Source organism: Thiomicrospira cyclica ALM1 (genome assembly GCF_000214825.1).
GTDB classification, from domain to species: domain Bacteria; phylum Pseudomonadota; class Gammaproteobacteria; order Thiomicrospirales; family Thiomicrospiraceae; genus Thiomicrospira; species Thiomicrospira cyclica.
The window spans coordinates 1,094,741-1,152,411 of the sequence record NC_015581.1 but is presented as its reverse complement, the minus strand read 5'-3'; the positions used below and the strand labels follow the sequence as shown (position 1 = coordinate 1,152,411).

The 57,671-nt window shown below is 45.9% G+C and carries 55 protein-coding genes and 2 tRNA genes (2 of these 57 running past the window's edge); 51 read left to right on the top strand and 6 right to left on the bottom strand.

Going from position 1 to position 57,671, the window contains the following annotated elements; translation table 11 throughout:
• The 19 genes from gspF to THICY_RS05040 form a co-directional block, all read left to right on the top strand.
• Positions 1-807, top strand: partial view of a type II secretion system inner membrane protein GspF gene (gspF, locus tag THICY_RS05125; protein WP_013835548.1) — the 3' portion only. Its footprint begins 435 nt before the window's first position; 807 of the gene's 1,242 nt are visible here — the last part of the coding sequence; its start codon lies off the left edge, out of view; its stop codon occupies positions 805-807.
• A gap of 8 nt (positions 808-815) precedes the next feature.
• Complete coding sequence (gene gspG / locus THICY_RS05120) at positions 816-1,253, top strand: type II secretion system major pseudopilin GspG (protein ID WP_013835547.1); 438 nt, start codon at positions 816-818, stop codon at positions 1,251-1,253.
• Between the two features lie 3 nt (positions 1,254-1,256).
• The gene (locus THICY_RS05115; protein ID WP_013835546.1) at positions 1,257-1,730 is read left to right on the top strand and encodes a prepilin-type N-terminal cleavage/methylation domain-containing protein; all 474 of its coding nucleotides are present in this window, start codon (positions 1,257-1,259) and stop codon (positions 1,728-1,730) included.
• On the top strand, positions 1,714-2,088 hold the full coding sequence (gene gspI / locus THICY_RS08615) for a type II secretion system minor pseudopilin GspI (RefSeq protein WP_049778963.1): 375 nt from the start codon (positions 1,714-1,716) through the stop codon (positions 2,086-2,088). The genes THICY_RS05115 and gspI overlap by 17 nt, the downstream gene beginning before the upstream one ends.
• Positions 2,085-2,708 (top strand): type II secretion system minor pseudopilin GspJ, encoded by a 624-nt coding sequence (gspJ, locus tag THICY_RS05105; protein WP_013835544.1) that lies wholly within the window; start codon positions 2,085-2,087, stop codon positions 2,706-2,708. The genes gspI and gspJ overlap by 4 nt, the downstream gene beginning before the upstream one ends.
• Complete coding sequence (gene gspK / locus THICY_RS05100) at positions 2,695-3,654, top strand: type II secretion system minor pseudopilin GspK (RefSeq protein ID WP_013835543.1); 960 nt, start codon at positions 2,695-2,697, stop codon at positions 3,652-3,654. The genes gspJ and gspK overlap by 14 nt, the downstream gene beginning before the upstream one ends.
• The gene (gene gspL, locus THICY_RS05095) at positions 3,647-4,744 is read left to right on the top strand and encodes a type II secretion system protein GspL (protein WP_013835542.1); all 1,098 of its coding nucleotides are present in this window, start codon (positions 3,647-3,649) and stop codon (positions 4,742-4,744) included. Before gspK ends, gspL begins: the two co-directional genes overlap by 8 nt.
• Complete coding sequence (gene gspM, locus THICY_RS05090; RefSeq protein ID WP_013835541.1) at positions 4,728-5,240, top strand: type II secretion system protein GspM; 513 nt, start codon at positions 4,728-4,730, stop codon at positions 5,238-5,240. Before gspL ends, gspM begins: the two co-directional genes overlap by 17 nt.
• A complete protein-coding gene (gene gspN / locus THICY_RS05085; protein WP_013835540.1) occupies positions 5,237-6,019 on the top strand; it encodes a type II secretion system protein N in 783 nt (260 codons plus the stop codon). The genes gspM and gspN overlap by 4 nt, the downstream gene beginning before the upstream one ends.
• A gap of 150 nt (positions 6,020-6,169) precedes the next feature.
• Entirely contained in the window at positions 6,170-6,346 is a 177-nt protein-coding gene (locus THICY_RS08770; protein WP_013835539.1) for a hypothetical protein, read from the top strand.
• A gap of 23 nt (positions 6,347-6,369) precedes the next feature.
• Positions 6,370-7,911, top strand: coding sequence for a hypothetical protein (locus tag THICY_RS05080; protein WP_013835538.1), 1,542 nt, complete (start codon positions 6,370-6,372; stop codon positions 7,909-7,911).
• Positions 7,912-8,338: 427 nt separating this feature from the next.
• Positions 8,339-10,084: a hypothetical protein gene (locus THICY_RS05075; RefSeq protein ID WP_013835536.1), complete on the top strand. Its 1,746-nt coding sequence runs from the start codon at positions 8,339-8,341 to the stop codon at positions 10,082-10,084.
• Between the two features lie 223 nt (positions 10,085-10,307).
• Complete coding sequence (locus THICY_RS05070; RefSeq protein WP_013835535.1) at positions 10,308-12,035, top strand: hypothetical protein; 1,728 nt, start codon at positions 10,308-10,310, stop codon at positions 12,033-12,035.
• 769 nt (positions 12,036-12,804) lie between these two features.
• Entirely contained in the window at positions 12,805-13,836 is a 1,032-nt protein-coding gene (gene queA / locus THICY_RS05065; RefSeq protein ID WP_013835534.1) for a tRNA preQ1(34) S-adenosylmethionine ribosyltransferase-isomerase QueA, read from the top strand.
• Between the two features lie 105 nt (positions 13,837-13,941).
• A complete protein-coding gene (gene tgt, locus THICY_RS05060) occupies positions 13,942-15,057 on the top strand; it encodes a tRNA guanosine(34) transglycosylase Tgt (protein WP_013835533.1) in 1,116 nt (371 codons plus the stop codon).
• A 103-nt stretch (positions 15,058-15,160) separates the two neighbouring features.
• Entirely contained in the window at positions 15,161-15,595 is a 435-nt protein-coding gene (gene yajC, locus THICY_RS05055) for a preprotein translocase subunit YajC (protein ID WP_013835532.1), read from the top strand.
• Between the two features lie 102 nt (positions 15,596-15,697).
• A complete protein-coding gene (secD, locus tag THICY_RS05050; protein ID WP_013835531.1) occupies positions 15,698-17,581 on the top strand; it encodes a protein translocase subunit SecD in 1,884 nt (627 codons plus the stop codon).
• Positions 17,582-17,590: 9 nt separating this feature from the next.
• Complete coding sequence (gene secF, locus THICY_RS05045) at positions 17,591-18,637, top strand: protein translocase subunit SecF (RefSeq protein WP_013835530.1); 1,047 nt, start codon at positions 17,591-17,593, stop codon at positions 18,635-18,637.
• Positions 18,638-18,729: 92 nt separating this feature from the next.
• The gene (locus THICY_RS05040) at positions 18,730-20,304 is read left to right on the top strand and encodes a peptide chain release factor 3 (RefSeq protein WP_013835529.1); all 1,575 of its coding nucleotides are present in this window, start codon (positions 18,730-18,732) and stop codon (positions 20,302-20,304) included.
• 144 nt (positions 20,305-20,448) lie between these two features.
• Here the strand turns inward: THICY_RS05040 and trxB are convergent, their stop codons facing one another.
• Positions 20,449-21,402, bottom strand: a complete 954-nt coding sequence (trxB, locus tag THICY_RS05035) for a thioredoxin-disulfide reductase (protein ID WP_013835528.1) — start codon at positions 21,400-21,402, stop codon at positions 20,449-20,451.
• A 166-nt stretch (positions 21,403-21,568) separates the two neighbouring features.
• Here trxB and THICY_RS08860 point away from each other — a divergent pair, with 166 nt between their 5' ends.
• The 12 genes from THICY_RS08860 (at position 21,569) to THICY_RS04975 (ending at position 32,335) form a co-directional block, all read left to right on the top strand.
• On the top strand, positions 21,569-24,262 hold the full coding sequence (locus tag THICY_RS08860; RefSeq protein ID WP_013835527.1) for a DNA translocase FtsK: 2,694 nt from the start codon (positions 21,569-21,571) through the stop codon (positions 24,260-24,262).
• Between the two features lie 40 nt (positions 24,263-24,302).
• Positions 24,303-24,926, top strand: a complete 624-nt coding sequence (gene lolA, locus THICY_RS05025; protein ID WP_013835526.1) for an outer membrane lipoprotein chaperone LolA — start codon at positions 24,303-24,305, stop codon at positions 24,924-24,926.
• 8 nt (positions 24,927-24,934) lie between these two features.
• Positions 24,935-26,272 carry a replication-associated recombination protein A gene (locus THICY_RS05020; protein WP_013835525.1) on the top strand — a complete coding sequence of 446 codons (1,338 nt, stop codon included), beginning with the start codon at positions 24,935-24,937 and terminating at the stop codon, positions 26,270-26,272.
• Positions 26,269-26,658, top strand: a complete 390-nt coding sequence (gene crcB / locus THICY_RS05015) for a fluoride efflux transporter CrcB (RefSeq protein ID WP_013835524.1) — start codon at positions 26,269-26,271, stop codon at positions 26,656-26,658. Before THICY_RS05020 ends, crcB begins: the two co-directional genes overlap by 4 nt.
• A 24-nt stretch (positions 26,659-26,682) precedes the next feature.
• Positions 26,683-27,972: a serine--tRNA ligase gene (serS, locus tag THICY_RS05010; RefSeq protein ID WP_013835523.1), complete on the top strand. Its 1,290-nt coding sequence runs from the start codon at positions 26,683-26,685 to the stop codon at positions 27,970-27,972.
• Between the two features lie 106 nt (positions 27,973-28,078).
• Positions 28,079-28,169, top strand: a tRNA-Ser gene (locus THICY_RS05005).
• A gap of 56 nt (positions 28,170-28,225) precedes the next feature.
• Positions 28,226-28,792 (top strand): dTDP-4-dehydrorhamnose 3,5-epimerase, encoded by a 567-nt coding sequence (gene rfbC / locus THICY_RS05000; protein ID WP_013835522.1) that lies wholly within the window; start codon positions 28,226-28,228, stop codon positions 28,790-28,792.
• Positions 28,773-29,828 (top strand): SDR family oxidoreductase, encoded by a 1,056-nt coding sequence (locus tag THICY_RS04995; protein ID WP_013835521.1) that lies wholly within the window; start codon positions 28,773-28,775, stop codon positions 29,826-29,828. Before rfbC ends, THICY_RS04995 begins: the two co-directional genes overlap by 20 nt.
• Positions 29,825-30,901 (top strand): dTDP-glucose 4,6-dehydratase, encoded by a 1,077-nt coding sequence (gene rfbB, locus THICY_RS04990; protein ID WP_013835520.1) that lies wholly within the window; start codon positions 29,825-29,827, stop codon positions 30,899-30,901. Before THICY_RS04995 ends, rfbB begins: the two co-directional genes overlap by 4 nt.
• Entirely contained in the window at positions 30,901-31,773 is an 873-nt protein-coding gene (locus THICY_RS04985; RefSeq protein ID WP_013835519.1) for a hypothetical protein, read from the top strand. The genes rfbB and THICY_RS04985 overlap by 1 nt, the downstream gene beginning before the upstream one ends.
• A gap of 78 nt (positions 31,774-31,851) precedes the next feature.
• Positions 31,852-32,205 carry a putative quinol monooxygenase gene (locus THICY_RS04980; protein WP_013835518.1) on the top strand — a complete coding sequence of 118 codons (354 nt, stop codon included), beginning with the start codon at positions 31,852-31,854 and terminating at the stop codon, positions 32,203-32,205.
• Positions 32,206-32,258: 53 nt separating this feature from the next.
• Positions 32,259-32,335: transfer RNA gene (locus tag THICY_RS04975), tRNA-Pro, on the top strand.
• Between the two features lie 74 nt (positions 32,336-32,409).
• Here the strand turns inward: THICY_RS04975 and glnD are convergent.
• Positions 32,410-35,046 carry a [protein-PII] uridylyltransferase gene (glnD, locus tag THICY_RS04970; RefSeq protein WP_013835517.1) on the bottom strand — a complete coding sequence of 879 codons (2,637 nt, stop codon included), beginning with the start codon at positions 35,044-35,046 and terminating at the stop codon, positions 32,410-32,412.
• A 15-nt stretch (positions 35,047-35,061) separates the two neighbouring features.
• The gene (gene map, locus THICY_RS04965) at positions 35,062-35,844 is read right to left on the bottom strand and encodes a type I methionyl aminopeptidase (protein WP_013835516.1); all 783 of its coding nucleotides are present in this window, start codon (positions 35,842-35,844) and stop codon (positions 35,062-35,064) included.
• A 247-nt stretch (positions 35,845-36,091) separates the two neighbouring features.
• On the opposite strand from map, the gene rpsB reads away from it, so the two are divergent.
• The 14 genes from rpsB to THICY_RS04895 all read left to right on the top strand — a co-directional run bounded on the left by rpsB (position 36,092) and on the right by THICY_RS04895 (position 49,378).
• Positions 36,092-36,835 carry a 30S ribosomal protein S2 gene (gene rpsB, locus THICY_RS04960; protein ID WP_013835515.1) on the top strand — a complete coding sequence of 248 codons (744 nt, stop codon included), beginning with the start codon at positions 36,092-36,094 and terminating at the stop codon, positions 36,833-36,835.
• Between the two features lie 81 nt (positions 36,836-36,916).
• Complete coding sequence (tsf, locus tag THICY_RS04955) at positions 36,917-37,804, top strand: translation elongation factor Ts (protein ID WP_013835514.1); 888 nt, start codon at positions 36,917-36,919, stop codon at positions 37,802-37,804.
• A 173-nt stretch (positions 37,805-37,977) separates the two neighbouring features.
• On the top strand, positions 37,978-38,697 hold the full coding sequence (gene pyrH / locus THICY_RS04950; RefSeq protein WP_013835513.1) for a UMP kinase: 720 nt from the start codon (positions 37,978-37,980) through the stop codon (positions 38,695-38,697).
• Between the two features lies 1 nt (position 38,698).
• Positions 38,699-39,256: a ribosome recycling factor gene (gene frr / locus THICY_RS04945; RefSeq protein WP_013835512.1), complete on the top strand. Its 558-nt coding sequence runs from the start codon at positions 38,699-38,701 to the stop codon at positions 39,254-39,256.
• Positions 39,257-39,349: 93 nt separating this feature from the next.
• Positions 39,350-40,111 (top strand): polyprenyl diphosphate synthase, encoded by a 762-nt coding sequence (uppS, locus tag THICY_RS04940; RefSeq protein ID WP_013835511.1) that lies wholly within the window; start codon positions 39,350-39,352, stop codon positions 40,109-40,111.
• Positions 40,105-40,932: a phosphatidate cytidylyltransferase gene (locus tag THICY_RS04935; protein ID WP_013835510.1), complete on the top strand. Its 828-nt coding sequence runs from the start codon at positions 40,105-40,107 to the stop codon at positions 40,930-40,932. The genes uppS and THICY_RS04935 overlap by 7 nt, the downstream gene beginning before the upstream one ends.
• Entirely contained in the window at positions 40,917-42,326 is a 1,410-nt protein-coding gene (gene rseP / locus THICY_RS04930) for an RIP metalloprotease RseP (protein ID WP_013835509.1), read from the top strand. The genes THICY_RS04935 and rseP overlap by 16 nt, the downstream gene beginning before the upstream one ends.
• Positions 42,319-44,622: an outer membrane protein assembly factor BamA gene (bamA, locus tag THICY_RS04925; RefSeq protein ID WP_013835508.1), complete on the top strand. Its 2,304-nt coding sequence runs from the start codon at positions 42,319-42,321 to the stop codon at positions 44,620-44,622. Before rseP ends, bamA begins: the two co-directional genes overlap by 8 nt.
• Positions 44,623-44,662: 40 nt before the next feature.
• Complete coding sequence (locus tag THICY_RS04920; RefSeq protein ID WP_407635097.1) at positions 44,663-45,232, top strand: OmpH family outer membrane protein; 570 nt, start codon at positions 44,663-44,665, stop codon at positions 45,230-45,232.
• Positions 45,233-45,254: 22 nt separating this feature from the next.
• The gene (lpxD, locus tag THICY_RS04915) at positions 45,255-46,304 is read left to right on the top strand and encodes a UDP-3-O-(3-hydroxymyristoyl)glucosamine N-acyltransferase (protein ID WP_013835506.1); all 1,050 of its coding nucleotides are present in this window, start codon (positions 45,255-45,257) and stop codon (positions 46,302-46,304) included.
• A gap of 34 nt (positions 46,305-46,338) precedes the next feature.
• Positions 46,339-46,776, top strand: coding sequence for a 3-hydroxyacyl-ACP dehydratase FabZ (fabZ, locus tag THICY_RS04910; RefSeq protein ID WP_013835505.1), 438 nt, complete (start codon positions 46,339-46,341; stop codon positions 46,774-46,776).
• Between the two features lie 12 nt (positions 46,777-46,788).
• Positions 46,789-47,571, top strand: a complete 783-nt coding sequence (gene lpxA, locus THICY_RS04905) for an acyl-ACP--UDP-N-acetylglucosamine O-acyltransferase (protein WP_013835504.1) — start codon at positions 46,789-46,791, stop codon at positions 47,569-47,571.
• A gap of 7 nt (positions 47,572-47,578) precedes the next feature.
• Positions 47,579-48,769, top strand: coding sequence for a lipid-A-disaccharide synthase (gene lpxB / locus THICY_RS04900; protein WP_013835503.1), 1,191 nt, complete (start codon positions 47,579-47,581; stop codon positions 48,767-48,769).
• Positions 48,770-49,378 (top strand): ribonuclease HII, encoded by a 609-nt coding sequence (locus THICY_RS04895; RefSeq protein WP_013835502.1) that lies wholly within the window; start codon positions 48,770-48,772, stop codon positions 49,376-49,378.
• Positions 49,379-49,473: 95 nt separating this feature from the next.
• On the opposite strand, the gene ykgO is transcribed toward THICY_RS04895, so the two are convergent.
• Positions 49,474-49,599 (bottom strand): type B 50S ribosomal protein L36, encoded by a 126-nt coding sequence (gene ykgO / locus THICY_RS04890; RefSeq protein ID WP_006459136.1) that lies wholly within the window; start codon positions 49,597-49,599, stop codon positions 49,474-49,476.
• A gap of 158 nt (positions 49,600-49,757) precedes the next feature.
• Between ykgO and THICY_RS04885 the strand changes: the two genes are divergently transcribed.
• From THICY_RS04885 to THICY_RS04860, 6 genes are all read left to right on the top strand, one after another.
• Positions 49,758-51,728, top strand: coding sequence for an ATP-dependent DNA helicase (locus THICY_RS04885; RefSeq protein ID WP_013835501.1), 1,971 nt, complete (start codon positions 49,758-49,760; stop codon positions 51,726-51,728).
• A 1-nt stretch (position 51,729) separates the two neighbouring features.
• Positions 51,730-52,404 (top strand): tRNA (adenosine(37)-N6)-threonylcarbamoyltransferase complex dimerization subunit type 1 TsaB, encoded by a 675-nt coding sequence (gene tsaB, locus THICY_RS04880; RefSeq protein ID WP_013835500.1) that lies wholly within the window; start codon positions 51,730-51,732, stop codon positions 52,402-52,404.
• A gap of 125 nt (positions 52,405-52,529) precedes the next feature.
• On the top strand, positions 52,530-52,982 hold the full coding sequence (locus THICY_RS04875) for a universal stress protein (RefSeq protein ID WP_013835499.1): 453 nt from the start codon (positions 52,530-52,532) through the stop codon (positions 52,980-52,982).
• Positions 52,983-53,017: 35 nt separating this feature from the next.
• The gene (locus THICY_RS04870) at positions 53,018-53,965 is read left to right on the top strand and encodes a hypothetical protein (RefSeq protein ID WP_013835498.1); all 948 of its coding nucleotides are present in this window, start codon (positions 53,018-53,020) and stop codon (positions 53,963-53,965) included.
• Complete coding sequence (ylqF, locus tag THICY_RS04865; RefSeq protein ID WP_013835497.1) at positions 53,962-54,915, top strand: ribosome biogenesis GTPase YlqF; 954 nt, start codon at positions 53,962-53,964, stop codon at positions 54,913-54,915. Before THICY_RS04870 ends, ylqF begins: the two co-directional genes overlap by 4 nt.
• A 124-nt stretch (positions 54,916-55,039) precedes the next feature.
• Positions 55,040-55,333, top strand: a complete 294-nt coding sequence (locus THICY_RS04860; RefSeq protein ID WP_013835496.1) for a ComEA family DNA-binding protein — start codon at positions 55,040-55,042, stop codon at positions 55,331-55,333.
• A gap of 12 nt (positions 55,334-55,345) precedes the next feature.
• Here the strand turns inward: THICY_RS04860 and THICY_RS04855 are convergent, their stop codons facing one another.
• Together THICY_RS04855 and msbA are read right to left on the bottom strand one after the other, a co-directional pair.
• Complete coding sequence (locus tag THICY_RS04855; protein WP_245534937.1) at positions 55,346-56,383, bottom strand: lysophospholipid acyltransferase family protein; 1,038 nt, start codon at positions 56,381-56,383, stop codon at positions 55,346-55,348.
• Positions 56,316-57,671 carry the 3' portion of a lipid A export permease/ATP-binding protein MsbA gene (gene msbA / locus THICY_RS04850; protein ID WP_013835494.1) on the bottom strand. It continues 384 nt past the right edge of the window, so only the last 1,356 of its 1,740 coding nucleotides appear in the window; the start codon falls outside the window, past its right edge — the gene reads right to left on this strand; it ends in the stop codon at positions 56,316-56,318. The genes THICY_RS04855 and msbA overlap by 68 nt, the downstream gene beginning before the upstream one ends.

Below are 57,671 nucleotides of genomic sequence, written 5' to 3'. Positions count from 1 at the left end.
CATGCCGGTGAGGAGTCAGGGCATTTAGAGGCGGTATTAGGCAGGTTAGCCGATACCATTGAACAGCAAGAGCGATTACAAAAAAAACTCCAAACCGCGCTGATTTATCCGCTGTTAATGGTGATTATTGCCGTAGCGATTGTGTTTTTTTTAATGATTTATGTGGTACCGAAGGTCGTGAGTGTATTTGATAATATGAGTCAAACCTTGCCACCCTTGACGTTAGGACTGCTGGCAGTAAGTGAATTTGTGCAACAGTATAATTGGGTTATGTTAGCAGGCCTGCTGCTGAGTATCCTATTGTTTAAATGGCTAATGACAAAGTCCAGTTGGCAAGCGCGCTGGCACAAGCTGTTGCTCAGATTGCCACTGATAGGGCGTTTTTTAGTCTTCGCAGCGGTCGCAAAATGGGCGCGTACTTTGGGGGTGTTAGTGGCCAGCGGCGTGCCGCTCAAAACAGCGTTGAATATTTCGTCACAAGTCATGACGCTTTTACCTTTAAAGGATAAAGTACTCGAGTTGGAAGAGCAGGTGCGTAAAGGTCAATCGCTCGGACAGGCAATGCAACAGGCGCGGGTTTTTCCAGCCTTGTTGATTAACCTCGTTCAAACCGGTGAAAACTCGGGGCAATTAGATAGTATGTTACTGAAAGGGGCGGGGCACTATGAATACCAAGTTGAAACCAGTTCAGCACGCTTAGTCAGTGTACTTGAGCCTTTATTAATTGTAACCATGGGGGGTGTGGTGCTAACGATTGTGTTGGCCATTATGTTACCCATCTTTGAAATGAATCAAATGCTAGGATGAAAAAGTTGATGCAAGCAAAACGACAAATCAAACCGAAACAAGCAGGTTTTACTTTAATTGAGTTAATGGTGGTGGTGGTCATTTTAGCTATCCTAGCGGCGATTGCCGTGCCCATGTTAATGGATCGACCCGATGAAGCGCGTGCGGTAAAAGCCAAGCAAGATATTAGTGCCATTTCGTCGGCATTACAGCTGTATCGGCTAGATAACTTTCGTTATCCAACAACAGACCAGGGGTTAGAGGCGCTAGTGAGCCAGCCTACAACTGAGCCGGTTCCGCGTAATTGGAAGCCTTATATGGAGCGTTTGCCACAAGATCCTTGGGGGCGCAGTTACTTATATTTAAGCCCCGGTCAGCATGGTGAGTTCGATGTGTTTACCTATGGTGCGAATGGTATTAACGGTGGCGACGGTGCCGATGCCACGATAGGCAATTGGACGCGTTAAGCCTTGAATCGCCAGCAAGGGTTTACGCTCATTGAATTATTAGTCGTAGTGGCGATTATTGCCATCGTGTTAGCGGTAGGGGTAATGTCGTTATCAGGTAGGGATCATCAACAACAGCGTCAGCAATGGGTACAAATTCAGTCGTTAATACAAATGGCCTGTGACCAAGCTGCGTTTCAACAACGTATTTATTTAGTGGCGGTGAATGATAGCGGATTAGAAGCCTACTATCGTCAAAGTGGCGAGTGGCAAAAGGCTGAGTTACACGGCCTGACTTGGCCAGATAACCAGTTAATTAGCTGGGTTGCTGATACTAATTTACAAGCACAATGGCAGATGCCTGCCGAAGGCTGGCTATGTTGGCCGGATGGTTTGGTTACAGCGGGCGAGTTAGCCATTAAGCTAATTTCGGATACTCAGTCCACTGTTGAGGTCTTGCGATGGGATGAAGGATTACGTTTTGAAATACAACCTTAAATCCGTAGCGCCACAACAGGGTTTTAGCTTGATTGAAGTGATGATTGCTTTATTAGTTGTGGCGGTGTCTTTAGCGGCACTGAGTCAAACTTTGGCTACCTTGACACATCAGCAAGCGAGTTTGACAGAGCGGGCTTATGCCGGTTGGGTGGCGCAAAATCGTCTGGTTGAAATTCAGGCGAGTGTGGGTAGTGAGATTGAGCGTCAGCAGGAGGTTGAGTTGCTAGGGGTGACTTGGCAAACCGAGCTGCAATTTGATAGTACGCCGATTCCGGGCATGGTGCGCGCAACTTTGTTAGTTGAGGTTAAAGGTGCGGCAAATCCGGCAGCTAGATTAGTGACGGTGGTTGGGGAGTGAAGCGTGCACTAGTGCGGTCGCAGCAAGGTGGTTTTACGCTCATTGAGCTTCTTATTGCCATCGCCGTGTCTGCGGTGATTGCCTTGTTGGCTTATCAAAGCATTACCAGTGCGGTGCGGGTCAATGAAGCTCACCAAGCACAGCAGAGCGCGCTGAATCAGCTGCAACGTGCCATTTGGTGGCTTGAGCAAGATATTATGCAAATGGCTCCTAGACCGGTTTTGGATGAACTCGGTTCATCGCTTGCGGCCATGCAATTGCAGCCTAATCAGTTAGAATTGACGCGGATTGCACTCTATCCGACCCCGGTATCCTCCGGTGGTTTAGTTCGCGTACGTTATGTTCTGGAGGATGGGCAGTTGGTGCGCCTGAGTTGGGCCGTATTAGATCGAGCGCCAGATAGTCAACCTAGGCGTCAGGTGTTGTTAGATGATGTGGTTGATTTTAAAGTTCGCGTGTTGGACTCGCGTCAAGAATGGCTAGAGTTTTGGCCGGCTATTGATCAATCGTTAGAGACGTTACCAGGCCTGGTTGAGGTGGAGCTAGTACTGAAAAAACAGGGACAATTACGCCGGTTATTGCACGGTGTGGAAGGAATGCCAGCCGATGCGCGTTCGTAATACGCCACAGCAGGGTTTTGCGCTGTTAAGCGTATTAGTGGTAGTAGCATTGGTTGCGGTCATTGCGACCGGTATTCTATATCAGCTTAAATTGGATATTAAGCGTAGTAGTTTTTTACAGCATCAATCACAGGCGATTGTGGTGAGTGCTGGCATCGATGCCTGGGTTAAAAAGGGCTTAGCGTTTGATGCGAGTCAAAACGAGACGGATCATTTAGCGGAAGCTTGGGCGCTGCCTATGTTTCCGATAGGGTTTGAAGGTGGCGAGATAAGCGGTCAGTTATTTGACATGCAGGGGCGTTTTAATCTGAATAACCTTGCTACGGCCGATGAGGTACAACAAAGACGATGGCGTGCCATTTTAGAGCGGCTATTAGGCCAACAAGATTTGTCATCTGACTGGGTCGCGCCACTGATTGATTGGTTGGATGCCGATAATAACCCGATTGCTGGCGGAGCCGAAGCGGATGTGTATTTATTAAAAACACCACCCTATCGTGCCGCCAATCGTATGATGGTGCTGCCCCAAGAGGCGCGACTGTTAGCGGGTATGAGCGATGAGGTATTTGGCACATTATTGCCGCTCTTATCGACATTACCGCAGATAACTACTATCAATGTTAATACGGCGCAACCACAAATATTGCAGGCTTTAGCCGATTTTATGGATGTCACGCTGGTTGATGCTTGGGTTGAATTACGTTTGCTTGAGCCTGCAACGGATACCGCAAGTTTTCGACAATTTATCCAACAGCAGACCGGGCGTGATGACAGTGAGATACAGCAGGTATTGCCCGATAGTGTTATTGGTGTTACTACCGCTTTTTTTAAACTGCAGGGTCAGATTGAATATGGCAGCGCAAGACTGAATGCGCGTGCTTTGTATTATCGTCAAAACCAGCAGGTTAACCTACTACAACGATGGATTGCCCTAGTGGATGAATAGTTATTTTGACTTGAACAACCAGCTGCACAGCATATTACCCCAAAACCCAAGCGCTGAAGCTGCTAACAGCCCGATAATTGTATGGGTGCCAAGTGTGCGGGTAACAATTTTACAGGGTTTTGTACCAGGTAAATCATGTGCGCAATGGCAAGCCGCCCTACCTTATGCGTTTGAAGAACAAATTGCCCAGCCAATTGAGGAAGTGCATTTTGCTTTGATCCAACGTGATAAAGCAGGCCTGGTAACGGTAGCGGTTGTAGCTAAGCAACAGCTGCAACTTTGGATTGATGGCTTAGCGCAAGCAGGACTCGAGCAGGCCTGGTTAGTCCCGGAGTGCTTTCGGTTACCTGTGCCTGATTGGAAATTTAAAGAAGCAGGTGATAGCCAGCAAGCAGGGTATTTTGCGCCTTCTAACATTGAGCCAGAGACTTACATTGCCCGCGCTTCTTTCGGCCTAGGGTTTAGTTTTCCACAAGCCCACTGGTCCGGATTTTTGGCTTTATATCCTAGCCCTATTTTTACACCACAAGACTTGACGGGTGGTGGCAATCCTTGTGACTATGCCCCCTTTAACTTGCGCCAAGGTGATTACGCGCCAAAACGTCATGCAAAAAGTTCTTGGCGAGTTTGGCGGTGGTCAGCGGGGTTGGCGGCGGCTTGGCTGAGTTTACTGCTTGGGCAGATGCTATTGGAAACGCAACAGTCCGTGGTACAAGCGCAGAATATGCAGCAGCAAACAGAATCGCTATTTAGACAAGCGATGCCTGAATCACAGCGAATTGTGAATATTCAGGTACAGACTCAAAGTTTTTTAAATCAATCCAGTGCGCAGGGTGTTGATTTTGCGCCAGTGCAGATCCTTGCGCGTATTGAGCCTTTCATCTTGGCACAGCCAGGGATCCAAACGGGTCGATTTGATTGGCAAAACCAAACCTTAAGCTTGGCATTAACCGCTGGGACTACGGAACAGTTGGATCAGCTATTGATGCAAGTGAATGAGGCGCTTCCCGCGCCTTTACAGGCAAGATTACTGATTCGCCAAGTCGTGGCGGATAAGGTGGAGGCACATTTAAATGTTACCGCTCACTGAATTGAAGCAGGTTATTCAATCGCGTTGGGACGCATTCGCCCCACGTGAGCGTAAGATGATTAAGTTATTAATGTTGGTTTTGGGACTGTTTTTGGTCTATATCTGGCTTTGGCAGCCATTGCATACGAGGCATCAGCAGGCTCTGCAGCAATTACAGGTCGTTCAAGAGCAGTGGAACTGGCTGAATCAGCAACTCCCTGAGATTGCACAAGTGCGAGCGCAGGGCAATACGACCGGACTACAATTGCAAACCCAATCGCAGTTATTAGCCCACTTACAACAAACCCTGCGAAGTGCCAATTTAACCAATCAAATGACAGCGATTCGTCCAGTTAATGATGCTATTCAGATCCAATTTAACCAAGTGGTGGCATCGCAATTGATTGTCTGGATAGCACGTTTAGAATCACAGGGTGTTGTGGCGGATAGTATGCAAATTGAGCCTATTTCAGAAGGGCTGGTTAAAGCCACATTGAACTACAGGGTATCTCAATGAGCTTACGCAGATATTTAGCTCTTTTTTTTGGTTTGTTCGGTGTTTTTGTAGCCAGTTTTTTGGTGAATTTGCCAGCCAGCTTTGGCTTAAAACAACTGCAACCACATTTACCAGCAGGCCTGGTTATCTCTCAAGTAGAGGGGCGTGTTTGGCAGGGCGAAGCGGTTTTGCTGTATCCAAATTTAGAGCCGCTCAAAGTGCATTGGCACGTATCTGCGCGCGATGTGTTTTATGCGTTGATAAAGCAGGCGTTGCCTATGGATATGGTGTTGCAAAATGCCGCTATTCAGAGTGATTTGCGTATCTTGTTATCGTCAGATGAGCTGAATGCGGAAATTGCAACGGCTAGTTTGGCTATCGCCCCTTTGGTCGGTGGCTTATTATATGAATCCGTGCGCCAACAACCGATCTTGAGCGACCTAAGTGGTCAAGTATATATACGAGATGTGCAGATGTCTTTTGATTTGGACAATCAGCAGGCTTGGCCAGCCAATGTGAGCGGGCATGTAGTTCTAACCAATTTAACGATGTTAGGCGCTTCGATTGCACAATTAGATATAGCCTTAAGCCAAGTGCAACAACAAATAAATTTGCAGGTCAATTCGGTTGAAAAAGGCTGGCAATTAGCCGGTACGAGCCTACTGACGCCACCTAATCAATTTGATAATCAATTTGTACTAACAACAGATACGCCCAATCAGTTCCCTGATTGGGCATTAATTATGATGAATCAAGTATCAGCAACGGAAGCCCGTGCCAAGTTGCGCGGGCAGTGGTAATGTATGTTAATTTTGAAGGTTTTCATTAGTTTATCTGCTTAGTAAGCATAAGATAGCTTTATCAGTATTACGTAATTAATTGACAAAATCAGTTACGCTATGTGTTACTCTAAAATAAAGATTAATTGAAAAGTTAGGGAAATCATCACTATGACTAAAAACTATTTACTTGCTATTTTTTTTGGGTTCGCAATTTTATTGTCGGGCTGCCTTGGCGGTGGTGGTTCAGACTCTCCCTCATCAGGCTCTTCTCAAGATGCCACTTCAGAAATTCAGGGTTTAAAAACTCCCTCGTTAGTTACGATAGTTGATGCGCAAGCTGATTAATTAATTTACAGAGTAAACAGGTTATGAAATTTAAATATACACTTTTAGCAAGCTCATTTTTAATAATGATTTCCTCCCAGTCCTATGCTGATTTCCGTGGTGAAAGTACCGACTATAGCCAAGCACAACAAATTGCCTATACTTTTACTCCAGGTACGTATGCTTTAAACAGCGTCAATACTATTTTATGTATGGTTGATCAAGTTAATGCACAAGACATGCTAAACAAAGGCGTATATACGGCTCTAATCAATTTTAATAGATGCGGATCAGATATTCCATGGTATCGCGATAGAAGTCAAAGTCAGCAGCTTGTTATTGTCAATTCAGAACGTGACTCTAATACAACCCCGCAACAAATTGAAGCTTGGATACCAAATTGGTCTCTGAGTGAAGATTCATTGGTTTTAATTAAGGCCTTCGCTACCATTACGCAAGAGCCTACTGAGGCAGAGCCACTTCAAGATTTTACACTTCGTTGGGATCTGTACGCGCAAGATGCAGATGGCATTGTAGGCGAAAAGGTTGGTGGTGGTTTTATTAAAGCAATACCTTCAAGCGAACGGGATGATGGTCAAATGCTTGTTGAATATTTCGAGTCTACACCTATTGATGATGAAATATTTACCTCTGCTGCGAAAATTTTAAAAGATCCTAAAGGGCGTAATGGTTTAGCAATTACAATGGAATCTTGGGACTCGGACAATGAAAATGAAAGAGAATATTATGGATTGGTTTGGGATGAAGATATCACATCTAATCGAGTAAAAGTTCAAAACGGTAATAATTTTGCAAATAACATTTCTGGTTTAAATGGTGATTTAACTTGTCTAGCGAGGGACGTGGTAAGTACTGCTGTTCTGGAATATGGCGTTTATGAAAAAGCAACAGGTAATGAAGTTGAGGTCAATACAGGATTCCCATTTATATACAATAATAAGCATGGTTACATAGGTTACTGGGGTATATGGACAGAGGATGGTGTAGTGCCCACAGAAAATGAAGAGGTGTTCAAGATAGATTATGTTACTGGTAATGCAATCAAAACGCCTGTTAAAATAGAAACTGTTGAAAATAGAGACGAAGAAAATAATTTGCAGCAACCTTATATTGTATCAAATGAATCTGGAGAAGCTATTACGTTTGAAGCGCCCAAAAAGTTTACGCTTGAGTTTGATTCAAAATCGATGTCGCGAAATCCATCTAAGGATGATGAATATGATGGCGATACATTCTTTCTAGAGTACTCGGGAAATGGAAACCTATGGGGGTTCCCCTTTAAAGACCTAAAAGTCCTAAACTTTGAATTTCCATTTCCGGCAGTTTTAAAAGACGGCGTTGAATTAACTAAATCGGGAGACGATGAACCTAAATATGTTGTAAAGGCTTGGGAGTTAGTACAAATATTAGATACCGTTGATGCTAAAGATTGTAGTGAGTTAAATTTAGTTGATCTTCCCGGTAAAATACCAAATAATGTAGACACAACTTTACTAGATAACAGGCTCGATATCCCATCTTATGAGGGGCTGCTGCCTGCTGTAATCAATGGAAAACTACAGTAATCTTTTCGTTTTTTAATGCAGTCACTTGTTTGTGTTTTCATTTCAACAACAGCCTCTAGGCTGTTGTTGAACACTAACTCATAATTCCTCATCAACCCAATCCTAAATTTAGCGCGTATATTTCATGAGAAATTTAATGCCTGTTTTTTGTCCCCCTGAATTCAAGACACTAAAGCTCATTTTTGATCTTCGGTGAGTTTTTTTATGATGCTTATTAAGTTCAGTATCAACCAAGTTCACAGTACATGAAGGACTTGTAAAGTTGCGCGGGCAGTGGTGATGTATGTTAATTTTGAAAGTTTTCATTAGTTTATCTACTTAGTAAGCATAAGATAGCTTTATCAGTATTACGTAATTAATTGACAAAATCAGTTACGCTGTGTGTTATTATAGTATAAGTATTTATGTATTAATTAAGGAAAATCCTATGCGTAATAAATTTACACTGTCGCTGTTGTTTGCTCCCATACTAGTAGTTTCAGGATGTTTAGGTGGTGGGGGGGATGGTGGAACAGATTCTTTATCGATAACTGGCGTTGCGATAGATGGTTATCTTGGCCAAGCAACTGTCTGTTTAGATCTGAATCGAAATATGGTCTGTGATGATAACGAACCGCGAGCTATCACGGCGGCGGATGGCACCTATACCATAACTGGGGTAACACAAGCTCAGATTAATAGTTTTCCTGTTGTTGTAGAAGCTATTGCAGGTACAACAACAGATACTGACTTAAACGGTGACTTAATTCCACGTTCCTTTTCACTGACAAGTCCGCCAGGTCAAGGTGCAGTAGTGAGTCCTTTAACCAGCCTTGCCGGTTTAAAAGTACATGATGGCTTTAGGTTGGAAGATGCGCAAACAATGGTGGCTGGCCTAGTCTTTAATGACTCAAGCATCGACAATAGAAACAATATAATAGGTGACTTTATTGTTTCTGGAAATATACAGGCGCACGTTGCCGCACAATCGCTTGTCCGTCTTCAAGCCAGGTTAAAGGACCAATTAAAAGATAAAATAACAAATGAAGAGGATCAGCAGTATCTTACATCCTCTGTAAATGAACTGGTTCTAAGCCAGTCAAAGGGTTTTTTGGGTCTAATTAAAAAAATTAGTAATGAATCACGACCTACTATTGATGAGATTCAGATCATAGTTGATCAAGCTTCTTTGACATTAGTTGAGGGCTTAAATGTAGATGATCTAATTGCTGATCAAAAAAATCGTATCGAAATTAGAAGTCGAGTTAGTGAGGTTTTATTTGAACAGCTATTATCCGACTATGGCAATGGTGATGGAATATTTCAGGTTTGGTATGATGGTAGTGGACACACTGTAAGGAAAGTTTCCTTTTTTCCTGAGGACAACTTTTCTGGAAGTGTCTTTACAAGAGACTGCACAATAAATGGGTTAGATGGCTGCATACAACTAGATCAACCTGTGCGGAAAGATGATACAAATGACTATGACTATGAAGTAGAAAGTAATTTATTCAAAGTTAAAGTTGATGGTGCTGACCGTATTTTGCATAAGGTTGCACGGTTTAACTCATATGACCTGTCTGGGCTTCAGACAACATTAGGCGGACTTGATCCAGCGGCCAAAAGTTTTAACGAAAATATTCACGCAAAAGAAATTAATTTTTCTGAGGGTGCAAAGCGTATTGATTTTATGTGGCGTTCAATGATTGGCCCTGACCTTAATGATCAAAATGCCTCTTATGAGAAAATTTGTGATAATAAAGAATCATCATGGTACCAGTGTGAAGATGCTGCTGAAAATGATCATACTTTTGATAATGAAACCAATGTTATAGGCCATAAAATGCTTCTTCCAAAAGAAGGAACAAAAGGAGAGGCTGCTAATAATAATCTAATTTGGTTTTCTGAAGATTTGCAAACAATTTTTTATTGTGATAGAAACACAAATAACACTTGCAAAAGTGATACAACTAAAAGTGTGAAGTCACATTTTGTGGAAGGTAAAAGCTTTATTTCTTACCTAGATATGGGGCCATACTTGAGAGATGGCAGATTTGTGGCCCAAATATTTACTGAGCATAATAATAAACTTTACTGGTTTGAAAGGGATTGGTTTTTGGTTGAGTTTATAAACCCTTTTTCTTTTTTTAATGATATCGCAATTAAAGATTTGTTAGAACAAGTGGTTGAGTGATTTTATTTATTTCATAATGCATTGATTTTAAGTAATGCATAGTGTGCAATTTTAGTGCAATTATTTAAAAAACTATAAGACTCTAAATAATTTATTTTTGATTAGTTTGTCTGCTTGGTAAACGGAAGATTGATTTATTGCTATTATGTAATTGATTGAAAACATTAGTTACGCTACGTGTTGTTCTAGTATAAGTATTTATGTATTAATTAAGGAAAATCCTATGCGTAATAAATTTACACTGTCGCTGTTATTTGCTCCCATACTAGTAGTTTCAGGATGTTTAGGTGGTGGGGGTGATGGTGGAACAGATTCTTTATCGATAACTGGCGTTGCGATAGATGGTTATCTTGGTCAAGCAACTGTCTGTTTAGATCTGAATCGAAATATGGTCTGTGATGATAACGAACCGCGAGCTATCACGGCGGCGGATGGCACTTATACCATAACTGGGGTAACACAAGCTCAGATTAATAATTTTCCTGTTGTGGTGGAAGCTATTGCAGGTACAACAACAGACACTGACTTAAACGGTGACTTAATTCCACGTTCCTTTTCACTGACAAGTCCGCCAGGTCAAGGTGCAGTGGTTAGTCCCCTCACAACAATGGTTCAGGCAGATATGTTTGCTAGAGGTGTAAATTTAAATTTTGCAACAAAATCTATTGCAAAGCTATTAAGCAAAGATGAGGCCAGCGTTTTAAATGACTTTATTAGTGATTCGGGTGAAAACTCTGAAACGCATCGCTTCGCACAAATCATTGCGCGGATGCTTGTCTCGCTATCTGAAGATCTTGAAAAACTAGAAGGTGATAGCTTAGCTAAGCAGTCCTTTGCTGAGGAAACAATCTTAAAGTACCTAGACGTTATAGTTGGTCAGGATTTATCTTCTTCAACTGTGGATGAGTTACAAAATGATGCAGATGAAATCCGTAATTCATTAATTACTGCTGGAGTTAAGGAGTTCACTAAGAATGAAACAAAACTTCAGGAGCAATTAGATCTCAAGCAAGAGCGCAATCAAATCAGTTTAGGCCGAGGATTTCTTTCAACAAATGACTTTTTAGATTTATTTACTACAACCAGTCCTTTCATTTATGAAATTTATAGAGATGGAAAAGAGGAAGGCATAACAAAGATTCATTTTGATGCAACGCAAGGGGTGGGTTACGACATTAGGTGTAAAAGGGGGAATAATTTTTCAAGTTGCTTCCCGGGGAACATTGCAGACCTTGAAGGAGCGTCTGGAAATTTCGATTATCCTTTTGAGTTTGTTGATGGTGAGTTGGTCGTTTATTCGGATGAAGGGGAAACAAAAGCATTTGCAAAAATTACTTACGTTAATGAGACTGATATATCTGGAAAAACTTTTTCCATGGCATCCTTAAATTATTTTGGGCAATTTGATAGAGACGAAGTTGTACTTGCTAAGCGAATTATCTTTCCACCAGGATCAATTATGTATGAGTATGGTCTTGAACATATTGGCCGTAGTGAGCCTTCGCTTGCTGATTTGAATTGTAGTAATACGTTTGATTTTAACTGTGCTGATAATAAAAATCTTGGTTCAGTAACAGATTTAAAAAACGATCTTCTTAAAGATGGGAAGCGGTTTGTCGAAGAAAATAATGACGGCGTTAAGTTTGAATGGTGGTTTTCAGATAATATGGAAAAAATCAATTATTGCCTAAAAGGAAATTGTGATGAAACAACCTTAGCAGTTAATTCTTACTATAACTTTCGAGCGGGTGAATTCTTGTATTATTTTGAAATGCCAAATTTTATTAAAAACAGACAGTCTAGACTAGAAGTTTTTATTGAAGATCAAGGAGCTGCATATGAAAAAATTAACGGTGGTTGGTACTTAAATGATTATATACGTATGGCCGGTGCTTTCAATAAAATAGCGGCAGAGGCGATTAATGAACAAGTATTTTCATCTGAACCATAGTCTTTTGAAGCCTGAGTTTAAGAGGTTTTTATAACGTTACGTCATTCCTTAAATTTTTTAAAAAAAGGAATGACGTGTGAAAACATCTCATACAATTTCGATAAATCAATTAAAGAACCCCAACTTAGGAAAGTCTCCACTTTACAAGACTCCTTAATTATGGCATCTATAGATAAAGCTTTTGTTGTAATTAACCCATAAGTTAAATAAAAATTGTGTTTTACAGAAAATCTAATTGCCTACTTCCTCATTAGTTGTTCAAAAGTATGCTTATTTAAATCTCATGTTTGAATAAGCTATTAATTTGTTAAAAATATTCAGTTGCGTCTTTTCTGTTTGGGTATAAGATAACTTAATATCACGCTATTCATTCCAATTCGTTAACTTGCTCGTGCTGCATTAGTGCTAGCTATACATTCTGTATTAAACTGGCAGTCCGCTTTTTTTCTAATCCTTCGAAGATTGCCTTTACCCTTTTGCAGGCAGTAGCTACCAAACTCTATGACAAAAAAGAAGAATGAAAATTTTTTGGTTCTTGGTAATTCTTGATTTTGACTGCTCCCTATTAATTTGAGACATGTCTGTCCCCCGCGTTAATGATTTTATAAAACTCTATATTATCGCGTTATTATTTTATGGTTCTAGGACAGTTTTTTTGGTGATGAGAATCATACAGAAGTCTACTTTGGATTTTTATTGGCTGGTGTTTTTAGCTTAAATCGGTCAAAATAGCGCCAATTTATTTGTCAGTGACCATAGGTTAAGTCCATTGAAACGCCAAGATTTTTATTTTGATTTGCCAGAAGCCTTAATTGCCCAACAACCTACCTCTGAGCGTCGAGCTAGTCGATTGTTGGTGCTGCAAGGCACAGCACTTCACGACAAGCAGTTTGTTGATATTCTGGATTTTATCCAGCCGAATGATTTGCTAGTCTTTAATAACACCAAGGTCATTCCGGCACGCTTGTTTGGCAAAAAAATGACCGGTGGTCAAGTAGAGTTACTGATCGAGCGCATTATTAGCGATCATCAAGCCTTATGTCATATCCGATCGTCTAAATCACCAAAGCCTGGCACCAAGTTAGTTATTGAAGACGCCTTTGAGGTGGAAGTGACTGGGCGACAAGGGGCGTTGTTTTTAGTTACCTTTGATCCTACCAAAACACCGCTAGAATGGGTGGAAGCCTATGGCCATATGCCACTACCGCCTTACATTGAGCGTGCTGATACGGACGCGGATAAAAACCGTTATCAAACCGTTTATGCCAGCAGGCCTGGTGCGGTAGCCGCGCCAACAGCAGGCCTGCATTTTGATGAAGATATCCTAGCCGCAATTAAAGCTAAGGGTACGGATATTGGTTTTGTCACCCTGCACGTTGGGGCGGGTACGTTTAAACCGGTACAAGTGGATGACATTAACCAACACACCATGCATTCGGAATGGCTGGAGGTGCAACCAGGCCTGGTTGAACAGGTCAAGGCGGCAAGAGCCAAAGGCGGTCGGGTGATTGCGGTAGGCACTACCTCAGTACGCTGTTTAGAGTCAGCATCCCAGCATGGTGAGCTGCGACCTTACACTGGCGATACCGATATTTTTATTACCCCAGGCTATCAGTTTCAGCAGGTGGATGTGCTATTGACCAATTTTCATTTGCCGGAATCGACATTAATCATGCTCGTTAGTGCCTTAGCAGGCTATGACAATACCATGAATGCTTATCGCCATGCGGTAGAACAACGCTATCGGTTTTTTAGTTATGGCGATGCGATGTTGGTATTTAACCAAGCTTCTCTGAGCTGAGCCGGTGTGCTCCAGCGACGCCTCTTTTTGCGCAGCAAAAAGCCGAAGGAGTCGGGGCACATGGGCGGAAGCGCATTGAACAATCTAGGCAGGAATAAGATTTAAATGGAATTTGAATTAGATAATCAAGATGGCCGCGCTCGACGTGGACGGCTGAAATTTGAGCGCGGAACAGTTGAAACACCCGCCTTTATGCCGGTAGGCACCTATGGGTCGGTTAAGGGTATGACGCCAGAAGAAATCACCCAAACCGGCGCGCAAATAATTTTAGGCAATACCTTCCATTTAGCGATTCGACCGGGTACTGAGATCATTAAGCTTCATGGCGATTTGCATGATTTTATGCACTGGCAAGGGCCGATTTTGACCGACTCTGGTGGCTTCCAAGTGTTTAGTCTGGGCAAAATGCGCAAGATTACCGAAGCAGGCGTTACCTTCGCTAATCCCGTTAATGGCTCAAAAATTTTTATGGGGCCTGAAGAATCGATGCAAATTCAGCGCGATTTGGGTTCGGATATTGTGATGATATTTGACGAATGCACCCCTTATCCAGCGACCCATATTGAAGCCGATGTGTCGATGCGATTATCCTTGCGTTGGGCTCAGCGTTCCAAAGAAGCCCATGGTGATAATCCAGCCGCTTTGTTTGGCATTGTGCAGGGTGGCATGTATGCCGATTTACGCAAGGAATCGGCTGAAAAATTACAACAAATCGGTTTTGATGGCTATGCCATTGGTGGTTTGTCGGTGGGTGAGCCAAAAGAAGATATGAAGCGGGTGCTTGATGCCACCGAACCCTTGTTGCCAAACGACAAGCCGCGTTATTTGATGGGGGTGGGTAAGCCAGAAGATATAGTTGAGGCCGTGCGCCGTGGCATTGATATGTTTGATTGTGTCATCCCGACCCGTAACGCGCGTAATGGCTTTTTATTCACCCATACTGGGGTGGTGAAAATTCGTAACGCGGTGCATAAAACCAGTTTAGAGCCGGTGGATGCTCAATGCGATTGTTATACCTGTCAAAACTATAGCCGGGCGTATTTGCATCATTTAGATAAGTGCGGTGAAATCCAAGGTGCGCGCCTAAATACTATTCACAATTTGCATTACTACCAAACATTAATGCGTGATATTCGCACCGCAATTAGTCATCATCAGTTTGAACAATTTGTGGTCGATTTTTATGCCGCTCGTGGTTTATCGGTGCCGCCGCTTAGCTGACTTGCTTGATGTGCGTGGGTAGCGCAATTAAAAAAGCTGATTTTTATGGTTAGTTGTGCCAAAATACGGCGATTATTTATTTTTGAATTTTAAGGAGTAGGGCATGGATTTTTTTATTAGCAATGCAATGGCAGAGGGCGGCGGTTCAGGTGGTGCGGGCTGGGAAGGCCTTATTCCGTTAATTTTGTTATTTGTTATTTTCTATTTCTTATTGATTCGTCCGCAACAGAAAAAAGTTAAAGATCACCGCAAATTAGTGGGTGAAGTTCAAAAAGGTGACGAAGTAATAACCTACGGTGGTATTGGTGGCAAAATTCGCGACCTCGATGAGGCTTTTTGTGAACTAGAAATTGCGCCCAATGTGATTGTTAAATTAGATCGCCAAAATATTGCCCGTCTATTGCCAAAAGGTACCTTAAAAACTGCCGGTATTGCCGGTAAATCTGCCGATACAGATGCCAAGGTTGATACTAAAGCTGAAGTTCAAGCAGCTGAGTCTGCTGACTCGACATCAACCGAGACTAAAGAAACCAAGTAATTGTTGCTTGGTGTTTGAAAGGGGCTCATGCCCCTTTTTTCTTCGCCACAACTCCATTAGTAGCTAACTTTCAATAGCCCAATTTAGCTGAAGGCTTGTTTTATGTTTGAATCACAACGTCAGATTATTTCAAACCGTTTTCCGGCATGGAAGTATTTGTTGATTATTGCCGTGGTCGTGCTGGGTATTACTTATGCAATGCCCAATCTTTTCGGTGATGACCCATCGGTACAAGTATCCTCAACCCAAGCAGGGCAGTTTAATGAGCGTACAACCGAGGAAATTGAACAGCGTTTAATTGCCGCAGGTTTAACACCCAAATTGCTCAGCTTTGATGGTAATCAATATTTGATCCGTTTTGATGATGTTGACACGCAATTACAAGCCAACGACTTAATGCGTGAAATGTTTGGCCGTCAGGCCGTGGTTGCTTTGAATTTAGCACCAGCAACCCCAGGGTTATTGCGAGCTGTAGGTGGGCAGCCTATGTATTTAGGTTTGGATTTACGCGGTGGCGTCCATTTCTTAATGGATGTTGATATGGACGCGGCAGTCGCCGGTGCCTATCGCCGCTTTGATGACGAAGTGCGCAATCTATTACGTGATGAACGGGTGCGTTATCAAACGGTTGAATATCAAGATGAAACTTTACGGGTTATTTTTCGTTCAGCCGAGGCGCGTGACCAAGGTTTGGTCATCATTAACCGTGAGATGAGTAACGAATTGCAAACTCGTGCCTTAGACGAGGGTGAGCAAGCACTGGTTGAAATGCGTTTGGCCTCCAGCGTTATTGCTGAAACCAAGCGATTTGCATTGCAGCAAAACATCACCACGCTTCGTAATCGTATTAACGAGTTGGGTGTTGCAGAGCCGGTGATTCAACAACAGGGCGAGCGGCGGATTGTGGTGCAATTACCTGGGGTGCAGGATACGGCACGCGCGAAAGAAATTTTAGGCGCAACCGCAACCCTAGAATTCCGTTTAGTGGATGAACGCGGTGATGCGGAACGGGCCGAGCGCACCGGTGCCGTACCACCGAATACCCAATTGTTTAACTTCCGTGATGGTCGTCCGATTTTGTTACAGCGTAATGTGATTGTGACCGGTGAAAGCGTGATTAATGCCCAATCAGGGATTGATGCCCAACAGGGTTCGCCACAAGTCAGTGTTACTCTGGATGGTGCAGGTGGCCGCCGGATGTTGGCAACCACGCGTGACAATATCGGTAATCGCATGGCGGTGGTGTTTATTGAGAGCCGTGTTGAAACCGTGGAACGTGATGGTGAATTGGTACGTGAACGTATCGTGACTCGCGATGTTATTAACGCCGCGGTCATTCGTGATCAATTTGCCAATCGTTTCCAAATCACCGGTCTATCAAGTTCACAAGAAGCACAGAACCTAGCGTTGTTACTGCGTGCCGGTGCCTTGGCCGCTCCCATGGAGATTGTCGAGGAGCGTACGGTTGGACCGAGCTTGGGTCAGGACAATATTAACCAAGGCTTAATGTCGGTGATCTTTGGTTTTATTTTGGTGCTTATTATCATGGCTTGGCGTTACAAGGCGTTTGGGATGATTGCTAACGTGGCGCTAACCGTTAACTTGGTGGTAATCGTTGCTGTGCTCTCGTTGTTGCAAGCCACCTTAACCTTACCAGGGATTGCTGGGATTGTATTAACCGTCGGGATGGCCGTTGATGCCAACGTGCTGATATTTGAGCGGATCCGTGAAGAAATGAAAAAGGGCTCGATACAAAATGCCATCCATTCGGGTTATGAAAAAGCTTTTGTGACCATTGCCGATGCCAACATCACCACGCTGATAGCAGCTATTGTGTTATTTAGTTTTGGTACGGGGCCGATTAAAGGCTTCGCGATTACCCTAAGTATTGGTATCGCGACCTCTATGTTTACCGCTATTCTCTTAACTCGCGGGTTGGTGAATTGGCGTTATGGTAATAAACGTGTCACCAAGTTGTGGATATAGGAGAGTGCTATGACGACTAAACAAACCGCAACGACCCCAGACAGCACAGTAGAAACAGCTCAGTCGACACCAATGGACTACGGCAAGATTAAGTTTATGAAAATTAGAACCCCGGCGGTACTATTTTCAGTCTTGTTGATCATCGCATCATTATTAGGTCTTTGGTACAAGGGACTTAACTTAGGCGTCGATTTTACTGGTGGTACCATCATCGAGTTAACCTATCCACAAGGTGCGGATTTAACTGAAATCCGTACCCATCTAGTAGCTGCTGGCTATGAAGAAGCGCAAGTACAGCATTTTGGGTCATCACGAGAAGTGTTGATTCGGATTGCGCCGCGTGGCGATATGGCATCAGCAACCTTAAGTAATGAAGTGATGGCAGCCTTACAGCAGGCGAGCGATCAACTGATTGATTTACGCCGTGTCGAATTTGTAGGGCCACAAGTTGGTGAAGAGCTCACGACGGATGGGGCTTTAGCGGTGCTTTATGCGTTAATTGGTATTTTAATCTATGTTGCATTACGGTTTGAATATCGTTTCTCGTTGGGAGCTATCACAGCACTCGTCCACGACGTTGTGATTACACTGGGGGTATTTGCCTGGACTCAAATTCAATTTGACTTAACAGTATTAGCTGCGATTTTGGCCATTATAGGTTACTCGCTAAACGATACCATCGTTGTGTTTGACAGAATACGGGAAAACTTTCGAACCGTGAGAATCGGCACACCAGCAGAAGTCACTAATAAAGCGCTCAATGATATGCTAGCGCGAACCTTAATGACTTCCTTAACCACCTTGCTCGTATTGTCAGCGTTGTTTTTCTTAGGTGGCGAGATTATTCATGGGTTTGCTACCGCCTTGATAATTGGTGTTATTGTGGGTACCTACTCATCCATTTATGTTGCCAGTAATACCGCGTTGCTATTGGGCGTATCTAAGCAAGATTTGATGCCGCCGGTTAAAAAAGAAGGTGGTGCAGATGATTTGTCGGATGACGAGCTCCATAAAGACTTTCTTGCGCAAGAGGCCAAGCGAAAAGCACAAGATTAGCAGGCCTGCTGGATGATAATGCACAGCAGATTCAACAAGGTTGGATCTGCTGTTTTGTTTTAACTTGATTATTTGAGTAGTAGATTAAATTCATGTCTTTGATTCTAGAAACCACCCGTCGTCGCACTTTTGCGATTATTTCTCATCCGGATGCCGGCAAAACCACCGTTACCGAAAAACTTTTGTTGTACGGCGGTGCGATTCAAATGGCCGGTGCGGTAAAAAGTCGCAAGACTGATCGTGGTGCGACCTCGGACTGGATGAAAATGGAGCAAGAGCGGGGTATTTCAGTTGCGTCATCTGTTATGCAGTTCCTTTATAAAGAGGTGATGATGAACCTACTGGATACCCCCGGGCATGAAGACTTTTCCGAGGATACCTATCGGGTTTTAACAGCGGTAGATTCGGCGCTAATGGTTATCGACGTAGCGAAGGGTGTAGAGGATCGCACGATAAAACTTATGGAAGTGTGTCGCCTGCGTGATACGCCAATTTTAACCTTTATCAACAAACTCGACCGAGAAGGCAAAGAACCTATTGAATTGTTGGATGAAGTCGAAGATGTGTTAAAAATTGAATGTGCGCCAATGACCTGGCCGATCGGCATGGGCAAGCGTTTTAAAGGTATTTATCATCTTTACAGTGATACGATTCGTCTGTTTGCACAGGCTGATGGTCAGCGAGCGAGTGAAGGTGAAGTCATCAAGGGTCTTGACAACCCACGACTCGATGAACTGATTGGTAGTATGGCCGATGAATTGCGTGAGGAAATTGAACTGGTGCGCGGTGCCAGCCACGAATTTGAATTGAGCTCATTTTTAGCAGGCAAGCAAACCCCGGTGTTTTTTGGCTCAGCGGTAAACAACTTTGGTTTGCAAGAGTTGCTCGATGGCTTTGCCCAATATGCGCCGCCACCGAAAGGCCGTGAAACCGAAGATCGCTTTGTGAAAGCGGACGAAGAAAAAATGACCGGCTTTGTGTTTAAAATCCAAGCCAATATGGATCCGGCACATCGTGACCGTGTTGCGTTTATGCGCATAGTATCGGGTAAATACGAGGCCGGTAAAAAACTCAAACACGTGCGCATTGGCAAGGACGTTAAAATCTCCAAAGCGATTACCTTCCTAGCCAACAAACGTGAACAAGCGGAAGAAGCCTATCCTGGTGACATTATTGGCTTGCATAACCACGGTACGATTAAGATTGGCGATACGTTTACGGAAGGCGAAATCTTAAAATTTACCGGTATCCCTAACTTTGCGCCGGAATTATTCCGTCGTGCACGTTTAAAAGACCCAATGAAAATGAAGGCCTTACAAAAAGGCTTAACCCAGCTTTCAGAGGAGGGCGCAACCCAGTTGTATCGCCCGATTGCCAATAATGATCTGATTTTGGGCGCGGTTGGGGTGCTACAGTTTGAAGTAGTGGCACAACGTCTGGCCGATGAATATAACGTGGCTTGCCAATTCGAACCTGTCAATGTCGCGACGGCGCGCTGGGTCGTTGGTGATAAAGCTGAAATAGCTAAGTTTTTGGATAAGGTGACCGATAACGTCGCTTACGATGCCGCCGATCAGCTGGTGTATATTGCCCCAACGCGAGTGAACTTACAGCTCACAGAAGAACGCTGGCCGACACTAAAGTTTGTCGCTACCCGCGAACATTAATGCGCAAAAACTTCTATTCGATGAGGCTGGATAGCGTTATCTAACGTTGAATGAGTTTATAGTGAAAAGTCATTGTGGCTTGGGTGCAGGCCTGGTTGGAACAACCAGGCTGCTGGATGAGGCTTGGTTATTTGATGTCTTTTATTAGCCTTCTTGCGACTCAAGAAACTTTTCGACATCTAAAGCCGCCATACAACCAGCCCCTGAAGAGGTGATGGCTTGTTTGTAAACCTGATCCATGACATCACCCGCCGCAAATACCCCAGGAATTGAGGTTGCAGTTGCGTTGCCTTCTAAACCGCTTTTTACTTTGATGTAGCCATTAATCATCTCCAACTGACCGGCAAAAATATCGGTATTTGGTGTGTGACCGATAGCAATAAAAACGCCCGCCACATCAAGGTCTTGCGTCGCATCACCATCACGCTCGCGAATACGTAAGCCAGTAACCCCTGTTTTATCACCCAGTACGTCATCTACGACGCTATTGTAGATAATTTTGACGTTGCCTTCTTTAGATTTTTTAATTAATTGGTCGGAAAGTATTTTTTCACTGCTAAATTTATCCCGGCGGTGAATAATAGTTACCTCAGCAGCTATGTTTGATAGATATAGAGCTTCCTCAACTGCGGTATTACCCCCACCGATAACCGCGACTTTTTGGTTGCGATAGAAAAACCCATCGCAGGTCGCGCAGGCTGAAACCCCTTTGCCTTTAAACGCCGTTTCGGATTCTAAACCTAAGTACTTGGCTGACGCACCTGTCGCAATAATCAATGCATCACAGGTATATTCACTGTTATCGCCAACCAGTTTAAATGGTCGCTTGGATAAATCAGCGGTATGGATATGATCAAACAAAATCTCAGTACCAAACCGTTCAGCATGTTTTTGCATTCGCACCATTAAATCTGGCCCCGTAAGTCCCTCTGGGTCACCTGGCCAATTATCCACTTCCGTAGTAGTGGTCAATTGGCCGCCTTGTTGCATACCGGTCACTATGACGGGCTCAAGGTTGGCGCGAGCCGCGTAGACAGCGGCCGAGTAACCAGCAGGGCCTGATCCGAGAATTAATAGTTTGCAATGCTTGGTCGTCATAGTTTTTCCTCTCATTCGTATCCGTTTAGAGTGATTAGGTCTTATTATTAATAAGCTTATGTTAAAATTTTAACAGTTTTTGGCCTAGGAATGACACAGTCACAGCGTCAATTCATAATTAAAGATTTAAATGTTCCCCCGTTTTTAAAAATTGGATTTCAAATACATGGTCTCAGCCACTAATGCTTCACGAAGCAGCGAGCAAGCTAAACCCACTCATTGGTTATTAAAAGATGTCATCTTTATTGCAGGTATTACCTTAGCGCTATTTATCTTATTGGTGCTTTACAGCTACGACCCAAACGATCTCGGTTTTCAGCAAGCCGGTCAAAGTGGCGTTGTTTTAAATTTTGGCGGGGCGACTGGTGCGTGGCTTTCGTCTATCTTATTTTATGTGTTTGGTATTTTTGCGTTTGCTTGGTCACTCGGTCTATTGGTGATCAGTTGGCTCGTGTTACGCAATCGACGCAATGATGAATTTGATATTGCTCGGATTGCGCTAAGTCTTGTCGGTGTCGTGCTTGTTGTGGTCAGTGGTTCGGCATTGGCGAGTTTGTTTGTGAGTCCTGATGCTACATGGGTTGCTCTGCCATTTTATGCGGGAGGTGTGGTTGGCTTTGAGCTCAGTAAATTTTTGGTCTCACAGTTTGACTTACTGGCGACAACGCTGCTATTGATTGCACTAATGGCGGTTGGGTTTAGTTTGGCCTTAGCTCGTTCTTGGTTATCTATTTTTGAGCAAACCGGTAGCGGTTTTTGGCAGAGTGTTGGCTGGTTAAAACCACGCTTAGCGGGCATGGCGAGCTACCTTTTAACCCAACAAAAACGTATTCCTTGGCGTGCGATAGCACAGGGCTTCACAGCTAAACTACAGCAGGCTGCATTCTCGGCACAGGGTCGGATTAAAAAAATGACATCTGCTCATGACGCAGTTTCAGCTTCGGTTACCTTATCGGCTAGCGGAGAAGGCCAGACTAAACTCGTACGAAAGCCCCCTTTAATTAAAACGCTGGCGTCGGTAGATGCACAACAAGATTCGGATGTTGTGACAGACGTAGCGGTTAAAAAATCCTTTGATTTTGGCAGCCTTAAAGATGTGGCCAAAGGTCTGCGCACGCCGAGCTTGTTTGGTGATGATGCGAAGTCACCAGAAATGGCGGATTCACCGCCCAAAACCCAAAAAATGCCCACCTTAGGCGATACGGCAGACCTAGCAGCGAACGCGAAGCACAAACCCCAGCAGTTAGGCGATCTCAGTGAGCTCGCAGTTCAAGATACCCCAGCCGTATCACCCCAGTCGATTGAGACAACGCCTGTGGCACCAGCGCAAACTGCTTTAGCGCCAATGACTAGCAACGACTATCAAGTACCTGGCGTTGATTTATTGGACCCGGCCAGAGTCTACAAAGATCGTTATACTGCCGAGCAGTTATTAGACCTGTCAAAACTGTTAGAAACCCGTTTGCTAGAGTTTGGGGTAACCGCCACGGTTGAAGCGGTATTACCAGGTCCAGTGGTAACACGTTTTGAGCTAATGCCAGCGCCGGGTGTCAAAGTCAGCCAAATTAATAATCTTGCGAAAGACTTGGCACGGGCGATGTCGGTGCAATCGGTGCGCGTGGTCGATGTGATTCCAGGCAAGCCGTATGTCGGTATTGAGATTCCGAATGAAAATCGTGAAATCGTCAGCTTTAAAGACGTATTAAAATCGCCGGCTTTTCAAGACAGTGATGCCTTACTAACCCTTGGTTTAGGCAAGGATATTGAAGGGCAGCCGGTGGTCGCTAATTTAGCGAAAATGCCACACCTATTGGTTGCCGGCACCACCGGATCGGGTAAATCGGTTGGGGTGAACAGTATGATAATCAGCATGTTGTTGAAAGGGCGACCGGATCAAATCAAATTTATTATGATCGACCCAAAAATGTTGGAGTTATCCATTTATGGCGACATTCCCCACTTGTTGACGCCCGTGGTGACCGACATGAGTGATGCCGCAAATGCCTTGCGTTGGTGCGTATTTGAAATGGATCGTCGCTATCAATTGATGGCAAAAATGGGTGTACGTAACATTGCCGGTTTTAATGAAAAGGTGCAAGCAGCGATAGATGCTGGTCAGCCCATTATCGACCCCTTATTCGAGCAAGCCGCCAATCATGGCATGGCAATAGCCGATGAAGCACCCACGCTAACGCCGCTACCATTTATTGTCGTCATTATTGATGAATTTGCCGATATGATTATGGTGGTCGGTAAAAAGGTCGAAGAGTTGATTGCCCGCTTGGCGCAAAAAGCCCGTGCATCAGGGATCCATTTGGTGCTCGCCACCCAGCGTCCGTCGGTAAACGTGATTACCGGCTTGATAAAAGCCAACGTGCCGACCCGAATTTCCTTCCAGGTGTCCTCAAAAATTGATTCGCGGACTATTCTCGATCAGATGGGGGCGGAGAGCTTATTAGGAATGGGTGATATGTTGTATTTGCCACCAGGCAGTGGTTCACCATTGCGTGTTCACGGTGCCTTTGTCTCTGATGACGAAGTGCATCGAGTGGTGGATTTTATTAAACAACAAGGCGCCCCGCAATATTTACCAGAAATAACGCATGATCATGAAAATGGCGGCAGTGCCGTGAGCAGTAACGGCGCTGGTAGTGATGATGCGGAGTCCGACCCACTTTATGATGAAGTGGTCGCTTTTGTAATTGAAGGCGGTCGAGTCAGTATTTCGATGGTACAACGTCGTTTTAAAATTGGTTACAACCGTGCCGCGCGCATTGTGGAAGCGATGGAAGCGGCCGGGGTGGTATCGACGATGCAAGCCAATGGGGTAAGGGAAGTCTTAACCCCCAGACATGATTAATGGCGTGTTCACTCATTAAACGTTAGTTTTAAGGATTTTTATGACAGTTCGGCATTTTTTTAGTGGGTTGTGGTTAAGCCTTGCCTTGTTACCAGGCCTGGTTGTGGCGCAAACGCCGCATCCCTTGCAGCAAGCCATAGATCAACTGGTGACCTTTCAAGCGGATTTTGTGCAAGAACAACCGGAAGAGCATTTTTTTCGGGTTAATCGCGCGTTTGGTGAATTTTATTTAGCGCGTCCAGGGATGATGCGTTGGAACTATACGCGCCCAGACCCACAGCAAATTCTAGTTGATGGTCGTCATTTGTGGGTTTATGAACCCGAACTCGCGCAGGTTACCGTGCAACGAGTCACTGAGATTCAGGGTGATATTCCGTTGGCGTGGTTATTATTTGATGAACCCATTGAGCAAACCTATCGGATTATTGATGCGGGTCAGCGTGATGGCTTAACCTGGTATAACTTGCGCCCACGTCGCGCCACCTTTTTTCAAAGTATTGAAGTGGGCTTAAAAGATCAACAAATTCATGCGGTTTGGATGTACCAGGGTGCAACCGAAGTCACCAAGGTGACATTTAGCAATATTCAACAAAATCAGCCGATCGCCTATGAGCATTTTGAATTACAGCTAGATGGCAATGTCGATTATTTTGGTGAGTTTTAAACGTGTCGATGTTTGCTGGCAGGCCGGCTTATCAACCGCTCGCTGAACGCCTGCGGCCGCAGTGTCTGACTGACTTTGTAGGGCAATCGCATTTAGTGGCGCCAGGTCGTGCTATCGAACGCGCCTTAGCTCAGCAGCATTTACACTCGATGATTTTTTGGGGCCCGCCAGGCACCGGTAAAACCTCGCTAGCTCGCTTAATTGCTCAGCAGTCGAATCGCTTGTTTCTAGCCCTGTCAGCGGTGTTAGACGGTGTTAAAGAAGTACGCAAGGCGGTAGAGCAGGCACAGGCTGAACGAGAACTCACTGGACAGCCGGCACTATTATTTGTTGATGAAGTGCACCGTTTTAACAAGGCTCAGCAGGATGCGTTTTTGCCCTATGTTGAAGATGGTACAGTTATTTTTATTGGTGCGACCACCGAAAACCCATCATTTGAACTCAATCGTGCCTTATTGTCGAGAGCACGTGTCTATGTCCTTGACCCACTTACTCAGGCCGATTTATTACCCTTGATTGATCGCGCTGTTGATCTGTTAGCAATCGACCTAGGCCAAGGTATCATCCTTGAAGATGACGCCAAAACTTGGTTGTTAAATGCCGCAGAGGGTGATGCACGCAGGCTATTAAACGCGCTCGAACAAGTCATTGATTTTGCAGAAAATACACCAGCAGGTCTGGTAGTGAAAGCTGATATTTGTCGGAAAGTCATCGCACGTGGCTTAGCCGGATTTGATAAGCAGGGCGATGCCTTTTATGATCAAATATCGGCATTGCACAAATCAATACGTGGCTCTGACCCGCAAGCCGCGCTTTATTGGCTAACCCGTATGTTAGCCGGTGGTGCCGACCCTCGTTATTTAGCGCGACGTTTAATCCGCATGGCGTCAGAAGAAATTGGCAATGCTGATCCACGAGCATTAAGCACGGCGATAGATGCGGCGCAGGCCTATGAACGTCTGGGTTCACCCGAAGGTGATCTAGCACTCGCGCAAGCAGCGACTTATTTAGCGGTAGCGCCCAAATCGAATGCGGTTTATGTAGCATACAATCAAGCATTAAGCTGTGCGAAGCAAACAGGTGCTTTGCCCGTGCCTAAACATTTACGAAATGCGCCAACTGAACTCATGAAGCAATTAGATGTTGGCGCAGGCTATCGTTATGCGCATGATGAGCCGGATGCATTTGCCGCCGGAGAGTGTTACTTTCCGGATGCTATGTCAGAACAGGTGTTTTATCAACCGGCAGAACGTGGTTTAGAAATTAAAATCAACGCTAAAATGACAGAGTTGGCTGAATTAAATCGCCAGTCGTCCGCGCAACGACGCAAGAAGGGAACACTATGACCTTGATGTTTTGGGTGGCTATTGCCGTAGGGAGTGCACTTGGTGGCATGGCGCGGTTTGCCATGTCTCACGCGACTTATGAGTGGTTGGGGCGTGATTTTGCCTGGGGTACGCTCGGCGTTAACGTAACCGGTTCTTTTTTTGTCGGTCTATTAACCCTGCTACTGTTAGATAAGTGGGCCGTGTCGGCGGAATGGAAAGCGTTTTTAATCGTTGGATTTTTAGGTTCATTTACAACCTTTGCGACCTTCTCCTACGAAACCTTACAGTTTATTCAATTGGGTGACTGGTTAAAAGCGATGTTAAACATTTTAGCCAGTGTGCTACTCAGTATCCTAGCTGTCTTGCTTGGGTTTTGGGTCGCCAAACAGTTTTTAGTCTTATAACCTACAGATAATCTAGAGAGTGCTATGTTAGATACCAAACGTCTTCGCAATGATATCAACCAAGTCTTGGCCAGTTTAGCCAAGCGCAACTTTTCGTTTGACTATGCGCAGTTTCAAACCCTCGAAGCAAAACGCAAACAATTACAAACCGATACTGAAACCCTGCAAGCGCAGCGTAATCAAAGTGCGAAAGCTATTGGGCAGGCAAAAGCCAAGGGAGAAGATATTGCCCCGTTATTGACGTCGGTAGCGAGCTTAGGTGAACAACTGGATCGTAACAAAGCAGAGCTTGACAGCGTTCAGAACCAACTGGATGAGATGTTGTTAGCGACTCCTAATTTGCCGCATGACTCCGTACCAGCAGGCCTAGATGAGTCGGGCAATATTGAGGTATCGCGCTGGGGTACGCCACGTAGCTTTGATTTTACACCACTGGACCATGTTGCCATTGCTGAGCAACGGGGTTGGTATGATAATGAGGCGGCTACCAAAATTACCGCCGGTCGTTTTTCGGTGTTAAAAGGGCCCTTGGCGCGATTACAACGTGCGCTTACCCAGTTTATGCTCGACCAACATACCCAGATTCATGACTACGAAGAAGTTTATGTGCCGTATTTGGTGAACCAAGATAGCTTGTTTGGGACAGGGCAGTTGCCAAAGTTTGCTAAAGATCTGTACAAAATTGAAAAAGACGCCGAGCACGACACGGGTGACCGTGACCTCTACTTAATCCCAACCGCTGAAGTACCGATTACCAATCTGGTGCGCGGTGAGATTGTGCCTGCCGATCAACTGCCGTTAAAGTATGTGGGACATACCCCTTGTTTTCGCTCGGAAGCCGGTTCTTATGGTCGGGATGTAAAGGGCTTAATTCGCCAGCATCAATTTGAAAAAGTGGAATTGGTGCAGTTGGTTCATCCAAACGACTCCTATATGGCATTAGAGGCTTTAACAGAACACGCCGCCGCCATTTTGGAGGCACTTGAGTTACCCTATCGTAAAGTCCTATTGTGCGCCGGTGATATGGGTTTTTCAGCCGCAAAAACTTACGATTTAGAGGTTTGGTTACCAGGTCAGCAGGCCTATCGTGAAATCTCGTCCTGCTCTAATTTTGAAGATTTTCAAACCCGTCGAATGTTAGCACGTTTCCGTGAAGACCAAGACAAGCCGCAGTTGCTCCATAGCTTAAATGGCTCTGGTTTGGCGGTTGGGCGCACCTTATTGGCGCTATTAGAAAACCACCAGCAAGCAGACGGAAAAGTAGCCATACCGACAGCTTTGCAGCCTTATATGGGCGGATTGACGTTCATTTAATCAAAATAGTCTTGCTCGTTTATTAACACTTATCGGCAGGCTAGAAAAAATGTGTTTGGGTGTTGCAAAGCGGTTATTTTGCTCTATAATACGCCCACATAACAAAGGTGGACTGGCTGAGTGGTTTAAGGCGGCGGTCTTGAAAACCGTTGTAGGTTAATAGCCTACCTGGGGTTCGAATCCCTAGTCCACCGCCATATAATGTAAAGGGTGCTAAATTAGCACCCTTTTTTTTCGCCTAAAATCTCAGCTAATGTTAAATTTAAAAACCTTTGATATCGCCGATGTTGTGCTTTTGAATCCGCAATCCCATTGTGATGCGCGCGGCCAATTTGTCGAGACCTTTCGCCAGGCCTGGTTAGAGCAGGTGCTGCAAAAACCTGTCAACTTTTGTCAGCATAACCTCGTGCAATCCACTAGGGGCGTGTTGCGGGGTCTACACTTTCAGCGCCCACCCTATGCGCAGGCCAAACTGATTCAGGTTATTGAAGGTGAGATTTTTGACGTCATGGTTGACCTTAGGCGCAGCAGCTCCACCTTTGGCAAAACTCTGAACCTGCACTTGTCGGCTAAAACACCTCAGACACTCTATATACCAGCAGGCCTGGCCCACGGTTATTTGGTATTAAGTGAACAAGCTACCGTCTTGTATCAGGTGGATCAGTATTATCAACCCGATGCGGATGCCGGTTTGGCCTATAATGACCCCGACCTGAAGATTGCCTGGCCAAAATTGAGTTGCAAATATCATGTGTCGCCAAAGGATCAACAACAACCCAGCTGGAAGGCGCTTATTCGCGATGACAAACTCTTTCTATAACCGATCTAATGCGGATAAGCCAATTTTAGTTATTGGCCAGCACGGTCAGCTAGGCCAGTCGCTGCAAAAGCTGGTTAGAGATGGCTCAGATTTGCTGACAATGTCTGCTGGCGCTGATTTTAGGTTTGTGGGGCGAGATGCGCTAGATTTGTCGTCAAATGCCTCGATCCTAGGCTATTTTGCCGATAAAGACTTTGGAGCGATTATTAATTGCGCGGCTTATACCGCAGTAGACAAAGCAGAGTCTAATGCTCAATTAGCAGAACAAATTAATCACCTGGCTGTTGCCCAGCTGGGGGCAATTGCCCAACAGCAATCCATTCCGTTGATTCATATCTCAACCGATTATGTGTTTAATGGTCAGGCGTGTCGCCCTTATCTTGAAGCGAATTTAACAGCACCCATCAATGTTTATGGTGCGACAAAACAACGTGGTGAGCAGGCTGTGATTGTGTCCGGTTGCCGTGGGGCGATTATTCGCACCAGTTGGCTTTATTCAGAATTTGGACATAACTTTGTGAAGACTTTGTTGCGATTGGGGCGAGAGCAAGACAGCGTAAATGTTGTTGCCGATCAAATCGGCAGCCCAACTTATGCCAGCGATTTAGCGCGGGTGATACTTAGCTTGTTACAGCACCCCGACAATTTGACTGCTCACCCCGACAGCTTCCCTGGTCATTCCGGCAGTTCCCCTGCTCATTCCGACAGCTCCCCCCGTCATTCCGGCGAAGGCCGGAATCTCCCCAACCCCAAAATGCTGAAACACATCCCACATGACAAAGGCGTATCTATTTACCATTATTCCAATAAAGGTGCCTGTTCTTGGTATGATTTTGCCAAAGCGATATTGGAACTTTCCAATAGCGACTGTAAGATCAATCCTATTGAAAGCAAAGATTATCCAACACCAGCAACACGTCCCAGCTATAGTCTGCTGGATACCACTAAAATCAAACAAGCGTTACCAGACCTGGTGATTCGCCATTGGCGTGACGCACTGCAAACCTGTTTAAACGAATTGGAACCAAAGCCATGAAAATACTCGTTACCGGCGGTGCCGGTTTTATTGGCAGCGCAGTGGTGCGCCATCTTATTAACGACACGAATTATGCGGTCGTCAATCTAGATAAACTCACCTATGCCGGCAATTTAGCTTCGGTAGCGAGCGTTAGTGATGATCCGCGTTATGCGTTTGAACAAGTTGATATATGCGATGCCGCCGAACTCAAGCGGGTATTTGAGCAACATCAACCAGATATTGTGATGCATCTAGCGGCCGAATCTCATGTGGATCGCTCTATTGATGGCCCGGCTGAATTTATTCAAACCAACATTGTCGGCACCTATACGCTGTTAGAGCAGGCGAGGGCTTATTGGGTCAAGCTAAGGGGCGATAAAAAAGCCAACTTCCGCTTCCACCATATTTCGACGGACGAGGTTTATGGCGATTTAGCCCACCCGGATGAACAGTTGGGCGATTTACCCCTATTCACCGAAACCACCGCCTACGCGCCCAGCTCACCCTACAGTGCCTCTAAGGCGGCATCCGATCATCTGGTGCGTGCCTGGCTAAGAACCTATAGCTTACCGACCCTCGTGACCAACTGCTCGAACAACTATGGCCCTTATCACTTTCCGGAAAAACTCATTCCACTAATGATACTAAACGCCTTAGCGGGCAAAGACCTGCCAGTATATGGCAAAGGTAACCAAATTCGCGATTGGCTCTATGTGGAAGACCATGCGCGAGCATTAGTGCAAGTGGCAACAAAAGGCAAAATAGGCGAAACCTATAACATCGGTGGTCACAATGAAAAACAAAACATCGAAGTGGTGAAAACGATTTGTGCGGTACTGGAAGAATTGGCACCCAGCGAAAACAACCCTAATATCGACACCTATTCGTGCCAGCCCGGCAATGCCGATAGCTATGTCGCATTGATTAGAAAAGTCGCCGACAGACCGGGGCACGATAAACGCTATGCCATTGATGCCAGCAAAATTCAGCGCGAACTGGGTTGGGCGCCACAAGAAACTTTTGAATCCGGGATTCGCAAAACCGTGCAGTGGTATTTAGATAACCAGGCCTGGTGCCGGGGATTAAAATAATGCTCAGTGCATCGGAACACGCGCGTTTAGAAAGCTTGCTAGCGGCTAAGAAAGATAGTCTTTTGCTACTCCTTGACCAGTTGATGGCTTTTGAGCAAACACACCGTGTTAGTCTTAGTGTCATCGGTTCAGTAGCTGAGCTGGCTTATTGGTTAGATTCCGACCTGGATGTGTATTTAGATCAACATTGTTCACCGCTAACCTGGTCAGCCTGGTTAGATTTGGACGCATCACAGCCCAAACTGGATGCGATATGTTATCCGTCTTCTACCTTTAAGCAAACGATCCTAGAACAGGGGAAGCGCCCCTTGCAAGTCAAGGAAGCCTTGCAACAGTTTAGCCAGTGGCATCGTTTAATCGAGCAGTTTCCGCAGCGACGCCATGATAAAATTCTGTGTACGTTAGATAATTCGGCACATTACGTTGCTCAGCTGCAGGATCGTTTAACATGGATTAAAGGTTTGTCAGCTGGGAGTTCTGGTAGTTTAGAACACGCCCGAATCGAGGATTATGCCTTTATCTATCATCAGCCGCTGAAACAGCTGGCTTTTCGGTTTGTATGGATCCTGGTGATGCTGTTATCACGGTATGAGCAGTTGTTTTCACCACAGGGTGCTGAAGTGGCACAGACCGTGACGGCAGAACAATGGCGACAGTGGGTCAAAATCTTGGCCAAACCGACGGCTACTCGGCCAGCATTAACGCTTCCTCAGTCTGAATTAGTAGCGGATCTGGTAGCGGAATTTTATGCGCAGGTCTATCCTAACAACGCGGATGTTATAAGCTACCTAAACGAATGGTTACGTCATTATGAGGTCTTCGAAACTGTCGTGCGTCATTGGGTTGCGCAGCACTGGTTACCAGAGCTTTAAGCCAAGTCAATTAAGTACTCACCAGCCTTGTTTTTTGTTAAGATGCCCCTAACCAAATGGCATGTTTCAGGGAATGTTATGTCGAAGAAAGTCTATTGTATTGCTCAATTTTTACCCAAGCCCGGTCAAGAGGCGGCTTTGTTTCAAGTTTTGCAGCAACTCGAACCCAATACGTTGCGTGAAGACGGCTGTCTTCAATATCGAGTTACGCGTCAAATTACCAGTGATTTTGCGCCCGGTAACAGTTTTCCAATCGTATTTAATGAAATTTGGGCGGATATGGCGCATTTTGAAGCCCATTGTCAGCGTCAGGAGATTCAGGACTTCTTTACCAAGTATTGTTTGGCCGACGATGGCTTAGCTGCCGATTGGAATGTCTGTGTTTATTCCGATGAACCCGACGATTATGATGCGCCATTCTTGTCAGCATAATCGCGGTAAGAGGCTTGCTATTCAAAAGAAAGGCGTTATAATTCACGCACGTTCGGGGCATGGCTCAGCCTGGTAGAGCACCGTCATGGGGTGGCGGGGGTCGTAGGTTCAAATCCTACTGTCCCGACCAAATTAAATGAAAGCCGGATAACATTATCTGGCTTTTTTTATACCTTTTTTATACCTTTTGTTTAGTACGAGTTACTATGCCAATGAATCAATCAGCTGTTCTTTAAACGCCTCTTGCTGCGCCTCACCCAAGGCTTGATTATCAATATCACTAACCAAAAAAATGTCCTCAGCTTTTTCGCCGATCGTAACAATCTTCGCATCATGTAAACGAATTTTATTATCCCGCAAGGCACTACCTACACGCGACAGCAGGCCTGGTATATCCTTTGTGATCAAAGTTAGTTCCGTAACTTGGGCAGATAACGGTTTAAACTGGATATCGGTTGGGGTGCTAAAGTGCTTAATGCGTCGCGAACGGGTGTGGTTAATGACCGGAGTAAATCCGGCATCATCATGGCTTAGTTGCTCAAGTAGCTGGTGACGTATCTCAGTCAACGCGCTCTGATCTTGAACGGGTTGATTAAGACGGTCTAAAAAATAAAACAACACGAGAGTACGGTTATCATTGCTGGTGTAAACCTTCGCTTCAACAACCGTTAAATCCAAGCGTTCAAATACTTGGGTGATTTGCGCAAATAAAAAATCACGATTTTTAGCCAGTAAAATCAACTCCGAAGCACCGCGATTACTGGTGCCATTAACCTCAATGATGGCAGGCTGGTCGCTGGCGGTCGCCAGAAGGGTGGTTAAACGGGTTAAATCCTGTGGCGAATGGCGGTTAAAAAACTGGGTATCTTGAAAAGCTTGCCACAAAAGCTGATAGTGCTCGGGTTTAAGACCCTGCTTCAGTAACATCTCGCGGGCACGCTCCTGGTGAATCAAGGCTTTTTTAGCCTTATCACGCGGAATTTCTTCCGCTTTATCGAGTGCGGTCGCCGTTTCATTATAAAGATCTAAAAACAGCACATTTTTCCAGTCGTTCCATACCTCTTTAGACGTCGAGCGAACATCAGCAAGGGTTAATAAATACAAATAATCTAAGCGTTCACGGGTCGCCACAAATTGGCGAAAACCTTCGATAACATCCGGGTCGGTTAAATCTTTGCGTTGCGCAATGGTCGAAAATTCTAAATGATGGCGAACTAGCCAAGCAATCAATTCAATATCACGAGGCGGTAGATTGTGTGCCTGGGCAAATTCTCGCGCATCCACTTCCCCTAAAATCTCATGCGCACCATCGCGACCCTTGGCAATGTCATGAAAGAGCGCCGCAAGAAACAGCACTTCTGGCTTGGTAACGCCACTTGCAACACGATGCGCGGTCGGAAATTCATAGGCATACTGTTCGATAAAAAAGCGACGTAAATTGCGAATCACCAGCAGAGTATGTTCATCGACGGTATAAGCATGAAAGATATTAAACTGCATCAAGCCGCTAATCTGGTGGAAGGCAGGAATATAGGCGGCTAATAAGCCATAGCTATGCATGCGTTTCAAAGCCGCGTTGACGCCGTTAGGTTGACGAAAAATAGCAATAAATAGCGCTTTGTTGATCGGGTCTTGGCGAAATTTTTGATCAATCAAGTGCAATGCATTACGCAGTAAACGAATCGTGCGTGCGCGAATTCCTTGAATCTCCGGTCGACCCTCGAGAACAATAAATATTTCTAATAATGCCGAAGGAAAGTCATTAAATACTTGTTCATGACGTACATCCAAATAACCATTACGCAATTGAAAGCGACTGTTGATGGGCTGGATGTCGCGTTGACTATCATTAAAGATGTCTTCTAAAAAGTGTTGCAACAAAATTTCGTTCAGTTTAACAACCGCTTGCACGTTACGGTAGTAGCTGTTCATAAACTGCTCAACGGCCAGCTTTTCGGTGGTGTTTTCATAGCCGAGTACTTGGGCAATCAGTTGTTGATTGTCAAATAACAGCCGATCTTCACGACGCTTTTTTAGCCGGTGAAGAATAAAACGTACCCGACTTAAAAATTTATAAGCCGCATCCAATTCGCGATATTCTTCAGGGGTAATAAAAGCATTTTGTACCAGCTGGTGCAGGCTTGACGCACGATAGTGACGCTTGGCCACCCAAATAATAGTTTGGATATCGCGTAATCCGCCGGGACTCTCTTTCAGATTCGGTTCGAGTTGATAGACGGTATCGTTAAAGCGGCGGTGCCGCGCAGTTTGTTCATCAATTTTGGCCTGGTAAAAAGCCTGGCTTGGCCAAAAATTATCTTCCCACCAAACATTTTGCAGTTGTTCAAATAATGGATAGTTGCCGGTAATCCATCGGGCTTCTAATAAATTGGTTGCGGTGCTGATATCTTCTTGGCCAGCTTCGATGCACTCATCTATCGTGCGAATAGCATGGCCCACCTCAAGCCCTAAATCCCATAAAAAGCGGATAAAGTCACTCAGTCGGGTGTTTTCGGCGTCAAGGTCGGCCTTTGCTTGGGGTAAAGGAGGGCGAACAATAAGAATATCAACATCCGAATAGGGGTGAAGTTCACCACGACCATAGCCGCCAACAGCAACTAAGGTAAAGCTAGTGTTTTTAAAATAATGGTGCCAGATTTTTTTTAGAATTTGATCGATAAATGTCGCACGTTCGTGAATGAGTGCGGAGACAGGTTGACCCTGATCAAAGCGATCAAACTGGGTGTCGTTAAACTGTTGTAACATGGCGCGACCCACTTTTGCCGCCTGCAGTGGGTCTTTCAGCGCTTGCATAAAATTAGTGGGCGGGTTGGCGGTCATGAGTAAAGCCCTTTGTTAGTTAAAAACGGGTCGCTGTTCATCACTGCGTAGGGTCAGCACATCTACACCATCGTTGGTGACTAAGAGCGTATGCTCCCATTGCGCCGACAATTTACGATCCTTGGTAATCACCGTCCAATTGTCACCTAAAAGTTTAACCTCGTGTTTGCCTAAATTAATCATCGGTTCAATGGTAAAGGTCATGCCGGGTTTCAAAATAATGTCTTTTAGTTCCTCGGCGGCGTAATGCAATACTTGCGGTGATTCATGAAACTCCTGACCAATACCATGCCCGCAATAGTCGCGTACCACGGAACAATGATGGTCGTGCGCATGGGTTTCAATAGCTTTGGCCACATCATATAAGGATTGCCCCGGTTTGGTTTCATCAATGCCTTTCCACAAACATTCATAAGCCACTTTGCAAATCCGATGTGCGAAGGGTTTCGCATCATCCATAATAAACATCTGACTGGTGTCACCATGAAAACCGTCTTTAATGACAGTCACATCAATATTTATAATGTCACCTTTTTTAAGTTTCTTGTCATTCGGAATACCATGGCAAACCACATGATTTAGCGAGGTGCAAATCGATTTAGGATAACCATGATAGCCCAAGGTTGCTGGAATGGTGCCTTGTACTTCAGTCATATAATCGTGGGCCAGTTGGTTTAAGGCTTCGGTGGTTACGCCAACCGTAACATGGGGCGTAAGATATTCTAAAACCTCAGCGGCTAAGCGGCCGGCCGTGCGCATTTTGGCTTGTTGTTCAGCGTTTTTTAATATAATCGACATAACTCATCTTTCTTCTGTGGGCGCGAAATGGCAAACATAAAATTAAATTATGAGCCAAGTCTAGCAGATTCCTTGCCTAAAATGCGAGCATGTGGTATAAATGCGCCGCGCTTTTTAAGCGTAATCTTTATTTTAAAAACACACGCGTTTTGTAACCTTATTCGGGGTGCTGGTGGTTTGACTTGGTCAAGGCAACAGTTCGGATAAGATGGAAGCGCGGAGGCCTAACCCCACATTGGAGAAAATCATGGCAAAAGTTACTATGCGTCAAATGTTAGAAGCCGGTTGTCACTTCGGACACCAAACTCGCTACTGGAACCCAAAAATGGGTCAATACATCTTTGGCGCACGCAACAAAATTCATATCGTCAACTTAGAAAAAACCCTACCTATGTTCAACGATGCGTTGAACTTTGCAGGTTCAGTTGTCGCTAACAAAGGCAAAATCCTATTTGTCGGTACTAAGCGTGCCGCGCGTGAAGTGGTTGCACAAGAAGCCAATCGTTGTGGTATGCCTTATGTTAACCACCGCTGGTTAGGTGGTATGTTAACCAACTTCAAAACCATCAAGCAGTCTATCAAGCGTTTGAAAGAGCTAGAATCTATGGAGCAAGATGGTACGTTTGAAAAAATCACCAAGCGTGAAGTATTAACCCTAACCCGTGAAATGGAAAAGCTAGAACTATCTTTAGGCGGTATTAAAGATATGCGCGCAATGCCAGATGCTATTTTTGTCATCGACACTGGTAACGAAGACATCGCGATTCTAGAAGCTAAAAAGCTTGGTATTCCGGTTATTGGTGTGGTCGATACCAATAACAACCCAGACGGTGTTGATTATGTGATTCCAGGTAACGATGATGCGATCCGTGCGATCAAATTGTACTTAGAGTCTATGGCGGATGCGGTATTAGAAGCGAAAGCCACCATCACCACCGGTGCGGCAGACGAGTTCGTTGAAGCACCAGAAGAAGCGGAAGCAACCGCTTAATCAATAAGCTTTATAGTTGCAGGTCGGTGTTGTAATAGCCAGGCCTGCTGTCCCTCAAATATAACTTGAAAAGGAAAACATATGGCTGTTTCTGCCGCTTTAGTGAAAGAATTACGTGAGCGTACCGGTGCCGGTATGATGGATTGTAAAAAAGCTTTGGACGAAAACCAAGGCGATTTAGATGCTGCGATTGAGTTTTTGCGTGTAAAGGGCATGGCCGGCGCGGATAAAAAAGCCGGTCGCGTTGCGGCTGAAGGCGTTATCGCCATTGCTATCTCAGATGATAAAAAATCAGCAGCGATTGCTGAAGTCAACTGTGAAACCGATTTCGTTGCAAAAGGTGACGAATTCCAAGGTTTTGCTAATGAAGTAGCTGCAATTGCCTTGGCTAACCAAATGATCTCAATTGAAGACCTAGCTAATCAAGCAATGGCTTCAGGCAAGACGGTTGACGAAACCCGTCGCGCATTGGTCGCTAAAATTGGCGAAAACATGCAGATTCGCCGTATTGAATTGATAGCGACAGATGCTGGTGAAATCGGTAGCTACCAACACGGTGAAAAAATTGGTGTTGTGGTCGCAATGAACCAAGGTAACGATGCCTTAATTCGTGATGTTGCGATGCACGTTGCCGCCACCAAGCCACAAGCGATTTCAGCTGATGATTTAGATCAGGCTGTGGTGCAAAAGGAGCGTGAGATCTTAACAGATCAAGCAAAAGAAAGCGGTAAGCCAATGGACATCATTGAAAAAATGATTGACGGGCGTATTCGCAAGTTTTTGCAAGAAATTACCTTGCTAGGACAACCATTTGTTAAAGATCCGGACCAAACGGTTGAAGCCTTGTTAAAACAAAGCAATGCCACGGTGACTCGCTTCATTCGTTTAGAAGTGGGTGAAGGTATCGAAAAACAAACAGTTAACTTTGCTGAAGAAGTTGCCTTAGCAGCGAAAGCGGCACAGGGTTAAATCTTAAAACCTTGAGTCTGCACCTAATGACAGGTGGCAGGCTCAGGGCTTTATCATTTTCATAACAACTACGCAGCACGCATAACGTCAAAATTAAGCCGTTTTAAAACTGTCACAGTCATTATTAGACGATTTAATTTTGCCGATCTATGACAACTAAAAAGAGGTCAACCATGCCAGCCTATCAACGTATCCTTTTAAAGTTCAGTGGCGAAGTCCTAATGGGGCGTCAAGAGTTCGGCTGGGATATGCAAATTATTGAGCAGGTAGCCGACCAGGTTAAAGCGGTACGTGCGCAAGGTGTTGAAGTTGGCTTAGTCATCGGTGGTGGTAATGTGTTTCGTGGCGCTCAAGTTCAGTCCAACAAAATTGCGCGTAGCACGGCAGATCAAATGGGCATGCTTGCCACTCTGATGAACGGCATTGCTCTGCGTGATGTAATGCAGGCACACGGCGTGTCCACTCGATTAATGAGTGCTTGGTCAATGGATGCACTGGCCGAAACCTTTAATGCGGATGCCGCTAAAAAAGCGCTAGCACAAGGTGATGTGGTCATTTTTGCCGGTGGCTCGGGTAATCCGTTTTTTACGACCGACACGGCCGCCGCCTTGCGGGGTATCGAAATTCAAGCCGATGTGGTGTTAAAAGCAACCAAAGTTGACGGTATATACACCCGTGATCCCAATAAATTTGCTGACGCTGAGCGTTTGCAGGCACTAACCTACGAACAGGTGATTCAACAGGATATTGCGGTCATGGATTTAGCGGCATTTGCACTATGCCGAGAACACGCCATGCCGATTCGGGTATTTGATATGTTAAAACCGGGGGCGCTCGCGCGTATTATTGCCGGAGAAGATGAAGGCACCCTGGTGTCAAAAGGAGAGGCTTAAAATGTTATCTGAAATTCGTGATGATGCGGATCTGCGCATGCAAAAAAGTGTTGATACCTTGGTGGCAAACTTCGCCAAGATTCGTACCGGTCGTGCCCACCCAAGTATTTTAGATTCGGTTAAGGTTGACTACTACGGTTCTGAAGTGCCCATTAGTCAAGTGGCAAACATTAACATAGAGGATTCGCGAACCTTAGCTGTTCAGCCATGGGAACAACCGATGCTTCAAAAAATCGAAAAAGCGATTATGATGTCGGATTTGGGTATTAATCCGGTCACGACCGGTAACATGATGCGTATTCCGATGCCGATGCTGACCGAAGAACGTCGTAAAGAATTTGCGAAATTAGCCCGCTCAGAAGCGGAAAATGCCAAGGTTGCCATTCGTAATATTCGCCGTGATGCCAATGGTGATGTAAAAAACTTACTAAAAGATAAAGAAATTACTGAAGACGAAGCGCGCCGCTCCGATGATGATATCCAAAAGCTCACGGATAAGCATGTCGCGCAGATTGATAGTCTACTAAGTGACAAGGAAGCCTCTTTGCTTGAAATTTAAGTCGAATTTTATGCGTGTTTAGGGCATAATCTTACAATTCGAGACAACAATAGCGGCCCATCTTTGGGCCGTTATTCTATTAAGTTAAGTGGGATGCATTGTTTGACAAACCTTAAGGATCAACAAACACCGGGAGTAGCACCCTACATACCGCAACATATCGGCATTATCATGGATGGTAATGGCCGTTGGGCAAAGAAGCGCTTTTTGCCTCGCTATGTTGGTCATCAAAAAGGCCGAACGGCGGTTAAAAAAGTCATTCAAGCGGCGATTAACCGTGGTGTGCAAGCCTTGACACTATTTGCCTTTAGTACTGAAAATTGGCGTCGGCCAGCCGATGAAGTTTCCAAACTAATGGGGATGTTCTTAACGGCCTTGCAAAAAGAAGTAGATACCCTGCATAAGCATAATGTTCGCGTCCGTGTTATCGGAGATAAACACGGTTTTTCACCAGACATTCAAACCTACATCGAACGAGCTGAAACCCTCACTCAGCATAACACCGCTTTGCATCTAAATATTGCCGCCAATTACGGTGGCCGTGCTGACATTGTAAACGCGGTGCAGGCCTGGCAACAGGCTAATCCGGATCAAACCTTCGCGCAATTAACCCCCGATGCCATCCAGCCATTTTTAAGCTTGTCGGACTTGCCGGAACCGGATTTATTGATTCGTACCGGTGGTGAAGAACGAATAAGTAATTTTATGATTTGGCAAATGGCCTATGCCGAATTCTATTTCACCTCAACACTTTGGCCGGACTTCAATGAAGTGGAATTTGACAAAGCACTGGAATCCTTTGCTAAACGTCAACGTCGTTTTGGTCAAACCGGCGAGCAGGTCACCCAATGCTAGTGCCTAGAATTATTACCGCTATCGTGTTGTTGACCCTAGCGGGCCTAGCATTATTTGTTGCTGATGAAAGTTGGTGGCTCTATATCGTCTTTGGTGTTGTAACGCTAGCCGCTTGGGAGTGGCCTAATCTCTATGGCTGGCGCGCAGAAATGCTCAAAGCCAGCTATGCGCTTGTTGTCCTCAGCTGTGTATGGGCGCTTTGGCAACTAGATCTAGCATCATGGATGACGGGTTTCGTGCTAATACAACTATTAGCAATAACCTATGGTGTTGTGCGTTATCAGCGAGCCAAAGGACAGGTACAGCTGTATCAAGACACCTTTGTAGCCATGACGCTCGGTGCGATTTTTATCTCCGCTTTTGGCTTGGCATTAATTGAATTGCGTATGAGCTTTTCTGTTTGGTTATTGCTTTATGCCATGGCATTGGTGTGGATTATGGACACTGGGGCTTATTTTGCTGGTCGACAATGGGGCAAGCGCAAATTAGCCGCCTACGTTAGTCCAGGTAAGAGTTGGGAGGGGGTTTGGGGCGGTCTGGTGTTGGTGGCCTTGTTTGCTGTTGTGGTCGTGATCTCAGGCGGCTTAGCAAACCTAGCCCCCGATCAGGCGCTATCAGCCCCAGCCTTTATCCTATTGAGTATTGTGGTGGCTTTTATCTCGGTAGGTGGGGATTTATTTGAGAGTTTACTAAAACGTCAGTCAGGTATTAAGGATAGTAGTCGCCTCCTACCTGGCCACGGCGGTGTCTTGGACCGCGTGGATAGTCTATTAATTGCATTACCCTTGTTTTGGGTGGGATGGTCATGGTTAGTAGCGTAATTTGGTCCATTGTTGGCTTTATTGTATTGATCGGCATTTTAGTCACCATTCATGAGTGGGGGCACTATGCCGTGGGTCGCTGGTTTAAAGTCAAAGCGGAAGTGTTTTCAGTGGGTTTTGGTAAACCCATTTGGACGCGACAAGTCGGCGAAACTCAGTTTCAATTAGCCGCCATTCCATTAGGGGGCTATGTTCGCTTTTTAGATGAACGTAATGGGCCTGTTGATCCTGCCGAACAAGCACGCGCCTTTAATCGCCAATCGGTCTATAAACGCTTTGCCATAGTTGCCGCAGGGCCTGCGATCAATTTGCTGTTTGCGTGGTTAATCTATATCTTTATCTATTCCGTCGGTGTGGCCCAGCCAAAAGCACTGTTTACCCTAGATCAGCCCGGATCACCTGTTGCCCAAGCACTGTCCCCATTAGGTTCGATGGGCGAATCGACCGAGCAGGCCTGGTGGATTATCGCGGTTGATGGTCGGGACGTTTATGGTTGGCAGGGAGTATCCCAAGGTTTGGTGCAAGGGCTGATTAATCAGCATGACACAATTAAGCTCACCTTATCAGCCGATATTGAGGCATCCGAACCCTTAGTAACCCAAGACGTCAGATTGCCGATCAGTCATTTAAATATTAATGATTTTAATGCCGATGTACTATTTGAACTGGGTTGGGCACGATATTTACCGAGTTTGCCAGCGCAGTTAGACCGCGTCATTGAGGCCAGTCCGGCTCAACAAGCGGGTTTGCGCGCAGGTGACATTATTGAACGGGTTAACGACAACTCAGTAAGTAGTTGGCAGGAACTGGTCGCCTGGGTGCATGCCAATCCGGGACAAACGGCACAAATAACCTATCGCCGCGATGGTGCCGAGTTTAATACTTGGGTACAATTAGCGGCATTGGTTGTTAATGGTGAAACGCGCGGGCAGTTAGGAGCCAGTGTTTACCAAGACCCAAGCATCATAAGACAGTACCAGCAAACGCAACAGCTTGGTTTATGGTCGGCTACAGTGGCTGGATTAGAGCAAACTCAAGCCCTAATTAGTATGACGCTGACCATGCTCAAGCGTATGATTACCGGTGATATAAGTTTAAGCCATTTATCAGGGCCTATTAGTATTGCGGATTTTTCAGGTCAAGCGATTCAGTCCGGCTGGGTGCAATTTTTAACCTTAATGGCGCTGTTAAGTTTAAGTCTCGGTATTTTAAATTTATTGCCTATTCCCATGCTTGATGGGGGGCATTTAACCTATTATGTGTATGAAATGATACGCGGCAAGCCAGTAAGCGAAGGCTTTGAAATGGCGGCGCAACGTGTTGGATTTTTAATGATTGCAGGCTTGACGCTGTTAGCGATTTCCAATGACCTGCTAAGGCTATCGAATGGATAAAATGATTACTCGTTACTTCAAACCTAAATTGCTCGCAACCCTCTGTGCGCTGACTGTCGCATCGGGAGCTGTTGCGGACGATTTTGTAATCAGTGACATACAAGTACAAGGCACCGAACGTATTGGTTTTGAAACTCTCAACACCTATTTACCGGTTCGCGTAGGCGAAACCCTAACGCTTGGCCTAGAGCAAGAGAGTATTCGGGCGCTATTTCGAACCGGATTTTTTAACGATATTGCCTTGTTCCGGGGTGATAACAATGAACTTATTATTCAAGTAGTCGAGCGCCCATCTATAGCTGATATAGTGATCAAGGGTAACCGGTTGATTAAAACCGACGATCTAACCAAAGCACTTACGGGCTTGGGAATTACCCAAGGGAAAATTTTTAATCCGGTTGAAATGGAACGGGTTATCCTCGATTTGCGTCGTCAGTACCATAACCAAGGTTATTACGCGGCACAGGTACAAATTAGTGTCGAAGACTTGCCGCGCAATAGAGTCGCACTCAATATTGATATTACCGAGGGTGCGCCCGCATCTATCGAACGGATTAGCTTGGTGGGTAACAACACCTATACCGATAATCGCTTAAAAGGTCAGATGTTGTTAAAAGAAGTCGTTGTGTTTGGTAGTGCCGACAAATACTCGCGTCCCAAGCTACAAGCAGACTTAGAAACCTTGCGCTCTTTCTACCTAGACCGAGGGTTTGCAGAATTTGACATTAATTCCTCACAAGTGGCTCTGTCTGAAGATTTAACCGAGGTTTATATTTCGGTCAACATGACCGAAGGTCCGCAGTATCGGCTCGATCAACTCACCTTCAGTGGCTCTGGCCGTATTCCAGAAGCAGAACTGCTCGAGCTTCTCAATCTTGAAGCGGGTGAGTTATTTTCCCGCAGTCGTATCATAGCGGGTATTAATGCCATACGAGACCGTTTTAGTGACATTGGTTTTGCATTTGCAGATGTTGATCCACGCATTGACCTTAACCAGGATGAGCAATTAGCGACTATTAACTTTGTATTGGACGAAGGGTCACATGTCTATGTACGTCGTATAGAAATTGAAGGCAATACGCGAACACGAGATCACGTGTTACGTCGAGAAATGCGTCAATTTGAAAAAGCCCCTTACTCATTGCAAGCCGTGCGTCAATCGACATCACGATTAAACCGTTTAGGTTATTTCTCCAGTGTCAATGTCGATACCCGTCGCGTTGCTGATGATGAGGTGGATTTGGTGATTCAAGTTGAAGAACAGCCAACCGGATCCTTTACCGCCGGTATTGGTTTCTCCCAGTTAGACGGGATTAGCTTTAACCTAGGTATTGCCGAAAAAAATCTCTTAGGTAGCGGCAACGAGCTCGAATTAAGTATTAACTCATCGGTGGCGATTCAAAGTGCCGATATCGGCTTTACCAATCCCTATTTCACCAAAGATGGCGTCAGCTTATCAACTGGTGTTTTTTATAGTAAGGTCAATGCGTCAGAGCTAAATATTACCGATTACACCCTTGACAGACTCGGCGCACGCATCAGCGTAGGTTATCCAACATCCGAGTTAACGCGTTTAAATATGGGTCTGCGGATTGAAGAAGTTGGGGTTAACTGTAATACCAGCAACTTCGTGGATTGTAATAATTTTGTTGACGACTTTGGCAAAACGAATGCCGTTTTATCCTTAACTGGCGGTTGGCGATACGACAGTCGCAATAGCTTCTTCTTCCCAACCGAGGGTCATCGAGCCAGTGTTTCAGCGCAAGCCGCTATTCCCGGTACCTCAGATGTCACTTTTTATAAAGTCTTCCTTGATGAAGCCTGGTGGACGCGTATCAACGATGACTTTACGCTAAAACTATCTGCATCCTTGGCCTTCGGTGAAGGCTATGGTGATTTAAATCGCTTGCCATTCTACGAGCGTTTCTTCGCCGGGGGCATTGGCTCGGTGCGTGGCTTTGAACCCAACTCACTCGGTGGTTTTTATACCCCTGATGAAGGCTCCAATCGCCCACGTGGTGGCGATGCGCGAGCGATTACAACGGCAGAGTTGGTTTTCCCGATGCCCTTAATAGAAGATTCAAGCAACATACGTCTGAGTTGGTTTGTGGACGGTGGTAATATTTACGCCAATTTAGACGATGTTGACCCTAGTGCGTTTAGAATAGCCACAGGTCTGGGTTTCTCATGGATTACGCCAGTAGGACCCTTAGCCTTTAGCTTTTCTCGACCCATTAAAACGGAAAAAGGTGATAAAACACAGTCATTTCAGTTTAGCTTAGGTGTGCCTTTTTAGGCTAACACGCTTACAATGACAGGATGAGTGTTTTAGTATGGTGCAAAATTTGAATGGAATTAAACATATGCGTCAATGGTTAGCAGTGGGTTTCGTTACAGTATGGCTAGGCTTTCAGCCCTTACAAACTTGGGCTCAGTCAGATGCCGTCAAGGTTGGCGTTGTTAATGTTGCGGTTCTTTTAGAACAATCGCCACAAGCAAAATCAGCAAGTGCCGGTTTAGAACAAGAATTCTCGGCCCAACAACAAGAGCTCATTAATCTTAATAGTCAGATGGAGCAAAAGCAGAGCGAACTCAATCGTGACCGTTTAGCCATGACCGAGTCTCAGCAAAATTTACGCGAACGTGAAGTGGCGATTCTGGGGCGCGAAATTCAACGCAAACGCAATGATGTACAAGAATTGCTCAACATCCGCCGCAATGAAGAGCTGGCCAAACTGCAAAATGTGGTTAATGATGCTATTCGAGCAGTGGGTCAGCGCGAAGGCTTTGACTTGATTCTTTACGAAGGCATTGCGTTTACCAGCTCACGTATTGATCTAACCGAGCAGGTGTTGCAATACATGACCGAGTTGCACGAGCAACCTGGCTCCAACTTTAATCGTTAAGCAAGACACAAGGCGTTTGCGGGTGAACTATTCAGGACAGCAACTCTTAAATCATTTGCTCCAATTTGGGATGGATGTGCAAGCGCACGGGCCATTACCCGAGCAATTAAGTGGTATCGCGCCTTTAGATCAAGCGACGCCCGAGCAAATGAGTTTTGTGAGCCAGTCCAAACACTTCAATAAAGTGGCCTCGAGCCAAGCAGGCCTGCTCCTCATCAAACCGCACTGGCTAGAAAAGTGCCAGCCACCGATGTCGGCATTGTTAGTAGCCGATCCGTATGCGGCTTTTGCCGTGCTAGCACAGTTTTTTTATCAAACCCCACGCCCGGCGTCGGGAATTCATCCACAAGCGGTTGTCAATAGTGGCGCCCATCTCGCATCATCAGCGGTGATTGGACCCTTTGTGGTTATCGAGGCCGGCGCGGTCATTGGCGAAGATGTCGTTATTGGTTCGCACTGTCGAATTGCAGCGGGTAGCAAAATTGGTGCGCGCACGCGTATTGATAATAACGTCTCAATCCTGCATAACTGCGAAGTGGGCAATGATTGTCATATAAAATCTGGTGCGGTGATTGGCGGCGATGGTTTTGGGTTTGCACCCCACCAAGGCCGCTGGCTAAAAATTCCTCAAGTCGGTCGCGTTATTATTGGCGATCGTGTTTCGATTGGTTCCAATACCTGTATTGACCGTGGTGCATTGGAAGATACCCGTATAGGTGACGATTGTATTATTGATAACCTGATTCATATCGCTCATAACGTAAGCGTGGGTAAAGGCACGGCTATGGCCGCGCAAGTGGGGATTGCTGGCAGTACCCATATTGGCGAATATTGTGTCTTTGCGGGTCAAGCTGGCGTGGTCGGTCACACCAGAATTGCTGATAAAACCACCTTGATGGCTCGAGGTGGCATTATTGCTAATATTGATGAATCTGGGGTCTATTCCGGTTTCCCAGCTGTCCCTCATGCCCAATGGCAAAAAACAATCATTCAAACGCGAAAACTGACAGAGTTGACACAACGTATTAAACAACTCGAAAAACACTTGGCAAAGTTCTCAACTGACAACTAGGCTGGTTATTTGATTTTATTTGGAACATTAATTCATGCTAGATATAAAAGAAATATTCGATTACTTGCCGCACCGTTATCCCTTTCTATTAGTTGACCGCGTGACCGAGATAGAACTGGGTGTATCACTAAAAGCCTATAAAAACATCACTTTTAACGAACCACAATTCACCGGGCACTTTCCAAATAATCCGATTATGCCCGGTGTGATGATTGTCGAAGCCATGGCTCAATGTACCGGAATATTAGCATTCAAAACGCAAGAAAAAAAATCAGATGGCAGTACCATGTATTATTTAGCAGCAATCGATAACTGCCGTTTTCGACAACCTGCAGTTCCTGGTGACCGCCTTGATTTTTCAGTGGTCACCACCGGTCAAAAACGGGGGATCTGGAAATTTGAATGCGAAACCCGCATTGATGGCAAGGTCATTGCCTCAGCGGATCTGATGTGTGCCGAGCGTAAGGTGTAAAAGGTTGCAACTATGTCTGTTTTAATTCATCCCACCGCCGTCATTGACCCAAAAGCGCAACTTGCCGATGATGTCAAAGTAGGCCCTTTCTGTGTGATTGGAGCTCATGTGCAATTAGAGCAGGGGTGTCAGCTTGATTCTCACGTAGTCTTAGATGGGCATACACGCATTGGTCCGAACAACCGTTTTTTCCCCTTTAGTTGCATTGGTGCCGCGCCGCAAGACAAAAAATACCGAGATGAGCCGACGGAAGTTAGAATCGGGGCGGGCAATACCTTTCGCGAAAATGTCACCGTCAATACCGGAACCGTTCAAGATTTAGGTTATACCGCCATTGGCGATAACAACTGGATTATGGCTGGCGTTCATATTGCCCATGATTGTGAGGTGGGCAATAACACCATTTTTGCCAATGCCGTTGCCTTGGCCGGTCATGTTAAGGTCGACGATTGGGCTATTCTGGGCGGCTACACCCTGGTGCATCAGTTCTGCCATATCGGGGCGCATGCTTTTTGCGGTATGGGCAGTGTTATTAACCAAGATATACCCAACTATGTTGTGGTATCGGGCAACATCGCTAAACCGCATGGCATCAATGCCGAGGGTTTGAAGCGCCGTGGCTTTAACGAAACCCAAATTAGTCTCATTAAAAAAGCCTACCGTTTGATCTATCGCAAAGAACTTAAGCTCGTTCAGGCTATTACAGAAATTCAAGCCATCAATGATAGCGCCGGTACCTTAGACTCGTTGTTAGCCTTCCTTTCTCAAGACCATCACAGTGGCATCATCCGATAACAGGGCTATGAATCAAACGTCACAAACGCCACCGGTATTTGCCATGGTGGCCGGCGAGCTCTCTGGCGACACCCTGGGCGCCGATTTAATGCAAGGTTTGCTCACTCGTTATCCCCATGCACGATTTGTTGGTATAGGGGGGCCTAAGATGCAAGCACTCGGCCTCGAAGGTTGGGCCGATATGAGTCAGCTGTCCATTATGGGCTTTGCCGAAGTCATCAAGCATCTCCCTAAATTACTAAAACTGCGTGCCCGCTTAGCCAGGCAGATCATAGCGCTCAAACCCCATGCATTCATTGGTATCGATGCGCCAGATTTTAACTTAGGTCTGGCAAAAAAACTCAAACAAGCAGGCCTGGTTACGGTTCATTATGTCAGTCCATCAATATGGGCATGGCGGCCAAAGCGAATCCACAAAATTAAAGCATCCGTCTCGGGGATGTTAGTGTTGTTTCCATTCGAAGAAGCGATATACCAACAACAGCAGATTCCCGTAAGCTGTGTCGGACATCCGCTTGCCCAGCAAGTGCCCACCAACCCAGACGACCCAGCCGCCATTCTTGCGGCAAAATCAGCGCTTAATATCTTGCCAGAGCAACCGGTTATTGGTGTATTACCGGGCTCAAGATTAAGTGAAGTGACCACCATGGCACCGATTTATTTGGATGCTTTGCTAAAACTACACCCACGTTTTCCGCTTTATCAGTTTGTGGTGCCCTGCGTTAATCAAAAAATTTATGATTTATTAACGGAGTTAGTCGCGCAACAAGCACCAGGCCTGCCTATAAAACTGGTACAACAACCCGCACAAACCGTCATGCAGGCGAGCGAACTGGTATTGGTTACCTCGGGAACCGCTACGCTAGAAACCGCATTAATGGCCCGTCCAATGATCATTGCGATAAAGGTACATCCGTTATCCTATTGGCTGATGAAGCAGATGGCATTATTACCCTGGGTCGGTTTGCCCAATATTTTGGCGCAAACACCCCTGGTTCCGGAGTTTATTCAACAGGATGCGTGTGGTGACAAATTAGCCTTGGCGTTAGGTGAACTTATTGAAGATGGGCATGCTCGCAACACCCAGCGCCAAGGGTTTTTGGCAATCAAACAATCGCTAACCCGAGACTCCGGGCAAGTGGCGGCGCATGCTGTGACAGCGTGGTCGGGGCTGACTTCAACAAGGGAATCACCTTAAATGGCCTCAACTCCAAATTTGGAACCGATACGTCTCAGTCCTGACAGCTATGCTAGCTCGGTGGGTATTGATGAAGTTGGGCGCGGTCCTTTGGTAGGAGAGGTGGTTGCGGCCGCGGTTATCTTACCCGCCAATCATGGTCTGCCTTTAGCGGACTCAAAAAAATTATCTGCCAGCAAACGCGAAAGCCTCGCCGCACAAATCCAAGCCATCGCACTCGACTATGCGATTGTCGGTGCGACACCCGCTCAAATTGACCAGCTCAATATTTTACAGGCGACCCTGTGGGCGATGCGCCAAGCCGTCGCCCAATTATCAAAACCCATCAGTCATGTTTATGTCGACGGTAATCGTTGCCCCGCAATAGATCATGCCTGCACGCCGGTCATAAAAGGAGACGCGCGGCTAGATATCATCAGTGCCGCAGCTATTATTGCCAAGGTCTACCGTGATCAACAAATGGACCTACTCGACCAGCGCCATCCCGAATACGGCTTTGCACAACACAAGGGCTATCCCACCGCCACCCATTTCGCAGCGCTAGCAAAATATGGTCCATTGCCCGAACATCGGCGCAGTTTCAACTTAAGATTAGCGCAAACAAACTAGCGCAACCATAAGAGTCCAGGCATAAAAAAACCGCCTGATCAGGGCGGTTTCTTGTTTACGCGGTATTTCCAATTGCGTCAAACGACGCCGTTCAATTAACGCTGACGCGCTTTGAACTTAGGATTGGTTTTACAAATAACGTAAACCTTGCCACGACGACGTACAACTTGGCAGTCTTTGTGACGTGTTTTTGCTGATTTCAATGAAGATAAAATTTTCATAATAATTACCTAGGTTAATGTGGATTCAAATTTGAAGATCGCATTCTACTCACAATTCCGCCAAATGTCTAGCGATTACAATCAATAATACACAAGATACTGGGTTTAAGGTATCCTAAGCACCTTTGTAACATTGCGTAGGACAAGGAGCAGCGTTTTTGGCCAAACCAGACTTAACGGCTATTTTTGCCACCGATGGCCGGCTTAGCGAGTCGATTGACGGCTTTCAACCCCGTCAAGCTCAAGTTGAACTAGCACAAGCGGTCGCTAAAACGATCGATGATGACGGTCTGTTGGTCGCAGAAGCCGGCACGGGCACCGGAAAAACCTTTGCCTACCTCATCCCAGCGATTTTATCGGGCAAAAAAATTCTCGTCTCTACCGCCACCAAAAACCTACAACAGCAATTGTTTAGCAAAGACCTGCCCAAACTCAAAAAAATCTGTCAACGCTACCCGAAAGTCTTATTACTCAAAGGTCGCGAAAACTACCTTTGTCAAGCACGGCTCGAACTAGCGCCCCTACAAGAAGCGCTAACCAAAGCCGAAAAACAAACCCTAGGCAAACTACAAGTTTGGGCGGCAAACACCAAAACCGGCGATTTAAGTGAATGCCCAGGGCTTAACGAACAAGACAGTCTCTGGCAAAAAGTCTGTGCCAAGCTTGAATTTTGCCAAGCCAATAATTGCCAAAAAGACAGCGAGTGTTTTTATCCGCAACGCAAGGTGCAGGCAACAGAGGCGGATATAATTGTCGTTAATCACCATCTGTTCTGTGCCGATTTAGCCTTGCGGGAGCAGGGCATTAACGAACTACTGCCGGCCTGCGAAGTCTATGTTTTTGACGAAGCCCATCAACTGGCGGATATCGCGGCACAATTTCTAGGTTTTAACCTCAGTCGTTTTCAGTTAGAAGAACTGGTGCGAGACATCAAAGAAGCGCAAGCCGCCGAAGCGGCGGATAGCCAAGATTTGGTCGATCGTGCCCAAGCCCTACAAGCGCACATCAAAACGCTCAACGCCACATTAGGCAGTTGGGATAAACGCTGGACCTGGCAAGAACTGCAAGCCACCACACCGTTTATGGACGCCGTTGATGAACTGCTCAGTCATCTGCAAGCACTCAATGACCAACTCAGCCAACTCGAAAAGCGGGGTAAACGTCTTGCTAGTTTGGCCAGAAAAACCCAAAGTTGGGTCGAAAGTCTGGCACATTGGATTCAAAGTGACGATCCAACCCAGGTTCGCTGGGTAGAATCCTCGCAAGCACGGTTTCGGCTCAGCCTAGTGCCGCTCAATGTTGACGGTCCTTTTAACCGCCAACGTGCCGCACTCGGTGGCAGTTGGATTTTCACCTCGGCAACCCTCAGTGTGCAGGGTCAATTTGACTACTTCATGCACCGACTGGGTGTGCAAAAAGCACACACCCTCGCACTGGCCAGTCCCTTTGATTACACCCAGCAAGGCGCCATTTATCACCCAGTCGGTTTGCCTGATCCCAAACAAGCCGACTACATAAAAATATGTCTGCGCGCCGTTTGGCCGCTATTACAGCTGAGTGGCGGCCGGGCGTTTTTACTCTTCACCAGCTTTAAAGCGCTCAACGAAGCCAAAGCCATCTTAGCGACTCACTGGGACGGGCAATTATTAGTCCAGGGCGAAGGCGACAAAAACAGCCTGCTGGAACAGTTTAAGCAAGCCCAGCGTGCGATTTTGTTGGGCACCCAGAGCTTCTGGGAAGGGGTTGATGTTAAAGGCGAGGCGTTGCAACTGGTCATGATTGATCGCATTCCATTTAGCCCACCCGACGACCCGATAGTTCAAGCCCGCGAAGCTTACCTTAAAGCCCAAGGTCTCAATGGCTTTGCGCATTTTCAGCTACCCGAAGCCATAATGAATTTAAAACAAGGTTGTGGGCGCTTAATTCGTGATACGGCCGACCGGGGCGTGCTGGTGCTATGCGACCCACGCCTCACTCAAAAAGGCTATGGCAAGCGGATTCGAGACAGCCTGCCGCCATTTCCTTGGTATGAACAGCCAGAGCCGGTAAAAGCGTTTTTAGCCGAGCAGGCTGCAGTTGCAACCCCCACTAAACATCAACCTGAAAACCTATCTGAAAAGGACGTTTAGCATGTCAGCGATTCTTGCCCTTGATGCCACCACCGCCAATTGTTCTGTAAGTGTCGTGTTCGAAAACGGTCAAGCCATCACGCGCAGTGAATGGGTGCCACAAGGACACGCCCGTGTCATTCTGCCTTGGGTTGATGAGGTGTTGCAAGAGGCCCAGCTCGACCCGCAGGCACTGCGTGCACTAGCTTGGGTGCAAGGTCCGGGTGCCTTTACAGGTCTGCGCATCGCCGCCGGTGTGGTACAAGGCTTAGCCATGGGCTGGGAAAAGCCGGTCATTAGCTTGCCTAGCCTTGAAGTATTACTGCATCAAATCCCAACGACTAACCGGATACAAGGTCAGCGCTACTGGGCACTCCTCGATGCACGGATGGATGAGGTCTATGCCCAGGCTTTTCAATATAAAGATCAAGGGTTTGTTGCTGAAGCACCGACGCAACTTTGGCCGCTCAATAGTCTGCGCACGGCACTCGCAGAACCGCACCAGGGGAGCATAGGAGACTTAATGAATCTCAAACAAGGTTGGGACACCCTAAAGCCCCTATTAAACGACTGGCAAGAAGCCTGGCCCGAAGCCGAAACAGCGGGGCGTTTGGCTTGGACGCGGCTAGACCAGGCCTGGTCGTTGGAAGCGCAATTACCAGAACCCGTTTATCTACGGCCGTCGGTGGTAAAATAGTTACATTGCCAAAAAAATGTGCAACACCTGTTAAGCCCTAGACTTTAAAGGTTTTTACGGTAGATTAATTAAGTTGCACACAAACTTATCCACAGTTTCTGTGTAAAACATCACAAGGAGACAGCATGGCGCATTATCACACCCTATTGGTAGCCATAGATTTTTCAAGCTCTAGTAAAAAAGCCCTGGCACGGGCGCAAGCGTTGGCGAGTACGTTTAACGCCAACCTGCATATCTTGCATGTCACCGAACTGCCAAGTTATCCGGTGCTTGAAGATGTGGCCATTACCGGCGTGGCCGGCGCGTGGGTTGATGAACTGGCCGACAAAGTGGTTGCGGCCGCCGAACAGCGGCTAACCAAAATGGTTGCAGAAGCGGGTATAGCCGCGCAATCAATTAAAGTGATTACCGGTGTGCCGCGGCTTGCAATAGTCGCCGAAGCAAAAGCCTGTAAAGCTGACCTTATCATTGTCGGTCGTCGTGGCTTGTCTGGTTTGCAACGCTTGCTGGGTTCGACCGCAGATAGCGTGCTGCATGATGCGCCTTGTGATGTCTTAGCGGTTAGTCTTGACGATTAACGGCACAGACGATTAACGAATTTAAAGAGGACCCTATGCAAAATAGCAAACAATTCCCTAAAGCAGCAGGTTTGCTCATCGCAAAAGTAAGTCTACTGAGCTTGGTCGTGTCATCGGCAGCGGCGCAAACCCATGCCCAAACCAATCCACAATCAGTTGCCGCACCGATAACACAGCTAGCGAGCAATGCGGCATTACCAAACCTAACCGGTCAATTCCGTGTTGGCGATCAAGTGTTTGTAGGTTTGCCCTCAACCACCATTCGTGATGATGCCTTTATCATCGGCCGCATCACCAACATTCTGGACAATGGCGACTACCAACTACAAGTCATGGATTATGTCGAAGGGCATGATTATGGTGCCTTCTGTACGCCTGTCGCGGTCAATACCACGAGCGAATACGGTGATGGCTGGGAGTTGTGGCAAGATACGCGCAGTCTGCGGCAATCGAATTTAGAATTTGTGGTACCCGGTGATTCGGTGATGCCATATCGCACCGGACAGTATCATTATATCGAGCGTAACAATACCTGGGTTGTCTATGGTCGCTGGATATCCGATGCGCCCATATTAGCACCCGAGCGCATTGAGCGGGCCCGAAATGATGCCCCTAATTATGGTTTAGAAGGCATGACCGATGCCTTTAATCTAGCGATTGCGCACCGGATGGCGTTTTATGAAAACGGCTGGGGACGCCCCTATTGGCCTTATGAAACCGTACCATTTTTAAACGGATTGTTAGATGAAGTCGAGCAAATCCTAGCCGATGATCCGGCCATTAATGATCTGTTCTTTGCCAAACCCCGTGACCGTGAACAGCTTAATTCATCGGTTAGAAATGTGTTTTTAATCAGTGCGTTAGATAAGCTTGTTAAGGACAGTTATAACCAATTATATGAAGATTTATCCAAAGCCGATGCAAATGATGTTGCCCGCTTAACCACACGATTAGCCAAATTAGGTTACGAGCCACGTCGATGATCAATTGGTTTCCGGGGCACATGCACAAGGCCCGCAAAGAGATTGCCGAAGTGATGCCTCGAATGGATGTCGTCATCGAAATTCTCGATGCGCGGCTACCGTTTTCCAGCGAAAATCCGCTAACTGCCGGATTGCGTGGCGAAAAACCTTGTATCAAATTATTAAACAAGGTCGACCTCGCCGATCCGCAACGCACCCAGGCCTGGTTAGATTATTTTAATAATCAAGCCGGTGTGCAGGCACTTGCCATTAGTGAAAAAAACAGCAGTACACTGGCGCCGATTTATCAGCGAATTGATAAAGCGCTAGCCGGCAAGGATATTGTGATTCGCGGTGGGCGCGTGATGATTATGGGTATTCCCAATGTGGGTAAATCCACCTTGATTAATGCCTGGGTGGGTAAAAAAATGACCAAAACTGGCAATGAAGCCGGGGTCACGCGCTCCCAGCAAAACATCAAAATCGCCAATAATATGACCCTAACCGATACGCCAGGTTTCCTGTGGCCGAAATTGACGCCACCAGAAGCGGGTTTTCGCTTGGCCATTAGTGGCGCGATTAAAGAAACCGCTTACGACTATATTGATTTAGGTTTGTTTACTGCCCAGTTCTTACTGCAAGATTACCCAGAAGCCCTAACCGAGCGCTATGGCATTGATCTAACCGCCTTAGCAGACCTGGCTATTGAAGAACAAGACGAAGCACTGTTAACCCATATTGCCCAAAAGCGTGGCTGTATGCTGCGTCCAGGGAGTGTCGATTGGGATAAGGTGTGTCGATTAGTGGTTAACGAAGTCAGAGACGGTAAACTTGGCGCCTTAACCTATGAAAGCCCCGAGCAATGTCAAATAGAAGTGGCCCGTGCTCAGCAGGCAGACGCCGAAAAAGCCCGACTCAAAGCGGAAAAAGACGCCGAGCGCAAAGCCCGCACCCGTAAAAATCGCAGGTAAATACAATAATACGCACTTATACTTATTTTAAGAACTTTTAAATATACGCTATTTTACTAATATATAGCTAGGTGAACACATCTTTGTGAAACCTAGCATTTATTAATTAAGTAGGAGATAGCGTATGAAAAAGTTATTAGCAGGCCTGGTATTAAGTTTAAGCATGGCCGGTTCCGGTCTTGCGCTGGCTATGGGCAGTGTCAATATCAACACCGCCAGTGCGCAAGAGCTTGCACAGACTTTAAATGGTGTAGGTATGGCAAAAGCGCAAGCCATTGTCGAATACCGAGAAATGCACGGCCCGTTTCAATCGGTGCAAGATTTGGTAAAAGTTACCGGTATCGGCTTAAGTATTTACGAGCGAAACGAATCGTTGCTACGTATCGACAATGCCCCCGACATGGTCGCGCAACCTTAATCTCGCGCAACCCTAATCGTGGTCGATTAATTCGGCAATAGCCTGTTTTGATAAATCCCAGCGATTATGTACCCACAAGTACTGGCTGGGATTTTTTTTGATTTCAATTTCATACAGCGCGTGCAAGCGTTGCGTATCCTCGGCATCATCGCCACTCGGAAAGTCATCTAAAGCCGGATAAAACCGCACCACATAATACCAGCCCTGCTTGGGGTAGCGAATGGGGTCATAACGGCGTTCGGTAAAAGTCGGCACCACCAGAGCATGGGTTAAGGCCGCAAGTTTCGAGGTCGCGGTATGGCTTTTCGCCGGTTGGTCAAAAAACGGAACCGTCACATGACCCTTACCCCGATAGCGTTGATCCGGTAAATAACCTAAGGTCTGTTGATTGCGCAGAAGGGTGATCATCTTGCGGGTTGCTTGCGCAGGCACCGGGCGGGTCTGGTGTTCGCCTATAGCAAAGGTGCGTCCCCGCAAAATGAGCGCATCCACCAGCGGGTTATCATGCGGCCGATACACCGGATTCAGTGCCATCAATCGACTGAGTAGTAGACCGGTCATTTCTAAATGGGTAAAGTGCGGTGTCAGTATAATTAAACCACGTCCTTGTGCAAGCGCCGCCTCAAAATTAGCCATGCCCTCAAATTCCACCGCCAAGCGATCGTTGCTATTACCAAAAACATGCCCACCGCGATATGGACCAAACCAACATTCGGTCATCTCAGCAAATAACTGCACGCCTAAGGATTGAAAATGCTGTTTGGCAATGGCCTCACGTTGTGCTTTCGGGTGATCGGGTAAGGCGATGGTCAAATTGGCAAGTACCAAGCGTCGCCGTGAACGCGCCAAATGATAGAGCAGGGTGCCCAAAGGCTCGCTTAACCGATACCGCAGTTTTAGCGGCAACAGGCTCAGCAAATAAAACAAACCAACCCCCAGCCAAATGCCCCAATAACGCGGTTGCCAATAGGTTTTAAGCAAATCACCCACTGCCAAGTTCACCCTGTTGCTGTAACCTGGCGTAAGCACCTTGTTGTGCCAGTAAGTCACGATGCGTGCCTAATTCAACCAGTTCACCTTGATCCAACACCGCAATTTGATCCGCCTGTTCAATGGTGCTTAAGCGATGCGCGATAATAATCACCGTACGGTTCTGGCGTAATTTGGCCATCGCCTGTTGAATCATCGCCTCGCTTTGATTATCCAATGCGGATGTCGCTTCATCCAAAATCAAAATCGGCGCATTTTTCAAAAAGGCTCGCGCAATCGCCAAGCGTTGCCGTTGACCGCCCGACAGCAGGGCGCCATTATCACCAATCATCGTATCCAAACCATCCGGCAGTTTTTCAATAAACTCCCAGGCATGGGCATCCTTAGCGGCTTGGATAATCGCCGCTTCATCAAACTCATCATGGCCGTAGGCAATGTTAGCCCGAATCGAATCATTAAACAGCACCACATGCTGGCTCACAAAAGCAATATGCTGGCGCAAATAATCCAGCTCAATATCAGCCAAGGGGGTGTTATCTAATAAAATGTCACCGCTGGTCGGTGCATAAAAGCGGGCAATCAGATTGACTAGGGTACTTTTTCCACTGCCCGAAGCCCCCACCAAGGCGGTGGTTTGGTTAGCCGGGATGGTTAATTGAATCCCTTTAAGGGTCGGTTGCTCAGCGCGATCATACTGAAAAACCAAATTGTTAAGCTGTAGTTCACCTTTAATAGGTGGTTGCTGGGTGCCGGTGTTGGTTTCATTCGTAATCGCTAAAAATTCAAAAATACTTTCTGCGGCCGCCAAACCTTTCTGCAAGGTGATATTGACACTAGTTAGGCGACGAATGGGGTCAAAGGTTAACGCCATTGCCAAAATAAAAGATACTAACTCGCCCGGGGTAAAGGCCCCATCTGCGGCCAGCTTCATGGCAAAGTACACTACAAAAGACAGGGCGATGGCCGCAATAACTTGCACTAGGGGTACATTGAGTGCTGCAACTCGAACCTGTTTTACGTTGTATTGCATTTGTTTCGCCAGCACTTGATTAAAACGCTCAATCTCATACTGTTCAGCGCCATAAACTTTAATATCTTTATGGGCATGAATGCTCTCTTCCAGTTGTTGTGTCACCGCACCCATATTTTCTTGCGATTTTCGACTGTATTTACGCATCAATTGACTGGCTTTATTAATCAAAAAAGCCACCACCGGCGCAATAACCAGCATTAATAGGGTTAGCTCCCAGGACACATAAAGCATATAGGCGAGTAGGGCGATAATCATCAGCGTATCGCGAATTAAAACCACCCAAGCATTTACCAGTGCTTGACTGGTTTGCGATAC

What these genes read in the sequence shown, in the direction of transcription:
- trxB (WP_013835528.1), bottom strand. Translation starts at nt 21,402, where the DNA reads ATGACGACCAAGCATTGCAAACTATTAATTCTCGGATCAGGCCCTGCT.
- yajC (WP_013835532.1), top strand. Translation starts at nt 15,161, where the DNA reads ATGGATTTTTTTATTAGCAATGCAATGGCAGAGGGCGGCGGTTCAGGT.
- secD (WP_013835531.1), top strand. Translation starts at nt 15,698, where the DNA reads ATGTTTGAATCACAACGTCAGATTATTTCAAACCGTTTTCCGGCATGG.
- uppS (WP_013835511.1), top strand. Translation starts at nt 39,350, where the DNA reads ATGCATTGTTTGACAAACCTTAAGGATCAACAAACACCGGGAGTAGCA.
- glnD (WP_013835517.1), bottom strand. Translation starts at nt 35,046, where the DNA reads ATGACCGCCAACCCGCCCACTAATTTTATGCAAGCGCTGAAAGACCCA.
- tsaB (WP_013835500.1), top strand. Translation starts at nt 51,730, where the DNA reads ATGTCAGCGATTCTTGCCCTTGATGCCACCACCGCCAATTGTTCTGTA.
- THICY_RS08860 (WP_013835527.1), top strand. Translation starts at nt 21,569, where the DNA reads ATGGTCTCAGCCACTAATGCTTCACGAAGCAGCGAGCAAGCTAAACCC.
- THICY_RS05080 (WP_013835538.1), top strand. Translation starts at nt 6,370, where the DNA reads ATGAAATTTAAATATACACTTTTAGCAAGCTCATTTTTAATAATGATT.
- tsf (WP_013835514.1), top strand. Translation starts at nt 36,917, where the DNA reads ATGGCTGTTTCTGCCGCTTTAGTGAAAGAATTACGTGAGCGTACCGGT.
- THICY_RS05040 (WP_013835529.1), top strand. Translation starts at nt 18,730, where the DNA reads ATGTCTTTGATTCTAGAAACCACCCGTCGTCGCACTTTTGCGATTATT.
- gspN (WP_013835540.1), top strand. Translation starts at nt 5,237, where the DNA reads ATGAGCTTACGCAGATATTTAGCTCTTTTTTTTGGTTTGTTCGGTGTT.
- THICY_RS05020 (WP_013835525.1), top strand. Translation starts at nt 24,935, where the DNA reads ATGTTTGCTGGCAGGCCGGCTTATCAACCGCTCGCTGAACGCCTGCGG.
- THICY_RS08770 (WP_013835539.1), top strand. Translation starts at nt 6,170, where the DNA reads ATGACTAAAAACTATTTACTTGCTATTTTTTTTGGGTTCGCAATTTTA.
- lolA (WP_013835526.1), top strand. Translation starts at nt 24,303, where the DNA reads ATGACAGTTCGGCATTTTTTTAGTGGGTTGTGGTTAAGCCTTGCCTTG.
- gspK (WP_013835543.1), top strand. Translation starts at nt 2,695, where the DNA reads ATGCGCGTTCGTAATACGCCACAGCAGGGTTTTGCGCTGTTAAGCGTA.
- pyrH (WP_013835513.1), top strand. Translation starts at nt 37,978, where the DNA reads ATGCCAGCCTATCAACGTATCCTTTTAAAGTTCAGTGGCGAAGTCCTA.
- rfbC (WP_013835522.1), top strand. Translation starts at nt 28,226, where the DNA reads ATGTTAAATTTAAAAACCTTTGATATCGCCGATGTTGTGCTTTTGAAT.
- ykgO (WP_006459136.1), bottom strand. Translation starts at nt 49,599, where the DNA reads ATGAAAATTTTATCTTCATTGAAATCAGCAAAAACACGTCACAAAGAC.
- THICY_RS04860 (WP_013835496.1), top strand. Translation starts at nt 55,040, where the DNA reads ATGAAAAAGTTATTAGCAGGCCTGGTATTAAGTTTAAGCATGGCCGGT.
- secF (WP_013835530.1), top strand. Translation starts at nt 17,591, where the DNA reads ATGACGACTAAACAAACCGCAACGACCCCAGACAGCACAGTAGAAACA.
- THICY_RS05075 (WP_013835536.1), top strand. Translation starts at nt 8,339, where the DNA reads ATGCGTAATAAATTTACACTGTCGCTGTTGTTTGCTCCCATACTAGTA.
- rfbB (WP_013835520.1), top strand. Translation starts at nt 29,825, where the DNA reads ATGAAAATACTCGTTACCGGCGGTGCCGGTTTTATTGGCAGCGCAGTG.
- THICY_RS04875 (WP_013835499.1), top strand. Translation starts at nt 52,530, where the DNA reads ATGGCGCATTATCACACCCTATTGGTAGCCATAGATTTTTCAAGCTCT.
- map (WP_013835516.1), bottom strand. Translation starts at nt 35,844, where the DNA reads ATGTCGATTATATTAAAAAACGCTGAACAACAAGCCAAAATGCGCACG.
- rseP (WP_013835509.1), top strand. Translation starts at nt 40,917, where the DNA reads ATGGTTAGTAGCGTAATTTGGTCCATTGTTGGCTTTATTGTATTGATC.
- fabZ (WP_013835505.1), top strand. Translation starts at nt 46,339, where the DNA reads ATGCTAGATATAAAAGAAATATTCGATTACTTGCCGCACCGTTATCCC.
- THICY_RS04980 (WP_013835518.1), top strand. Translation starts at nt 31,852, where the DNA reads ATGTCGAAGAAAGTCTATTGTATTGCTCAATTTTTACCCAAGCCCGGT.
- THICY_RS04995 (WP_013835521.1), top strand. Translation starts at nt 28,773, where the DNA reads ATGACAAACTCTTTCTATAACCGATCTAATGCGGATAAGCCAATTTTA.
- ylqF (WP_013835497.1), top strand. Translation starts at nt 53,962, where the DNA reads ATGATCAATTGGTTTCCGGGGCACATGCACAAGGCCCGCAAAGAGATT.
- gspM (WP_013835541.1), top strand. Translation starts at nt 4,728, where the DNA reads ATGTTACCGCTCACTGAATTGAAGCAGGTTATTCAATCGCGTTGGGAC.
- crcB (WP_013835524.1), top strand. Translation starts at nt 26,269, where the DNA reads ATGACCTTGATGTTTTGGGTGGCTATTGCCGTAGGGAGTGCACTTGGT.
- tgt (WP_013835533.1), top strand. Translation starts at nt 13,942, where the DNA reads ATGGAATTTGAATTAGATAATCAAGATGGCCGCGCTCGACGTGGACGG.
- THICY_RS05070 (WP_013835535.1), top strand. Translation starts at nt 10,308, where the DNA reads ATGCGTAATAAATTTACACTGTCGCTGTTATTTGCTCCCATACTAGTA.
- lpxB (WP_013835503.1), top strand. Translation starts at nt 47,579, where the DNA reads ATGAATCAAACGTCACAAACGCCACCGGTATTTGCCATGGTGGCCGGC.
- frr (WP_013835512.1), top strand. Translation starts at nt 38,699, where the DNA reads ATGTTATCTGAAATTCGTGATGATGCGGATCTGCGCATGCAAAAAAGT.
- serS (WP_013835523.1), top strand. Translation starts at nt 26,683, where the DNA reads ATGTTAGATACCAAACGTCTTCGCAATGATATCAACCAAGTCTTGGCC.
- rpsB (WP_013835515.1), top strand. Translation starts at nt 36,092, where the DNA reads ATGGCAAAAGTTACTATGCGTCAAATGTTAGAAGCCGGTTGTCACTTC.
- lpxA (WP_013835504.1), top strand. Translation starts at nt 46,789, where the DNA reads ATGTCTGTTTTAATTCATCCCACCGCCGTCATTGACCCAAAAGCGCAA.
- gspL (WP_013835542.1), top strand. Translation starts at nt 3,647, where the DNA reads ATGAATAGTTATTTTGACTTGAACAACCAGCTGCACAGCATATTACCC.
- THICY_RS04985 (WP_013835519.1), top strand. Translation starts at nt 30,901, where the DNA reads ATGCTCAGTGCATCGGAACACGCGCGTTTAGAAAGCTTGCTAGCGGCT.
- THICY_RS04870 (WP_013835498.1), top strand. Translation starts at nt 53,018, where the DNA reads ATGCAAAATAGCAAACAATTCCCTAAAGCAGCAGGTTTGCTCATCGCA.
- gspG (WP_013835547.1), top strand. Translation starts at nt 816, where the DNA reads ATGCAAGCAAAACGACAAATCAAACCGAAACAAGCAGGTTTTACTTTA.
- THICY_RS04935 (WP_013835510.1), top strand. Translation starts at nt 40,105, where the DNA reads ATGCTAGTGCCTAGAATTATTACCGCTATCGTGTTGTTGACCCTAGCG.
- THICY_RS04895 (WP_013835502.1), top strand. Translation starts at nt 48,770, where the DNA reads ATGGCCTCAACTCCAAATTTGGAACCGATACGTCTCAGTCCTGACAGC.
- bamA (WP_013835508.1), top strand. Translation starts at nt 42,319, where the DNA reads ATGGATAAAATGATTACTCGTTACTTCAAACCTAAATTGCTCGCAACC.